We start from the raw sequence: 56,677 nt of genomic DNA, 5'->3' as shown, positions 1-56,677 counted from the left end.
GTGCGCCGCTCACTCCCGCTGCGGCGACCGGAGCGGTGCGCGATCTCGTTCGCACGGTCGCCGCCGGCCCCGGTCACGATCGCTTTCTGTCCCCCGAAATCGAAGGGGTCGTGCACCTCGTGGCGTCGGGGGCGGTGCGGGCCGCAGCGGGCGCAGATTTGGCCTAGCGCTCGGTGCGACCTTGTAGCCACCTTGAAGCGTCGCTTCGCCCCGTTGTGACCCGCGCGGTGCCGTGCCATACTTGCGCCACGTTGGCCCGCCCGAGCCGCGTACCTCCATTACCCGAATGGATCAGGTCCTGCAATGTTGCCACCCTCGAAGCGCCGTCGCACCGTGCGGCTCGGGCCAGCACAACAACAGAATCGGGCCGTAGCGCCCCGCGCTGGTCGAGGCCGCGACGGCTGGCTGGCGGCGGTCCTCATCACGGCACTCGTACTGTTCGGCGCACCGGTCGCGGCGAGCGCGGACGAGCTGCCCGCCGCGTCACCGGCCACACCGATCGCCGGCACCCCGCCGGAGGCGGAGCCGCCCAGCGATCCCGCGCCGGAACCGACCGTCGGTCCGTCCCCCGAACCCACCGCGGAGCCCACCCCCGAACCAACACCGGAACCCACACCGGAACCCACGGTCAGCCCCACACCGGAACCCACTTCCGAACCGACACCGGAACCGACCACTGAGCCCACCCCGGAACCGACACCGGATCCCACAGCAACCCCGACTCCGACCGAGGAACCCGCCCCGGAACCGAGCGACGGCCCCATTCCGCCGGTGACCGAGCCGGAGTCGGCCCCTGAACTCACCCCCGACACGCTCCTGGTCTCCCCCACTGATACCGTCGCGCAGAGCATCGCCGCGGCATCCGCTCAGACGGCAGCCGCAGCCCGAGCGGCTGCCGCGGAAGTGCTCGCTGCCCAGCGGGTAACCGCCGAACGAGTCGCGGCCGCGCGCACCGCTGCCCAGGAACTCGCCGGGCAACGGGGCGCGGCGCTGGCGGGCGCCCTGACCCGCTCGCAAACCGCGCAGGCCGTGCTCGACACCGCGCGTGAGGATCTGGAATCAGCGCGGGCGAGCCAGTCGATCGCACTGGGGCGCGCCTCCCTCGTGCATCGGCTGGCCGTGGATGCGTCCCGGCAAGCCGCAGAGTCAAACGTCAGTTTCGCCGTACTCGCGCGCAAGATGGCCCAGCAACAGAGCGGCGCCGGAGTCGCCGACGTCTTTCTCGGTGGGCATTCCCTCGGCAACGTGCTCGACCAGCTGAGCACGCTCGACCAGCTGGACCGTGTCACCGACAACATCGAGACGATCCAGGCTCGTGCCGAGGCCGATGAGGCGCGAGCGATTAAGCTGAACGCGCAGGACACCGAGACGCGCACCGCTGCGAGCATGGTGACGGTTGATGCCAGTCAGGCTACACTCGACGCGGCCGAGAGAGACTTCGAGGCGGCGGGTTTGGCACTCGTCACCGCAGCAGCTGAGGCCCAGGCCGCTGCCGCAACCCTCGCCGCCCTCGACGTGCGCCGGATCATTCGCACCGACGTCGGCCAGCTGAGCGATCAGGGCTGGGCCAACCCCGCACGCGGTGCGGTAACGGATGACTATGGACCGCGCCCGGTTCGCCCGCTCCCCGGGGTCGGCGCGTTCCACTACGGCACCGACATCGGGGCCAGCTGCGGAACCCCCGTCTTTGCCGCCACCGCCGGAATCGTGCGGGCCGCCGGCTCTGTCGGGAGTTACGGAAACTGGATCCTCATCGACCACGGCGAGGGAGTCCAAACCGGCTACGCCCACCTCGGCGACACCCTGGTCGCCGTGGGTGATCGGGTCGCTGCGGGCCAACAGATCGGGAGAGTCGGCAGTACCGGTCTGTCCACCGGCTGCCACACGCACGTCGAGGTTCGAGTCGACGGCGTACGCATCGACCCCCGACCCTTCTTCCTCAACCGCGGCGTCGCTCTCGGCCGCTGACGGCATCCTTTATCGCACCCGTTTGGCTGCGCCTCTCCGGGGTACCGTCCCTAACCGCGGAGAATCTCGGAATCGACCGCAGAATAAATCCGGCCTGACCGCCCTCACCTTCCGCATTTATGAACGACGCCTGGAATAGAAGCACCATCATTGGGCCGACCCCGGCTCGATTCGGCCTGATTCAGGCGGCCCGACGGGCCGCGCGGCGCTCCCTGTGCCCTCGACCAGGTGGTAGCTCAGCATGCCAGCGCGGGCCGCCCGCCCGACCCTTAGACTGAATCCTCGTGACTCGTCGACTGATTCAACTGCTGATTGGCCTTTTCCTCTACGGAATCGGCATCGCGTTGATCGTGCGCGGCGCCATCGGCGTGGCCCCCTGGGACGTGCTCACCCAGGGCATCGACGCCCACCTGCACCTCGGCTTCGGGCTCATCACCACACTGACCAGCGCCCTCGTGCTATTGCTCTGGATTCCGCTGCGCCAGAAGCCCGGCCTCGGCACCATCCTGAACGCGCTGCTGGTCGGCCCCGCAGCGGATGTCGGACTCTGGCTGATTCCGACAGACCTCGATCTCTGGCTGCGCTGCGTGCTCTTCGCGGCCGGCCTGATCACCCTCGCCGTCGCGACCGGCCTCTACATCGGGGCACACTTCGGACCCGGCCCGCGCGACGGTCTGATGACCGGCCTGCACAAGCGCACCGGCGGCCCGATCTGGGTGGTACGCACCGGCATCGAGGTCGTCGTGCTCGCCGGCGGCTGGCTGCTCGGCGGTAACGTCGGCGTCGGCACCGTGCTGTTCGCCCTCCTGGTCGGCCCGCTCTGCAACCTGACCATGCCCCTCCTGGCGATCAAGCGCCCCGCTCCCCAGCCCATTCTCGAGCCCACGCCGTAGCGGCAATCTTGCGAAGCAAGGAGCGGAGGCGGGTGGGTTATCTGCGGGGTTGCGAGTTCACTGTCTGAGCGAGAACAGGAGCGAGTGCTCGTCGTAGTAGCGATACCCGTTACTGCCGACCCGGCTGGGCGTCAGCAGGCCGAGGTCGCCGTAGTGACGCAGGGTGCGGCTCGTCGTCGAGGCCAGTCGCGCCACATCCTGAATGGACCAGTCCATCTCATACTCCTTTCGCCAAGTGACTACCACGATAGAACTTAACGTTGCGTCAAGGTCAAGAGCGGATGTCGGCGCCCCGGGGTACCGTTTAGGGCATGGCAACGTGGCAAGAAGTCGTACAGGACGCGCCGCAGTTCGCGGCCCGGGTGCGGGAGCGATTCGACGCTGGCACCAACAAGACAATGGCTTCCCTGCGCCGGGACGGCTCTCCGAGAATCAGCGGCACAGAGCTCGTGTTCGAGCCCGAATCTGGCCGGGTCACGCTCGGCATGATGCCCAATTCGCTCAAGCTGCACGACGTACTGCGGGACCCGCGGGTGGCCATCCACTCCCCGACCCTCGAACCCCCGGCCGGGCAACCGTCGGACTGGGCCGGCGATGCGAAACTGGCCGGGGTGCTCGTCGCCATCGCGCCGAACCCGGCCGATCCGCCGGGCTCCTCGAGTTTCGAAGTGCGGGTGCACGAGGTCGTGCTCACCTACATCGACCCCGACAACACCCATCTGATCATCGAGTCCTGGCACGAGGGCAGGGGGTGGAAGAAAATCAGCCGGCTGTAAGCCCGCAGAACTCGGTGATCGTGCCCGCTAGAATGTCGGCGAGCGCGCGTACCGACTGTGCGTCAGCCCACTCGGTGTCGGCGTGCAGGCCCTCGCCGTCGGCGCCGAATACGACGCAGGGAATGCCCGCTTCAAGAATGAGCCCGGCGTCGGTCCAGAACGGTTCGCTGCGCGTCGCCGCTGCACGCCCGAGCAGACGCACGACACTGGCGCCGAGTGCCCGCACGATCGGCCAGTCCGGCTCGGCCTCAAAAGCCGCGCGCGCCACCAGCCGGGTCAGCGCGAACTGAAACTGCGGTTCTTCAACGGTCAACTCGGTGAACAGCGCGCGCAGTTCGGCCTCGACACGCTCGGGCGACTGGCCCGGCAGCATCCGTCGTTCCACGGTGAGCACGCAGCGGGCCGCGACCGTGGCCGCATCCTCGCCGCCGCTGATCTGCGACACCCGCACGGCGCCGTGGCCAAGCGAGGCATGTGCCGGTTCGGCGTTTAACTGCTGCCGCAGCCCGTCGAGGGCGCGCAGGGCCAGGCCGGCGTGCCAGATGGCGTCGACGCCGAGTTCGGGCTGGGAACCGTGAGCGGCCAGGCCGGTCAGCTCGAGTTCAAACCAGGCGAAACCGCGATGGGCGGTGGTGAGTTCAAGGCTGCTCGGCTCGATCACCAGGGCGGCGTCGGCGTGAAAGCTGCGCAGCACCTCTTCGGTGCCGATGCTGCCGAATTCTTCGTCGGCGACCAGCGTCACAATCACGTCACCGGCCAATTCTTCAGCGGCTGCCCGCGCCGCCGCCACGAGAATGGCCGCGACCCCGCTCTTGGTATCGACGGCCCCGCGCCCGAACACCCGGCCGTCCCGTCGCGCGCCGCTGAAGGGATCGCCGGCGTAGGTCGTCACGCCGACCGTGTCCAGGTGGGCGTTCAGCATGAGCGAACGGCCGGCTCCGGTGCCGCGCTTGACGCCGACGACCGACGGCCGCCCGGGAGTCTGCTCGAGCACGGTGACATCGAACCCCTGCGCGCTCAGCCAGTCAGCGCACCAGGCGGCGATCCTGACCTCGCCGGCGGCTCCCGGCACGAGGTCGGGGTTGACCGAATCGATGCGCACGAGCTGCTGCAAAATCGCGACGGGGTCGGTCTCAGGGGGTAGACGGGTCATCCTTAGAATCTAAGCCCTCCCGCGAGAGCGGGAAAATCGCTGTTTCCGGGGGGCAGAGGGCGCGCAACCTTTTTCTCGCTCTCGCGAAACTGGAGAGTGGCCTGGGTAGGGTGCAACATGGGTACATCACGGTGGGGGCTGATTCCGGCGGCGCTGGTGAGCGCATCCGCTGTGCTGTTGTTTGCGCTGCGGATGCCGCTGGCCGGCTACTCCGTGCTCGCCGCCGCCCTCGTGCTCGCCGTGGTGATCAACCGGGCCCTGTTTCGCGACCTGTTGTTGCTGGCCGTTGGCCTCGTGATCATCAGCACGATCTCGGTCGAGGCGAACATCAGCTACCCGAACATCGCGCTCATGGGCACGGTGCTGAGCCTGTCGGTGCTCGCGCCGTATCTGCTGTCGCGCTACTACTTCAAGGACCACGCGATTCGGTTTCCGATTCGCACCGGCCAGCGCTGGACCAGGCTCGAGCGCGCGTACCTGCCGATCGTGCTGCTGCTCGGGTACCTGGTTCTGCCGAGCTATTTCATCGGCTCCGGGGCCTACCAGAACTGGCCGGCGGTGACCGCGCCCGATGAGATCGCCCGGCTGTTCGTGGGCGTGGGCTTCGTGGGCATCTGGGACGAACTGTTTTTCATCTGCGTGGCGTTCGCCCTGCTGCGGCGGCACTTTGCCGATTGGCAGGCCAATATTCTGCAGGCCGTGATCTTCTCGTCGTTCCTGTGGGAGCTCGGCTATCAGAGTTGGGGGCCGCTGCTGACCGTGCCGTTCGCGCTGCTCCAGGGCTACACCTTCGCTCGCACCCGGTCCCTGACCTATGTGGTCTGCGTGCACCTGCTCTTCGACGTGGTGGTGTTCGCCGTGCTCGTGCACGCCCACAATCGCCAGTGGCTCGACATCTTTCTGTACTGAACCTCTTGCACCTCTCAGGAACGCGATATATCGTGTCTTTCAGAACACGCGATATAGCGCGAGTTCACCCTTCTGAAAGGACAACCCAGTGTCACTGGAAAAATGGCTGGTCGCCCCCGGGCAGACCAAAATCATTGACGTCGAGCTGGTGCGCAGGCTGAAGGTCGGCCTCATCGCCGGCACGGTCGACATCATCGGCCATGACGAACCCGGCGCCCGCATCGAGGTGCACGGCGTCACCGGCAAAGACCTGAAGATCTCTATGGACGGTGACCGTCTCGAGATCGACCACCCGCAGCTGCGCTGGGACAACTTCATCGAGGTGTTTGCCTCGTTCCGCGGCACCGCGCGCGCCGAGGTGAGCATTTCCGTTCCCCGCGATGTGGCGCTGCGGTTCGGCGTAGTCTCGGCCGACGCCCTCGTTTCGGGCCTGCGCAATGATGCCAAACTCAGCACCGTCTCCGGTGATCTCGTCATTGACGATGTGCAGGGCGACCTTGAACTCAACGCGGTGAACGGCGAAATCTCGGTGCGCAACCACGTGGGAGCGCTGGCCGTGCACACCGTGTCTGGCGATATCACGGCGAGCGGAAGCATCCGTCAGTTCACGCTCGACGGCGTCTCAAGCAACGTGTTCCTCGACCTGGCCGGCACACCAGACCAGATCGTCACGAATTCGGTCAGCGGCAACCTCACCGTGCGGCTCGAGCCCGGCGTCGCCGCTCGCTACCACCTCAACACGCTCTCCGGCACGCTCCAGCTCGACGACCACACCGTGCGCACCGCGTTCGGCAAGGGCTACGAGGGCTCCACCGGCGCCCTCGACGGCAGCTGGCTCGACGTGCGCTCCAACTCGGTGTCGGGCGACATCTCGGTCGTGCGCAGCGAGACTGCGAGTCAAGCGGATGCCGCAGGGCCCACCGCCGCCGACACCGCCCAGGCTTCCCAGGCAGACCCGGCATGAGCGCCATGTTCGCCCACGGCAGCCTGCGCCTGTACCTGCTGAGTCTGCTGGCCGAACGGCCGCGGCACGGCTACGAGCTGATTCAGGCGCTCAGCGACCGATTCGGCGGTACCTACAGCCCGAGCGCCGGCACGATCTACCCACGGCTGGCCAAGCTCGAGGAGGAGGGCCTCGTCACCAAACAGGCCGACGGACGCAAGACCGTCTACGAGATCACCGAGGCCGGCCGCGCCGAACTGCTCGCCCGCGACGGCGAACTCGGCGCGATCGAGGATGAGGTGACCGACTCGGTGCGCAGGCTCGCCGATCAGGTGCGCACCGGCGTCAACTCCGCCATGAAGACCCTGCGGGCCGACCTCGCCTCGGCCGCCCGCCCCCGCCAGGCCCGCGGTGCCGCCTCACCCGAATCGCACGGCTACGACGGCACCCCCGGTTCCTGGGATCCGCCGGGCTCGTCGACCTGGGATCGCCCGACGCCGGCCGAGCAACCGCCCGCGGCGCCCTCGACCGCCAATGCCCCGGCCGACGCGGCCGGGGCCTCGCGTCAGGAATCGACTCAGGCTTTGCGCGAGGCCGACATGGTGCTGAACGAGTTCCGGCAGCAGCTGCGCACGGACCTCCGCATGCAGGCCGCCCGGTCGGTCGTTCCGACCGACACCGTGGCGTCGCTCCGCCGGCAGCTCGCCGAGGTGCGCACGAGCATCCTCGCCACCCTGCACCCCTAGCCTTCGGCTACCCGAGACCGCCAGCGCGCGCTGATCGAGGCGCGAGCTTGCGAGCGATCGAGATCCGCACCGAAGGGTCTCGATCGCTCGTTCCTCGCGCCTCGACCAGCGGAATGAAAGCGTTCCGCAGACACGTTGAGCGAGTCAGCTATCTCGAGCCAGTCTGCGCTCTGCCGAGGCGGCGGGTTGTCCGCGGAGTTGCGAGTTATGCCTGCGCGGGGAGCGGATGACCCGTCGTCGCGGCCCACACGCACCCGCTTCGAAAACACCGCAATTTGACAGGGGCCGCCTGAGGTGTAGTGTCGTCCCTCGTGACACCCGAGGCGAACGCCCCAGTACCGGAAAGTCGTTCCCCCAAGCGGTGGATCATCGGCGATCCGCTCCCCACCGAGCATTTGGACGGCCAGCTGCTGCCCAAGCACCTCGCCCTACCCATCTTCGCGAGCGACCCGCTGTCGAGCGTGGCGTACGCGCCTCAAGAACTCCTCATGATTCTCACCCTCGGCGGGCTCGCCTTTTTGAGCTTCGCACCCTGGGTGGCCGCCGTCGTCGTCGTGCTGCTCGTCGTCGTGGTCGCGTCCTACCGTCAGCTGATCAAGGCTTACCCCTCGGGCGGCGGCGACTACGAGGTCGCGCACAAGAACCTGGGTGAGAAGGCCGGCCTGGTCGTCGCATCCGCTCTGCTGGTGGACTACGTGATGACCGTGGTCGTCTCGGTGGCGAGCGGTGTGGACAACATCATCTCGGCGATCCCGGCGCTGGCCCCGCTTCGCGTCGAGCTCGCCGTGATTTTCATCATTCTGCTCGCGGCGACCAACCTGCGCGGCGTGCGGGAGTCGAGCAAAGCCTTCGCCGTTCCGACCTACCTGTTCATCGGCAGCGTGCTGCTCATGATCGTGGTCGGCCTCGTCCGCGCGCTGCTCGGCGACGCCCCGGTGGCCGAGTCGGCCGGCTATGACGTGCAGGGTGAGAACCTCGCCCAAGCCGCGTTCATCCTGCTGCTGCTGCGCTCCTTCGCCAGCGGATGCTCCGCCCTGACCGGCGTGGAAGCCATCGCCAACGGCGTACCAGCGTTCAAACATCCCAAGGTCAAGAACGCCCAGCGCACCCTCACCCTCATGGGCGGCATCGCCATCGTGCTGTTCATCGGGCTGACGGCACTCGCGCTCATCTCCCAGGTGCACTACGCGGAGCGCGCCTGCGACCTGATCGGCTGGGCCGAGTGCGCCACGGCTCCGCAGCGCAGCCTGATCGCCCAGGTCGCCGCGGCGACCTTCGGCGACTTCTCCATCATGTTCTTCGTACTGCAGGCGGCCACGGCGGCCGTGCTGCTGCTCGCCGCGAACACGGCCTTCAACGGTTTCCCGCTGCTCGGATCGGTGCTCGCGCACGACTCCTATGCGCCCAAGTCGCTCAGCACCCGCGGTGACCGCCTGATCTACTCCAACGGCGTGGTGCTGCTCGCACTGGCCGCCTGCGCGATCATGATCGTCTATCAGGCCAACCTCACCGTGCTCATCCAGCTCTACATCATCGGTGTGTTCGTGTCGTTCACGCTCGGGCAGACCGGAATGGTGCGGCACTGGCTCAAACTGCTCAAGACGAACCCGCCTGGCCGCGGGTCGATCTACCTGAGCCTGTCCATCAACGGATTCGGCGCCCTGCTCACCGGTGTCGTGCTCATCGTCGTGACGGTGACCAAGTTCACCCACGGTGCCTGGCTGGTCTTCGTGATGATGCCCATTCTGTTCATCCTGATGATGGGGGTGAATCGGTACTATCGCGACGTCGCCAGGGAGATCGAGGTCGACCCGATCACGACGTTCGGCTCGCAGGGCGACCACGCCATCGTGCTCGTCGGCAAGATGCAGAAGCCGGTGCTGAAGGCCCTGGACTATGCGATCGCCGCCCGCCACGTGAGCCTCGAAGCCGTGCACGTGTCGATCGACACTATCGAGACCAAGGAACTCAAACGCGCCTGGGTCAAGCAGAACATCCAGGTGCCTCTGCGCATCGTCGCGTCGCCCTACCGCGACATCAGCTGGCCGCTGATCAACTACATCAAGGGTCGCCGGGACGAACACGGCTCCGAAGTCATCACCGTCTACACGCCCATCTACATCGTCGGCCACTGGTGGGAAGGCCTGCTGCACAACCACAAGGCCCGCCGACTGCGCCAGAAGCTCATGCTCGTGCACGGCGTCACGATTGCCCTCGTGCCCTGGCTGCTCGACTCCTCCGAGCTCATCTACGGCCGCCGGTCCCGCCCGATTCCCGGCCAGGACCGTCGCGGCGAGCCCGTGCGTTCGCGCCCGGTGTCCCGTCGTCCGCTCGCGCCGCCCACCGGAGCGATCGACACCACGACGAAATCGACCACGATCGTCGGGACCGTCCCCGCGCAGTCCCGACCCACGGCATCCCGTCGCCGCAAGCGCAAGTAGCGGCGGCATCCGTTCGGGGGCTACAGCTGGGCCATGATCTGACGGGCGATGATGCGACCGGCCCGGTTGGCGCCGACCGTGCTCGCCTGCGGGCCGTACCCGGCGAAGAAGATGCGCGGGTCGATGGAGGACACCCCGGCACCGACCGCGACGCCGCCGGCTTTGTCCCGCAGTTTAAGCGGGGCCAGGTGCCGCAATTCCGGCCGAAAACCGGATGCCCACACGATCGCGTCGGCCTCGGTGAAGGTTCCGTCGCTCCAGCGCACCCCGGTCGGCTCGATGCTCGAGAACATGGGGCGGGCCACGAGCAGCCCCCGGTCGATGCCGGCCGCGATGCGGCGCGTGACCGGCACCCCGGTGCCGCTGACAATGCTGGGGAGGGCGCTGCCAGCGCGCGCCGCACGATCCTGCTGCATCACGGCCGCCACTGCCGTCACCTCGGCGAGCTGGTCGGTGTGGCTGAAGTCGATCGGCCGGCGTGAAGCCCAGGTCAGTTCGCTCGCCACCCCCTCCAGCTCGAGCAGGAAACCGATCGCCGACGTGCCGCCGCCCACCACGACCACCCGTTGACCGGCGAACGCCTCGCTGGACACGTAGTTCGCCGTATGCACCTGCGTGCCCGCGAAGGTCTTCGCGCCGGGGTAGTGCGGCACGAAGGGCGCACCCCAGGTGCCGGTCGCGTTGACGATCAGGCGCGCGTCGGTTTTCTGGTCGCCGAAAACAGTCGAACTCGTGGCCACCATCAGGTTGGCCTGAATCGGTACCACGCTCGTCACAGTCACCGGCCGCACCACCTTCAACTCGTAGTGCTGCTCGTAGTCGTGGTAATAGTCGCTGACGACGTCGCGGGCAGCCAGATCACGATCGGCCGTGTCAAAGCTCAGGCCGAGTTCTTTCATGCCGGGAAGGTCGTTGACGCGGTGGGCCGACCCGAGGTGCAGTGCCTGCCAGCGGTGCTGCCACGCACCGCCAGTGCCAGGGCCGCGGTCGAAGATGATGAAGTCACGGCCCGCTACGAGGTCAAACCGGCGCAGGTAGTAGGCGACGGACAGCCCGGCCTGGCCGGCTCCGATAATGACGATGGGCACGCTGGCATTGCCCGTCATGCCACCCCATTTCTACGGATTAGCCGTGCGAACGACGTCCGCGGGGCGCGAGGCCCACCATGCTAAACTAAACTCTAGTTTTTACACATTCCGTTCGGCAAATCCCGAGGGTCTCGCGACTCGCTCGGCCTGGCATCGTAAGGGGGTCACGCATGGGGCGCGGCCGTCAAAAAGCAAAGCACACCAAGGTAGCTCGGGAGTTGAAATATTTCAGCCCGGATACCAACTACAACGCGCTCGAACGCGAGCTCACCGGGCATCCGTCCGACCCGCGCCTCGACGAGGACCTCGCCAAGTGGCCGGAGTACGAAGCGGACAAGGCCAAGAAGGCCGCCAGCGCCGGCGCCGGCGACGGTGACGGTGACGGTGACGGTGATTCCGCCGACGATGACGATAATCCCGACGGCGACGATGACCGTTACGTCGATCACTACGCCACCGAAGACGAGAAAAAGCGCGCCTAGCCGCTGGCAGCGGCGTTCGCGGCATCCGTTTGCGCTGCCGCAATTTGTCGTCGCCACGATTCGTCAATCAGTGGTCGCGCTGCCATTTGTGGCTCGCGCACCCGGCAGGCCACGCGCGCAAGCAGCGTGAGCCAGCACCTCCAGGAAACGACCGCGCCAACCTCGGCGCGTGCGACAGCGCTTGCAACAAACGGCCGCGCTGGGGCGCCAGACGGGCCGGGGTCAGTTCGCGTAGGCCCCGACGAGGCGCACGGCGCCGCCGTTGACGCCCTTGGCGCCCTGCTCGAACCCGGTCAGGTCGTGCGCGGCGCGCGAGACGCGGCCGGTGACCCAGGCGGGAATTCCGCTGGTGGCCAGGCGGGCGATGACCGATGAAGCGGATGCCGCATTCACGACCGCGAACATGCCCACTCCGAGGTTCCAGGTTCCCTCCGCGCTTTCCAGGGTGGAGCCGGCCATGTCTCCGAGCACCCGGAACACGGGGGCGGGCGACCATGTGGACCGGTCGACCTCCACCCACGAGCCGACGGGCAGCACGCGGGCGAGGTTCGCCGCGATACCGCCACCGGTGACGTGGCTGAGCGAGTGGATGGCGCCGGCCAGTTCGGGATCGTTGATCACGTCGAGCAGCGGGCCGGTGTACAGGCGAGTCGGTTCGAGCAGCACCTCGCCGACCACGCCGCCGAGTTCGTCCGACGTGTCGGTGTAGCCGATGCCGCGCTGCGCCAGAATGTGGCGCACGAGCGAGTAGCCGTTGGAGTGCAGTCCACTGGAAGCCATCGCGATGACGACGTCGCCGGACACGACCTTCTCGGCGCCAAGCACCTGGTCGGCTTCGACCACGCCGGTGGCCGCGCCGGCCACGTCATAGTCGTCGGCACCCAGCAGGCCGGGATGTTCGGCGGTTTCGCCGCCGACGAGGGCGGTTCCGGTCTCGGAGCACGCACGGGCGATGCCGGCCACGATCGAGGCGATGCGCTCGGGGACGACCTTGCCGCAGGCGATGTAGTCGGTCATGAACAGGGGGCGGGCTCCGACGACGATGATGTCGTCGACGACCATGCCGACCAGGTCTTGCCCGATGGTGTCGTGCTTGTCGATGGCCTGCGCAATGGCGACCTTGGTGCCGACACCATCCGTCGACGTGGCCAGCAGGGGCTGGCGAAACTTGGTGAGGAAGGACACGTCGAACAGTCCGGCGAAGCCGCCGACACCGCCCCAGACCTCGGGGCCGTGCGTCTGGGAGACCGCTGACTTCATGAGTTCGACCGCGAGGTCACCGGCCCGAGTGTCGACTCCGGCCGCTGCGTACGAGTTGCTCATTCTGGTCTTCCCGGGTCACCGAACGGTACCTGGCCCAGGCGGGCGAGGGCTTCTTCTTTGCGTGCGGCGGGTGCCAGCACGGCTTCCAGGTCGGAATCCGGGCCGGGGTCGCATCCGTTTGATGCTGTCGGTCGCTCGAGCAGGTTCTTGCCGAGGTGCTGCGATTCCGGCAGCGCGATCGGGTAGACGCCGGTGAAGCAGGCGGTGCAGAGGCGTTCGCGCGGCTGCTCGGTGGCTGCGATCATGCCGTCTTCGGAGAGGTAGCCGAGGCTGTCGGCGCCGATCGACTGGCGCACCTCGTCGATCTCGAGGCCGGTCGCAATGAGCTCGGCACGGCTGGCGAAGTCGATGCCGTAGAAACACGGCCAGGTGATCGGCGGGCTTGAGATGCGCACGTGCACCTCGGCGGCGCCGGCCTCGCGCAGCATGCTCACGAGGGCGCGCTGGGTGTTGCCGCGCACGATCGAGTCGTCGACGACGATGAGACGTTTGCCCTTGATGACGTTCTTGAGCGGGTTCAGTTTCAAGCGGATGCCGCGCTGCCGGATGGTCTGCGACGGCGCGATGAAGGTGCGCCCGACATAGGAGTTCTTGACCAGGCCCTGACCGAACGGGATACCCGACGCCTGCGCGTAGCCGATGGCGGCGGGGGTGCCGGATTCCGGGGTGGGGATGACGAGGTCGGCCTCGACCGGGTACTCCGCAGCGAGCTTGCGGCCCATCTCGACCCTGGCCTCGTGCACGCCGCGACCAGCGATGGTGGTGTCGGGGCGGGCGAGGTAGACGTATTCGAAGACGCAGCCCTTGGGCTCGGCCTTCGCGAAGCGCTGCGTGCGCAGCCCGTTCTCGTCGATGGTGATGAGCTCACCGGGTTCAACCTCGCGCACGAAGCTCGCGCCGACGATGTCGAGGGCAGCCGTCTCGGAGGCGACGACCCAGCCACGTTCGAGGCGGCCGAGCACGAGCGGCCGCACACCCTGGGGGTCACGGGCCGCGTAGAGGGTGGTTTCGTCCATGAAGACGAGGCAGTAGGCGCCGCGGAGGCGCGGCAGCACCTCGAGCGCGGTGGCTTCGAGGGTGTGGTCGAGGTCGCCGGTGAGCAGAGCGGTGACCACGGCAGTGTCGGTCGTGTTGCCGCGCGCGAGTTCACCGTCAACCTGCGGATAGCGTTCGCGCACGAGCTGCAGCAGCTCGGCGGTATTGGTGAGATTGCCGTTGTGGCCGAGGGCCACGGTTCCGCTCGACGTGCGGCCGAGGGTCGGCTGGGCGTTCTGCCAGCTCGACGAACCGGTCGTGGAATAGCGGGTGTGCCCGACAGCGATGTGCCCGAGCAGGGTGCTCAGCGAGGCCTCGTTGAAGACCTGGGAGACGAGTCCCATGTCTTTGTAGATGAGAATCTTGCTGCCGTCGCTCGTGGCAATTCCGGCCGATTCCTGGCCACGGTGTTGCAGGGCGTAGAGGCCGAAGTAGCTGAGTTTGGCTACCTCTTCGCCGGGAGCCCAGACGCCGAAGACCCCACAAGCATCTTGTGGGCCCTTCTCATTGGGAAGAAGATCGTGATTTAACAGTCCGTCGCCACCGGGCAAGCCGCAGCCTCTTTACTTCTCGTTGAACGCTTGAAAGTCATCGTTGGGGGTGCCGGAGCCAGGCTCAGCGGTACGCAACTCGTTGGCATTGGTGCCGTGTTCGTTGGCACCGTGCTCGTTGGTACTGAGTTCGTTCGCCCCCAGTCTATCGGCGACGACCGACACGTGCGATCGACCAATGACGCGGTCGATCGCGAGGGCCACGACCGCGCCGAGGGTCGTGCCGACGGCGAGACCGCCGAGCAGCAGGAAGCCGAAAATCTGCACCCGGTCGTACTCGTCATTCTCGGGGAATGAAAGCGTGAGGATGAGGGCGAGCAGCACGCCGACAATGGCGCCGAGCAGCATGAAGTTGCGGTACCGCGGCGCCCGATGCACCGTCACGGTTGTCTCAGCCAGGACGGTCTCACTGGCGGTCGCGTTGTCGGCCGACGGGTCTTGGGGTTGCTCAGCCTGGGGCTGCTCAGAAGAACTCACCCGCCCATTGTCCCACGGGCGGATGCGAGACTGGCTCTATGAACACGATTGCGGTACTCGGAAGCGCCAACATGGATCTCGTCGTACGCCAGGCGCGCCTCCCCCGGCCCGGAGAGACGATCTTCGGGGCCGGTTTCAGTACCGTCCCGGGCGGCAAGGGGCTCAATCAGGCGGTCGCCGCAGCCCGACTCGGCGCGGACGTCACCTTTCTCGGAGCGGTAGGCGCAGACGCCTACGGAACTGAGCTGCGTGCGCTGCTGGTGAGCGCGGGCATCCGTTCTACCGAACTCGCCACAGCGGATGCCCCCACCGGCACCGCCCACATCTCCGTCGTGGACAGCGGTGAGAATTCCATCGTCGTGGTGTCGGGCGCCAATGCCACGGTCACGACCCTGAGCGTGGAGCAGCGCGCGGTCGTTGCCGATTCGGCCTTTCTCGTGATGCAGTGCGAGCTGCCGACCCGGGTACTGGCCGAGGGGATCGCGCTCGCCCGCGCGGCCGGGGTGTTCACCGTGCTGACCCCGGCGCCGGTGGTGCCGCTGCCGCCCGGTTTCCTGGCCTCGGTCGACCTCGTCGTGCCGAACCGGGGTGAAGCCGCCGAACTAACCGGGGAGAGCGAACCGGTGCGGGCGGCCGAGGTGCTCAGTGCCGGGGGCCGCTGGGCGATCGTGACGCTGGGCTCGGAGGGGTCGGTCGTGGCCTTCGACGGCGAAGCACTCGGCCTCGCACCGGCCCGCCCGGTGACGGCCGTTGACACGACCGCGGCGGGCGACACCTTCGTCGGGGCGCTCGTGACGCGCCTGGCGGTTGGTTACGTGCGCGGCACCGCTGTCACGCCCGATCAGATGATCGAGGCCGTGCGCTACGCCACGGTCGCGTCCTCGATCGCGGTGACGCGCGCCGGGGCCACCACCTCGATGCCCACCCGAGGCGAGGTCGACGCAATCCTCGCGTAGCCTTCATTACTCGGATCTTGACGCTGGGTCATTACGCGCGGAATCGACACAATGCCTTGCGGCATGTCGTCACGAGGGTGATAGTGAACTGCATCATGAGTGACACGACGTTCGACCAGTTCAGAAACGCCATGGGCAACCGTGTCGCGAGGCGTAACCTGGGTTTCACGATCTCGAATGTAGAAGCACAGGCAATCATCCGCGACGAGCCACTCGTCCGTGAATATTTCGCGAGGTGGCAATCTGATCGACTTTCACCATACGCGGCACCAACCGAGAATATGACGCCTACACCGCCGACCGCGGAAGTCTTCACGGCCCCACCTTGGTCCGACGCCTCCCCAAAGAAGGGCGCCGGCGCTGAAATAGAGTCTCCGGAGTGGTTGACGGCGATTGTCCAGATCCTAGGTACTCTCGTCGGGATAGGTGTGGGTCTGTGGGGACTCTGGTGTACCTGGATAGCCTTCTTCGGCGGCACGCTGCCAATCCCGTTCGTTGATTGGACCACATCCGGTGGCATCGGGCTCGGACTGTTGTTTCTGTTGGTCGTGACGCCCGTCCTCACAGCTCTTGTATCGCAGCTCTTCATCTGGGTGCTTGGTGGCCTTCTGGTTCTGGCTTCCCTTTTGTTTTCAAGAAGGACCTAGTGTCCGTACGCCCTAGCGTCTTACTCGGCGCCACAGGAGCGATCTTGTCTTTGATCGCCCTGACGGACATGCCTGGTGGCTTCTATATATTCCTCAGAGTCGCACTAACCGTTCTCAGCCTCAGTCTCGGTTTCATTGCGATTCGGAATAACTTCACGGTCTGGTTGTGGGGGCTAGCGCCCATTGCAGCACTGTGGAATCCAATATTTCCTGTTTTTCTAGACCGTACGACATGGGCACCGTACAATTTCTTGGCGGCTATCTTTTTCGCCTCCTGCGCCGTCTTCCTCAAAAAGCGTCGCGGGGAAATACAAAAGTCCCGAACGTAGTTGCGCGTCACGCTGGGCTCGGAAGGTCCCGCGGTGGCCTTCGACGGCGAAGCTGCTATGACAAATGTCAACCGAATCGGTGCTCTCTCTTGGAGCTCGTCGGACATTGGTGCTGGGCTGTTTTGGGCGCGCTGAGGTGTGGTCTGGACAGAACACCCGCGCCACTCGGGATGCGATTCAAATTTGCGGAGGTAACGAACGCAACGGGCGTTTCCAACCAGATTCGACAGAATTCGACCGGAATCTCCGCCGTTCGGTACAGCTAGTGCAGGGGCAGCACCGGCACATGCCCGGTGAGGTCGGCGCGGGCGCCGGAGGCGTGGATGGCGCCGCTCGCCAGGCCGTCCGCCCACGGCAGGGCACCGGTCGCTAGGGCGAGCCAGGTGGCGGCATCCGTTTCGACGACGTTCGGCGGGGTGCCGCGGGTGTGGCGCGGGCCGGCCACGCACTGCACGGCACCGAACGGCGGCACGCGCACCTCGAGGGTGTTGCCCTCGGCCTGCTCGGCGAGCAATTGCAGGGTGTAGCGCACCGCCTGGGCCCGGATGTCCCGGCTCGCGCTGGTGCCGCCGGCGAGCGCCGCCCGCACGGCAACCCGCCCGGCTCCGTCGTCGATGCGCGCTCGTGCCATGCGTCCAGTCTGCCGGATCGGCCGGGCCCGAGGCATCGGGTAGCCTGAAACGGTGAAAATTCTGGTCCTTGGTTCCGGTGCCCGCGAGCACGCCATCATCACCGCGCTGCTTCGTGAGGAGCCGCGGCCAAGCGTTACGTGCGCCCCCGGCAACGCCGGCATCGCCGCCGAGGTGCCGGTCGTGGCGCTCGACCCGAACGACCCGGTCACCGTGACCGACTACGCGCTGCTGCACGGCGTCGAACTCGTCGTGATCGGGCCAGAGGCCCCGCTCGTGGCCGGCGTCGCCGACGCCCTGCGCGCCCGCGGCGTCGCCGTGTTCGGACCCGACCGGGCCGCCGCCGCGCTCGAGGGCAGCAAAACCTTCGCCAAACGCATCATGGATGAGGCCGGCGTTCCCACCGGCCGCGCTGTGCGCGCCGGCACCCTCGCCGAGGCTGAAACCGCCCTCGACGAGTTCGGCGCCCCCTACGTGGTCAAGGCCGACGGCCTCGCGGCCGGCAAAGGCGTGCTGGTCACCGCGGACCGCGTTGCCGCCCTCGAACACGCGACCTTCTGGCTCGAACACGGCAGCGTGTTGATCGAAGAATTCCTCGACGGCCAGGAGATCTCGCTCTTTCTGCTCAGCGACGGCGAGCACGTGCTGCCGCTCTCGCCCGCCCAGGACTACAAACGGGCCCTCGACAATGACGCCGGCCCCAACACCGGCGGCATGGGCGCCTACTCACCGCTGCCCTGGCTGGACGCCCAGTTCGGCAGCGAGAACGCGTTCGTCGACGAGATCATCGAAACCGTCGCCCTGCCGACCGTGCGCCAGCTCGCCGCGGAGGGCACACCGTTCGTCGGCCTGCTCTACTGCGGGCTCATCCTGACGGATGCCGGCATTCGCGTCATCGAATTCAACGCGCGTTTCGGAGATCCAGAGACGCAGGTCGTGCTGCCGCGTTTGGTCACGCCGCTGTCCGGGCTGCTGTTCGCCGCCGCGACCGGTGCGCTCGGCCGGCTGCCCCGCCCGGTCTTCTCCGCCGACGTGGCGGTCACCGTTGTGCTGGCGAGCGAGAATTACCCGCAAGACCCGCTCGTGGGCCGCGAGATCACCGGGCTCGACGCTGCCCTCACCGTGGATGGCGTCACGATCGCCCACGCCGCGACCCGGGTCGACGGCGGCACGCTCGTCTCAACCGGCGGCCGGGTGCTCAGCGTCGTCGCCGTCGGCGACTCCTTCCCCGAGGCTCGGGCCCGCGCCTACGAGGCCCTCGGGCAGGTGTCCCTGGCCGGCGCCCACTTTCGCAGCGACATCGCCGCCAGGGTCGCCTGAGCCGCAGCATCCGCTCGCCGATGTCACTCGGGCCTGTTAGTCATGCGCGGTGCGGATGCGGGACAATACAAGGGTGAGCCAATCTGAGCACGAGACCCCCGCCTCCGCCGCCGAACTTGACGGGTGGACGCCCGTCTACTCGGGTAAGGTGCGCGACCTCTACGTGGAATCAAACCCTGTTGAACAAACGGATGCCGCTCCCTCCCTCCAGGCCGCCTCCCGGGTTCTCGTGGTCGCGAGCGACCGGGTCAGCGCGTTCGACCACGTGCTCGAGCCCGGCATCCCGGGCAAGGGCGAGCTGCTCACCACGCTGAGCCTGTGGTGGTTCGACCGCCTGACCGACGTTCCCAACCACCTCGTCCCCGACCACGAACAGGTCGGCGGCATCGTGCGCGAGCTGATTCCTGGCGCCGTCGCCGGCCGGGCCATGCTCTGCCGCACCCTCGACATGTACCCGATCGAGTGCGTCGTGCGCGGCTACCTCACCGGCAGCGGTTGGAAGGAATACCTCGAATCGTCATCGGTGTGTGGCATAAAACTGCCGGCCGGGCTGCAGAACGGCGACCGTCTGCCCGAACCCATCTACACCCCCGCGTGGAAGGCCCCGATGGGCCAGCACGACGAGAACATCTCGTTCGAGCGCACGGTCGAACTCGTCGGACCGACCATCGCCGTCGAGCTGCGCACCCTCTCCCTCGCTCTATTCCAGGCCGCTAGCGCGATCGCCGAGCGGGCCGGCGTCATCCTCGCCGACACCAAGTTCGAGTTCGGCGCCGACCGACACACCGGCGTGACCGTGCTCGCCGACGAGGTGCTCACGAGCGACTCCAGCCGTTACTGGGACGCCGAAGCCTGGCGCACCGGCACCACCCCGGAGACCCGCATGGCGAGCTTCGACAAGCAAATCGTGCGCAACTGGCTCGCGGCGAACTGGGACGGCACCGGCACGCCGCCCGAGCTGCCGACTGAGATCGTGCAGCAGACCGCGGCCCGTTACCGCGAACTGCTCGAGCGCCTCACCAGCGCCTAGCTGCCACCTCTGCGACAATTGGTACGTCCAGTTTGCACATCAAAGTACTGAACGTCACTCCTTCCATCTCAGGTGTGCGAACTTCGGCGCCTGATCTGTGTGGTGTCCACGCCGGTATGGTGCTGACGCTACGAGTCCTCTGCGCTGTCCCCAGATCTATCGGCGCGGGGTCGGCCACCCGTTTCGTGACCGTGAAGCATTGAACAATACGGAGTTCACGATCGACCGGGCTTGGTCGACGAGCCGGCGCACCCAGCGAAGGCCGAGACACAGAGTCCAGACGTTATTAGCCTGGGTCAGGACGCCCTCATGATTTCGAGTGGTCTTCCGTCCACAGTTCGAACCCAATCGAGGATTCTGACCCATAAGACAAACTGCGCTGATGAACTTACGAGAGTTCGCATCCGTAGGCCGAACCTTGCTCCAATCCCTCGAAACAATGGTTTTGAAAAACGCACCCTCATTGTGACGCGTCAGCAATTCAAAACTTCTCAACAATTTTTGACCGGACGGCGCTGCCGCTGCCCAGAGGAAATCGATCGTCGACTCGTCAGAGCATGGTGAAAGGCAGATTCCAGACCCGGTATCGTGTTTTCCTAGCAGACCTGAATATCTTGGGGGATTTCATGACCATCACCATCGCAAACGTACCAGCGCTCTATAGGCTCGATGAGGTCTTCAATGAGGCAGGGCTTCCCGCTGTTACTTACGTACCACCGAAGGAAGCGAAGCAGTTGAAAGGCTCGCTGCTGACAAGGGGAAAACACGTCACTCTCGTGGGCCCATCCGGGAGCGGCAAATCGACGGTTGCGACTCGATTACTGAACGAGCTGGGATTCGACAAAACCCGCGTGCACATGTTCAGCGGTCGCACCTACTCGCAGTACAGCAGCATTTTCGACGTGCTTGCCACGGAGTTTGAGACCGAGTCTTCAGCGGATGCGCTTGAGGAATGGCTCAAATTGTATGAGTTGATTGTCATCGACGACGTTCACCACTTGTCAGCAGCGGCGAGATCTGACCTAGCTATGAACCTAAAGCTGTGGCACGAGCGAGGTATCCGATTCTTCATGATTGGTATTGCGAAGACGGGCGAAGATATCCTCGGCAAGGACCCCGAGCTTGCGATTCGAAATGACCAATGGAAGCTGGGCCCACAGGGTAGATCCTTCCTGGAGCAGGTGCTCGCGCTCGGCGAGTCGGCTCTGAACGTTAGCGTTGATGCCATAAGCCGAGATACCGCAATTTCGGCTGCACAAGGCTCCCCCTCAATTTTTCAAGCCATCTGCAGAGTTGCATGTGTTGAAGCAGATGTTTTGGGCAGCCAGCCGGCTGTAACCGACGTTGCAATTGAGCTTCCGGTAATTCGGGAGTCCGTCGTTCGTCAGTACGATGGGCGCTACCTGAATAAGATTGTAAACCTGGCTCGGGGACGTCGACAAGCGAGGTCAGTCCACGACACGTATTACAGAATGGTTGAGCAGATTGCTCGCAGCGTTGGAAAACAGCAGGTGTCCCGCGACGAGTTGTATCACAAGATCGTGGGGAGTGAAGATGCCCGACAGAAATCGCGTCAAAGGAATAGTTTTTACCGAGCCGTCAGTAATTTACCAAAGGTAATCGAGGAACACGGTCTCTCGGACATTCTCATCTACGAGAACGACACCCTCACAATCGATGACCCAGTGTTCCGCTTCTATCTCGACAACTTGGACTTCTCACGTGTTCGAGCTCAGGTCAACCTGCGCCGCGTGGGTTATGAGTATGATGTGGCGGTCTCGTTTGCTGGGGCCGATCGCCCAATTGTTAGCGAGCTTTTTGAAGCGCTCAAAAGCCGCGGGCTTGAAGTTTTCTACGACTTTGACCAGCAGGCGGCTTTGTGGGGAAAAGATCTTCGCAAGGAGCTAGCCCGCGTATATAGCGAAGAGGCGTTGTTTATGATCGTGTGCCTCTCTGACGAATATCCAGAGAAAGATTGGCCAACTTTCGAGCTAGAGGTCGGTAGGGAAGCAGCTAAGAAGCGAACGGGCGACTACCTCTTGCCATTGATTGTCGGGGCAAACCGTCCTCAGATCGTCGGGCTTCCATCGACGATAGGCCACTTATCCATTCACGACCGATCGATCGAAGACATTGCTGACCTCGCTGCGGAGAAGATTCACACTCTTGCACCGCTGAACGTGGACACGACAAGCCCTGAATCGACCCCTCTCGACTAGGGACCCACTTTTTTTCAGAACTGAAGATGGCCATCTCGACGGCGACGAGTTCGAGGCTGCGAGGCTGCGAGACTGCGAGACTGCGAGGCTGCGAGGCTGCGAGGCTCAATAGTCGCCGATGGAAGAGGGCGAAATCACCCACGATGCCGCACCCGCTGAGCAAGGAGATCTAGATGAGCTGGTCAAATGGCACCTGCCCGAAGCATTGAAAAGCTCTGTGCGCTCCTTGACTCAGCTGCATCGATTTGCCACTTCTGAATCGGCGTGGGTGCCCTCAAACCGACCGCCCGAGTTGGTGGCGGCGACCACCTTCTGACCGTGACCTGCGCGAACCAGAAGGGACCCGCGATGCTTCTATGGGGAGAGGGATTTTCCAGACGCTGGACGGCATGCGGGCCGCGGCGCGCAAACGGGGGGATCCGAACACTGCGAATCGCGGAATAGTCGGGGCGACACCCGAGTTATGCCTGCTGTGACTCTGACTGCGAAAGACCTGCTGGCCGCCGACACCGGTATGGGCGCGGTGACCCTGCGCGTGGGCAACCTCGACGCCATGATCGCCTACTACCGCGACATCGTGACCCTCGAACTGCAGAGCCACGACGGGCCGGTCGCCGTGCTCGGCCGCGGCCAGGTTCCGCTCGTGATCCTGCAGCATGCCCCCGAGCTCGCGGCCGCCGAACCGCGCTCGGCCGGGCTGTACCACACGGCCATTCTGTTCGACACGCAGGCCGACCTCGCCGCCGCCGTGTATTCGATCGGCACGAAGTCGCCCGGAACGTTCACCGGCAGCGCCGATCACCTGGTCAGCCAGGCCTTCTACTTCACCGACCCCGAGGGCAACGGCATCGAGCTGTACTGGGACCGTGACCGCACCCAGTGGAGCTGGACCCACGGCCAGGTCGAAATGGCCTCGCTCTACCTCGACCCGAACGCATTCATTTCTGAGCATATGTCGCAGGAACCCAGCGCCGGCCACGCCATCGTCGGCCACGTGCACCTGTCGGTCGGCGATGTTGCGAGCGCCCGCGAATTCTACGTGAACCGTCTCGGCTTCGAGGCGACCGCGAACTTCGGCCCCTCTGCCCTGTTCGTCTCCGCCGGGGGCTACCACCACCACATGGCCATGAACACCTGGGAGAGCTCGGGCAGCGGCAAACGACGCCTGGCCCTGGGTCTCGGCGAGATCAGCATCATCGTGCCGACCACCGACGACGTCGGCGCCCTCAACGAGCGGATGACCCACTACAGAGTCGACACCCGTCAGGACGGGCAGACCCTCAGCTTCGACGACCCGTGGGCCAACCGCATCCAGGTGAGCTCGGCGGACCACACGAACGCCGCTGCGAACCCGGTCGCGACGATCTAGCAGCGCGGCTCAGCGGGCGGCGCGGGCCGCCCGGCGGGTGAGGCCGTGCACGGTGGCCTGGTAGTCCTTCACGTTGAGCGGGCGGCCTGGCAGCTTGGGCCGGGGCGCGTCGGCGGCGCGCAGGCCGTCGAGCACGATGGAAAGCTGACGCCGCCACTGGCCGGCATAGCCGTCGCCGAGGCTGCCGAGCGATCCGACCATGGTGACGAGCACGGCGAGGTCGACCGCGTCGACGTCCCGGCGCAGCGTGCCGTCCTTTTTGGCCCGGGCCACGAGGCTCGCGATGAAGCCGTCGAACTCCGCCGCCGGCCGCGCCGACGGGTCGAGCTGGGCCATGCGCCGCAGGATCGGCGGCAGCGACGGGTCGGCGACGAGCCATTCGGCGACCCGTTCGGTGTAGACGACGAGCGCATCCCACGGGGTGGGCGCGGCCTCGATCTCCCCACGCACGGCGTGCAGCTGCGCGAGCGCGAGGTCGTAGAGCGCGCGCACGAGGTCGTCCCGGGTCGGAAAGTTGCGGTACAGCGTGGCGACACCGACTTCGGCCTGACGGGCGATCGCCTCGAGTGAGGCGTCGACGCCGTGCTGGGCGAGCAGGGTGCGCGCGCTGAGGATCAGGCGATCGCGGTTGAGCCGGGCGTCGCGGCGACGGGGCGGCACCGGGGCGGGGCGGTCGAGCGCGGTCCTCTCGGGTGCAGACGGAGCCGGCACGCCATCCTGGGGCTTTCGGGTCGGCGAGGTCATGCGCTCCAGTCTAGAACTTTGCCCTGCCCCCATAGTCCGGTGTTGCGCCCACAGCCGCAACCTGCGCACAATTTGAACAAGCCGAACGGAACCCGATGACCCTCAAGAACAACACCCGCGACTTCGACCCGGAGATCGTCACCGATTTTCGCGAGAAGATGAGCTACGGGGCTTACCTCGACCTGCCCACCCTGCTCGACGCGCAGAGGCCGGTCAGCGTTCCGGAACACCACGATGAACTTCTCTTCATCATCCAGCACCAGACCACCGAACTCTGGCTCAAACTCGTGCTGCACGAGCTGCAGGCGGCCATCGAAGCGCTGCGCGCAGACCTGCTCGCGCCGGCCCTCAAGGGCATCGCCCGGGTCAAGCACATTCAACGCACCCTCACCGAGCAGTGGTCGGTGCTCGCCACTCTCACCCCCACCGAATACGCCCAGTTCCGCCATTTTCTGGGCAATTCGAGCGGGTTTCAGTCGTACCAGTATCGTGCGGTCGAGTTCGCGCTCGGCAACAAGAACCGGCGCATGCTGACCGTCTTCGAATCGGATGCCTCCGCTCACGCCCTGCTCACCGCCACCTTCGAAGCGCCCAGCCTCTACGACGAGTTCCTGCGCTACCTGCACCGGGCCGGCTACGACATACCCACCGCGGTGCTCGAACGCGACGTAACCGAGGCCTGGACGTTCCACCCCGAGCTCGTGCATACCTTCCGGGGAATATACGAGAATGCCAGCGAGCACTGGGCCGCCTACGAGGCCTGCGAAGAACTCGTCGACCTCGAGGACAACTTTCAACTCTGGCGTTTTCGGCACCTCAAGACCGTGCAGCGCATCATCGGCATGAAGCACGGCACCGGAGGTTCAAGCGGCGCGGCCTTTCTACAGAAGGCCCTCGAGCTCACCTTCTTTCCGGAGCTGTTCGCGGTGCGCACGGAGATCGGCACGTGACCACCCATTTTCTTCATGGGCGGGGAGCCGTCTACCCGGGCTTCCTCGACGCGCACGTGCACCTCGCCCTGAGTGATCCCGGTCAGCTCCTTACCGGCGGCATCGCCCGCGTACTCGACCTCGGCGGCTGGTTGCCCGACGGCTTGCGCACGTCTATGCCTGATCTGGCATACGCGCACCAGTTCGTGACCGCCCCCGGCGGCTACCCGAGCCGCGCCGACTGGGCCCAGCCCGGGTGGAGCTGCCCGGTCGCCTCCCCAGCGGATGCCGTGAGCGCGGTGGATCTGCAGGTCGCGGCCGGGGCATCCGTTCTGAAGATCACTTTGAACTCGGCGGCCGGGCCGGTGCTCGGTGCCGAGGCACTGGCCGCACTAGTCGGCCGGGCTCACGAGCTGAGGCTGCCGGTCGTCGCGCACGCCGAGGGCGCCGGCCAGGCCGAGCGCGCGTTCACGGCCGGTGTCGACGCGTTCGCCCACACTCCGTTCTCGGAACGCCTCGGCGATGGCCTGGTCACCGCGATGGCCGCTCGAATGACCTGGATCAGTACCCTCGACATCCACGGCTGGGGCTCCCCCACCGTCGCCTTCGAGATCGCGAGCGACAATCTGCGACGATTCCACTGCAACGGCGGACGGGTGCTGTACGGCACCGACCTCGGCAACGGGCCGCTGCCCATCGGCGTCAACCACCGCGAAATCGTGGCGCTGCTCGGCGCCGGCCTGACCCCCGACGACGTGTTGGCGGCTCTCTGCTCGTCGGCACCGCTCGGACTGACCACGCCCGATAGCCGGGTTACCTTTATTCCGGGCGAACGGCCGCAAGGCCCCGGCGCCTTCGCCGACTGGCTCGTCACCGCTCGCGCCCTCACCCGCCCCGAACTCGAGGTACTCGCATGACGCCCACTCCGAACAGTACGACCGGCCTCGATGCCCACCTCGCTTTTGCCCGGCGGATGGACCGCATCGACGGCCTGGCCCACTATCGCGCCCGGTTCCTCGGCACCGACGCCGACACCGACACCGCGAACCCGCGCGCGTACCTCGACGGCAACTCGCTCGGCCGCCCGCTGCGGGCGAGCGCCGACCGCATCGCCGACTTTCTGCAACACGACTGGGGCACCCGGCTCATTCGCGGCTGGGACGAGCAGTGGATGGACCTGCCGCTGCAGATCGGTGACGACCTCGGCCGAGTCTGCCTCGGCGCCGCTCCCGGCCAGATTTTCGTCGGCGACTCCACCAGCGTATTGCTGTACAAGTTGGCCCGCGCCGCCGTGGATTCCCGCCCGCACCGCACCGAGATCGTGCTCGACAGCGACAATTTTCCCACCGACCGGTACATCGTCGAGGGCATCGCACGCGAGCGCGGCTTGACCCTACGCTGGATCGACTCCGACACCGAAGGCGGGGTGACCGCCGAGCAGGTACGCCAGGCAGTCGGCCGAGAGACCTCCCTCGTGCTGCTGAGCCACGTGGCCTACCGCTCCGGCTACCTCGCCGACATGCAGGCCATCACCGCCGTCGCCCACGAGCACGACGCCCTCGTGCTGTGGGACCTGAGCCACTCGGTCGGGTCGGTTCCGGTCGAACTCGACCGCTGCGACGTGGACCTCGCGGTCGGCTGCTCGTACAAATATCTCAGCGGCGGGCCGGGCGCCCCGGCGTTCGGCTACGTCAGGAGCGACCTGCACGATGTGCTCACCCAGCCGATCCAGGGCTGGATGGGAGCGCAGGCCATCTTCGAGATGGGGCCGGGGTATCAGCCGGCCACCGGCATCCGTCGTTTCATGAGCGGTACCCCCGCCGTGCTGGGCATGCTCGCCATGCAGGACACGATCGCCATGCTGAATGAAGCCACGATCGAGTCGGTGCGCGCCAAGTCGGTCGCGCTGACCGAATTCGCGATCACCCTCGTCGATGAGTGGCTCGCGCCGATGGGGGTCACCGTGGCTTCGCCGCGGGAGCAGACCCATCGCGGCGGGCACGTGACCATCAACCATCCGCTCATGCGGCAGGTCACGAAGATTCTGTGGGACAACGATGTGATTCCCGATTTTCGAGCACCGAACGGGCTGCGGCTCGGCCTCGCCCCGCTGAGCACGAGCTTCGTCGAGACCTACGACGGCGTCGCCGCCGTACGCGACGTGCTGCGCGGCATCCTGCTCGGCCAGAACGGCGTGAGCCGGTAGAGCGGCGGGCAGGGCCGTACCCGGCCTGTAGAATTACAGTGATTTGCCACGACTATAAGCCCCAGACTGTATGCGGAGTGCCCTGTGCCAACGATCGTCGTCGAAGTAATGCCCAAGGCCGAGTTGCTTGACCCCCAGGGCAAGGCCGTCGCCGGCGCCCTCGGTCGCCTCGGTCAGACCCAGTCAGCGCTGGCCAACGTCACCGGCGTGCGCGTCGGCAAGCGCTTCGAGATCTCCATCGACGGTGAAGCGGATGCCGCGACCCTCGCCGCCGTGCGCGAGCTCGCCGACACGGTATTGTCGAACTCCGTGATCGAGGATGTCGTCGGCATCCACGTGCAGGACGCACCCTCCGGCGCGGTCGCCTGATGCGCATCGGCGTCGTTACCTTTCCCGGCTCGCTCGATGATCGTGACGCTGCGCGCGCGATCCGCCTGGCCGGCGCCGATGCCGTAGCCCTCTGGCACGGCGACCACGACCTGCACGGCGTCGATGCCCTCGTGCTGCCCGGCGGGTTCAGCTACGGCGACTACCTGCGGGCCGGCGCCATCGCGAGCCTCTCGCCGATCATGACCGAGGTCATCGACGCGGCGAACCAGGGCATGCCCGTTCTCGGCATCTGCAACGGATTCCAGATGCTCACCGAGGCCCACCTGCTCGACGGCGGCCTCATTCGAAACGACCAGGGTCGCTTCATCTGCCGCGACCAGGGCCTGCGCATCGAGAACACCACGAGCGACTGGACCAGCGGGTTCGCCGCTGACGCCGAGATCGTCATTCCGCTCAAGAACGGCGAGGGCTCGTTCATGGCCTCGGCCGAAACCCTCAAGGTGCTCGAGGGTGAGGGCCGCATCGTGGCCCGCTACATCGGCGGCAACCCGAACGGTTCGTTGAACGATATCGCCGGTGTCACCAACGCCCGCGGCAACGTCGTCGGCCTCATGCCGCACCCCGAACACGCCGTCGAGGCCGGTTTCGGTCCCGACACCGACGACGCCATGGCGAGCGGCATCGACGGCCTCGTTTTCTTCACCTCGGTCATCGCCCAGGCGCTCATCGCGCGGTAGTCCCTCGCGGTCGCCAGCCCGCGGCATCCGCTCGCCGGTTCGGCTGGATGGGCGCGCCCGATGTGGGTGGCCGCGCCCGAAGTTACCGTAGCGGCCACCCATTTCGGGGGCTGCCACACTCGCCTCATCGGGTTAGTGCGCGGTGCGAGGAATCCGCTTGACCGGGTATGCGACTAACCGTTGACCGCGATCGCGGCGACCGCGGCCAGCGCGAGCCCCATACCGGCCACCTGCCACCGACCGACGCGTTCCTTGAGCACGAGCACAGCGAGCAGTACGGTAACGGCCGGGTAGAGCGATACCAGCACCGACACCAACGACAGCAGGCCTGCCTGCAGGGCGTAGAGGAGTGCAATCGTGGCGAGGACGTCGAGTATCGCCACGACTACGGCGAAGCCGAGAATGGTGCGCGGCGGGCGGGCCAGCTGGCCCGTTCCGGTCGCCACCGCGATGACGATGACGGATGCCACGGTGCGCGACACCACGAGTGGCCACAGGCCGGTGCCGGTCTCGATCTGGTGGGTGAAGATGAAACTCAGGGCGAAGCTCACACCCGACCCCACCGTGAACCACGCGACACGGCGGGTGAATCGTGGGGCACGCGCGCCCGAAACCGTGTGGTCGGCGACGCCGGGCGGTTCCCGGCTCACCAGGATCACCGCGACGATGGCGAGCGTGATGCCACCGTAGGAGATGACCGAGGGCCGCTCCCCCATGATCACGCCTACGATCACCGGGATGCCGGCGACGATGACCGCGGTCAGCGGCGACACGACGCTCATCGGTCCCTCGGCCAGGGCGATGTAGAACCACCACATGGCGAGGGCGAGCACGGTGCCCGACGCCGCGCCGAACAGCATCGACCGCCAGGAGAACTCACCGCCGACGAAGGCGGCGGCGATGGCGATGATCACCGCCGAGATCGGGTAGGAGAGGAGCACCACTCGCAGCGCGGCCACCCGGCGCGACGCGATGCCGCCGAGAAAGTCGCTCACTCCGTAGGCGGCGGCTGAAACCAGGGCGAGGACGACCCCGATCATGCGTGCTGGCAGGGTGAAGTGGTGCGCATGAGTTCACGGTAGCAGCGCAGGCGGGCCCCGCTGACGGCGACCGGCACCGGCGCGCTCACCCGTCACGCTGTTGTTTGCTGCACGCGCTGCCCCAGCCTGCTGGGGCGCCTGGCCTGCCGGCCGCGCGAGCAACAAAGTACCGCGCGAGCGGCGGATCAGCTCGCTTAGCTCGCCGGCACGACCGGTCGAGCGGATGCTGCCGGCTCGGCCTGCGCGTCGGTCGCGACCGCAGCAGCAGCAGCGGCGGCGTCCAGGCGAACGTAGGTGGCGCCATCCGCTTCGAGGGTCTCGGGCAGGATGTCGCGCTCGATCGTGGTGGCGAGCGGCTTCTCGGTGACGAAGCAGAGCAGGATGACGGCGACGATCACGAGCGGCACCATATAGAGGAACACCGGGGTGAGCGCGTCGTTATAGCCGCTGACGATGATCTGGCGGGCGGCCTCTGGCAGTTCCCGTACCATGGCCGGGGTGAACGAGTTCGCCGCTCCCGCACCGGCGGCGCCGGCGGGCATCCGCTCGGTGAGCAGTTCGGTCAGGCGGGCGGCGAACAGGCTCCCGACCACGGCGGAACCGATGGAGGCGCCGATCTGGCGGAAGTAGTTGTTCGACGCGGTGGCCGTACCGACCTCGGAGTTCGGGAAGGAGTTCTGCACGATCAGGATGAGGATCTGCATGCTCAGTCCGAGCCCGACGCCCATGACCGCGAGGTAGCTGCAGAGCACCCAGATCGCCAGGGTCGGCGTCATGGTCGAGAGCAGCACGAGGGCAACGCCGACGATGACCGTGCCCGTGATAGGCATCCACTTGTAGCGGCCGAATTTACTCACCAGCCAGCCGGAACCGATCGAGCTGATCAGCAGCGCTGCCATCATCGGGATCATCAGGAACCCGGCCTCGGTGGCGTTCGCGCCGGTCACCATCTGCAGGTAAGTCGGCAGGTAGGCGAGGGCGCCGAACATGGCGATGCCGGTGATCAGGCCGGCGATGGTCGTGAGGTTGAAGTTGCGGTCACGAAACAGGTGCAGCGGCATGATCGGCTCGGCGGCCCGGCGCTCGACCAGGACGAAGGCCACAGCGGCGACGACGGTGCCGATGATCAGCGACAGGATCAGCAGGGAATCCCAGTCATAGGTCGTGCCGCCCCAGGTCGTAATGAGCACGAGACCGGTGGAGGCCAGGGCGAGCAGGCCCATGCCTGCCACGTCGAGCTTCGGCTTGGCGTGGTCGACCGTGGGCAGGCGCAGAAAGAAGATCGCGGTGACGATGGCGAGGGCGCCGAGGGGGATGTTCATCCAGAACGCCCAGCGCCAGCCGATGCCCTCGGTGAACCAGCCGCCGAGCAGTGGGCCGGCCACGGAGGACAGCGCGAACACGCCACCCATGATGCCCATGTACTTGCCGCGCTCGCGGGCCGGTACGACGTCGGCAATGATGGCCTGCGAGAGGATCATCAGCCCGCCGCCGCCGAGGCCCTGCACGGCGCGACCGATGATGAGCCAGGTCATGTCGGGGGCGAGGCCACCGACGATCGAGCCGAAAATGAAGATACTGATGGCGCCGATGAACAGGCCTTTTCGACCGATCAGGTCGCCAAGCTTGCCGTAGACCGGCAGCATGATGGTCGACGCGAGAATGTAGGCGGTCGTCACCCAGAGCATGTGGTCGACGCCGTTGAGTTCGCCGACGATGGTCGGCAGGGCGGTGCTGAAGATGGTCTGGTCGAGCGAGGCGAGCAGCATGGTGACCATGAGCCCGGCGAAGACCAACAGAATGTGACGCTTGCCGGGGGCCGGAGCGGCCGGGACCTCGCGCGGGGAAAGTGTGGTGGTCATGAAAGTCTTTCGGTTACCTCTCTGGCGAGCGAGATTGCTCGTGATTCAAGTCGTTCGGCCGCGCCGTCGGCGTCGGTTTCAGCCCATTCCTTCACTGCCACCCGCACCGCGCCGCCGCAGAGGGCGAGCACCAGTTCAGCGGATGCCGCCAGCTCGGCCGGTGAGCCGCTCGCGAAGCGCGCGTCCCGCGCCACCACGGCGGCGACCGCACCCGTGACCTCGGTGGTCAGCTGGGTGAACTGGGCGAGCTGGGTGGTGAGCAGTTGCGGGTGTCGGCGCAGGATCTCCAGCCGGTCGTCTTTCATGGTCGGGCGCGTCGATGGCGGGCCGATCACGGTCAGCAGCAGGTGGATGACCGAGTCGATCAGCCCGTGTTCGGCCACACGGTCGCAGTGTCGTTCCAGCTCGGTCGCTGCAATTTCGACCTGGCGCAGGCCGAGGATCGCGGCATCCTTGCTTTCGAAATAGTTGAAGAAGGTGCGCGGAGACACGTCGGCCAGTTCGCTGATCGCGTCGACCGTGGTGTGTTCGAGGCCGTCCCGCAGCACCAGGGTGACCGCGGCATCTTCGAGCCGCAGGCGCGTTTCGATGCGTTTGCGGTCACGCAGGCCGAGGTTCAGTTCGATTATCACTCGAGCAATTCTTGCGCACACTGCGTTTTTGCGCAACTGCATAATTACAGTGATGCAGGTTTCCCGGCGAACGCTCAGGTAGGTGATCACCGCGCCAGTTGCCGGGCCCTGCGCCACCTCTAGCTGGCGCGGTGACCCAGAGGTGGAGCGGTCACGCCGCGAGCATCCGCTGGGCGGGTCAGCCGAGGGTCGCGGGCGGCTGCGGCGTCAGGCCCACGCGGGGATGGCGGGCAGTCGCGGCCAGCGCGAGGGCGGCATCCGCTTTCGCGAGGTCGAAGGTCGCGCCGACCAGGGCCGAGAACGGATGCCGGTGCCAGGCTCCGCTGAGATAGGCCACCGCCTGCGCCAGATCGCCCGGGGTGTAATTGTGCACGCCGCGCACGGTGACCAGGCGGCGCACGATCGACTCCGGGTCGAGCACCACGGCCTCCCCCGGCGAGACGCTGCCGACGAGCACGACCACGCCGCCGATGCCGATCAGGTCGATGGCCGTCTTCACGGCGGGCCGGGCGCCGCTCAGTTCGAGGGCGATGGTCGGCTCGGCGGCGCCGGCCTGCTGCAGCGCGGTGAGCACGCTCGCCACCCCGGTCGGTGACTCGCACGGCGCACCCGGGTCAGCGACGGCCGCGGCGCCGAAGGCGAGCGCAAGCTGCCGGCGGGCGGCATCCGGGTCGCTGACGATAACGAGGGCACCGGCATCCGTCGCCATCGCGCAGGCCGTGACGCCGAGCATGCCGGCGCCGGTCACCAGCACCGTCGCTCCGGCCAGCGGCACGAGAGCGGATGCCGCACCCAGCGCCGCGACGACGGTGGCCGTCGCGCAGGAGGCCGGCGCCAGTACCGTCGCCGGAACCTGTTCATCGACGACCACGACGGCCGTTCCGGCACGCACCTGCACGTGGGTGGCGAAACCGCCACTGAGTTCCCAGCCCCGCCGCATCCGCTCGTGGCCGTACTTGGCCAATTCGATGCACTTCTGGGGCAGGCCGCGACGGCAGCGCGGGCAGGTTCCGCAACTCACCGTGACCGACCAGACCACTCGCTGGCCTACCCGCAAAGACATTCCATTTGCGGCATATGACTTCTCGGTGACGGCAACGATGCGACCGACCTGCTCGTGTCCGAGCACGAGCGGCTTGTTGGCCGGGCGGTGACCCAGGGCGGTGTGCACGTCGGAGCCGCAGACCGTGGCCAGCTCGACCTCGACCAGCACATCGCCGAGGCCCAGCAGCACGCCGGGGACCGCCACGGCGTCCGACGGCAGGCCGACACCCGACCAGACCATGGCCTCCGCGGCGCGCGGTAGAACGACCTCGCGGCCGACTGGGCGGGCCGTCAGGGTCGCCGGCGACGCTGGGTGAGGATCGTGTTCGGGCATGACTACTCGATCGTGTCCTCACGCAGGCCGAGCAGCTCGGCGAGGTCGGCGACGCTCGCGATGACGACGTCAGCCCCGGCATCCTCGAGGGTCTCGGTGTCGTGCGTGCCGGTGAGCACACCAACGACGAGGCCGGCACCCGCACTCAGGCCGGAGAGAATGTCACTCGCCGTGTCGCCGACGACGACCATGGCGGCGACGCTCGATGCCCCGGTGCGCAGCAGCGCGGTGAGCGGCAGGTCGGGGTACGGGCGACCACGGCCGGCTTCGGCCGGGCACAGACTCACGTCGATGAGGTCGCTCCAGCCGAGTTTCTGGATGAGCGTGTCCTGCGTTGCCCGGGAGAATCCGGTGACGAGGGCCACCTTCACTCCGGCATCCCGGAGTTCCTGGAACAGGTCGGCGGCGCCCGCGATCGCCGTCACACCGACCTGCTCGACGAGTTCCCCATAGGCGGTTTCGAACGCGGCGGTCGCCGCGACGGCCGCCTCTTCGGAATCGGTCAGCTCGCGAAAGACGTCGAGCTTGGACTGGCCCATGGTCTCGCGCACGAACGCGACGGCTTCCTCGAGCTGGTCGGCGGTGTCGGCGAGGCCGCTGCGCTCGGCGGCGAGCACGAAGGCCCGTTCGACGAGTCCGTCGTCGCTCACCGTGGTGCCGGCCATGTCGAAGACGACGAGCTCGACGTCAACGTCGTCGGTATCGAAAACGTCAAGCTCAAGATCGAGGGAGAGGGGTGCGGTGCTCATAGGGTGCCTTTCAATGAGGGGATGGAATCGCAGACAGAGGCCATGACGTGCTCGGCGAGGCCGAGACCGGTCGTCATGCCGATCCCGGTGGTGGCCGCAACAAGGTGCACGCCGGAAATCGATGCGTTGAGGTCGGTACCTCCACCTACGTTAGGCAATCGCCGCCAACGGTGATGGCGATCGCGGTTACCGGCAGGTGAACGCGCAATGGCAACTGGGCGAGACTACAACGGGGTATTTTTCGCGACGCTCAGTTGCGCGGCCAGAGCAGTATTGCGTCAAGGTCCTCCAGCGATACGGCGCCGAATTCGCGCGAATCGATGGAAACGGCGCGGTTGTCGCCGAGCACGAAGACGTGACCCGGTGGAACGGTCACCGGGCCGAAGTAGGTGCCGTCAATACGGCTGTGATCCACGAATGGTTCGGCCACTTTGACGCCGTTCACGAAGAGAACAGCATCTCTGATGGCAACCTGCTCGCCACCGACGGCAACCACGCGTTTCAGGGTGGTCTGGCCATCCTGGGGGCTGGGAAAAATCACCAGCCGACCGGCTGTAACGGTATCCGCGGGCGGTGACCTCTTGACCAGGAGAACCGTGCTGCCGCGCATGATCGTGGGCTCCATGCTGTCAGAGCTGACCATCAACGGTTCAAAGACCCACAAACGCAGTCCCAGAATCAGGGCGATGCTCAAAACAATTATGGAGGAGCACCGGATGCGCGCCGCATTCGAGCCCCGACGCCCGACCACCGGCACCCGAACACCGCTCATCCCGGTCAAGACGTCCCGGTGTCCCATTGCGCCGGCGCCGCCGTGATGGGATTGTTCGTGATTTCGTCCATCTCATCCGCGGGTCCAACGCGAAATTGCACCATCATGTCGTGGTCCTCGTGCACGAGGTTGTGGCAGTGGATCATATATCTGCCCCGGTGTGGCCCGAATTTCATGAGGAGCCGAACCGTTTCGCCCTCGCCCACGTACACGACGTCTTTGGGCCCCTTTTCGTAGGCGAAGGGTGCCCGCCCGTTGCGGCTCAGGATCTTGAAATCAATCAAGTGGATGTGCACGGGGTGGAACCATCCGCCGGAGCTGTTCTCGAACTCCCAAATTTCGACGTCGTTGAGATCCGGATTCGCCGCCACCTTGGTGAATCCGCTCGCAATGACGTCTTTCCAGGTGACGCCGTCGATGGTCCACATTCCCGTGAGATCGTCGCGCTTGAACCGGAACTTGCGTTCCTTGGTCGCCGCAGCCGGTTGGCGCGACATGATCTCGTTATCGCTCGCGAGCTGCCCGGGGATCGTATTCCAGGTGGGGTCGCTCGTGTCAACCGTATCCTCGACAACATCGAAGGCCATGATCCGATTGGTGAAGTCGTAGTCGACGTTGTTTTTGTTGGATAGGTTGCGCAGCACGATCCGCTGTCCAGTCGTGTACCTGCGAAAATCGATGAGGATCTCGTAGCGTTCGGCGGGGCTGTGCCGCCAGCTGGCCACGCGCTGTGAGACCGGTACAAGACCTCCGTCGGTGGCGACGATCGTGACCGCTTCTCCCGTGCTCAAGGCGGGGCGGAGGGAACGGGAGATGCACGCGTTCATCACCCGAAAGCGGTAGATGCGTTTCTTGACCTTCATGACCGGCCACGGCCTGCCATTGACCAGGATAACGTCACCCCAGAGCCCGGACTGGTCACTGTCGTCGTAGCCGAGAGCGCCGTTTCGAGCGAACATGGCGTCGGTGATGGTCAGTGCCACATCGAACTCTCCCTGCGGAAGGAGCAGGCGTTCGAGCGGGTCGTGCATGTGGTACTGCGCGGCCAGCCCCGAATAGACGTTGAGGGCCGTGTAATGCACGGCATGGTCGTGGTACCACAGCGTGCGGGCCGGCTGAAAGTTCGGGTAGTGGTAGTCCTTCCGAAATCCGGGGTTGGTGACGTCGCTGGCATAACCATCGAATTGCGGCAGAGAGGCCGAGCCGTGCAGGTGCGTGGAGGAGAAAAGCAGATGGCCGTCTATCGGATGCGTGGTGGGCAGCTGGTTGCGCACGCGCAGCACGACCTTGGTGCCCTGATCGACGCTTATGGTGGGGCCGGGATAAATACCGTTGTAGCCGAGGATCGGGGTTGTGAGCCGGGGAAGAATGGAGGCGCTGGCCGCCTTCTCAGTGACGGAGAAATATTTGACGGGCGCTCCGTTCACCGGATCGATACCGATCGAATCGGGCCTCAACATAGGGGCTTGAACAAACGATGTTCGAAAGGGTCGAGGCATCTCGGCAGGATCGAGCACACTCACGGATTTCGCTTCGACTGCTCGTAGCGGTAGCGACAGAGCCCCCACCCCCACCGCTCCCAGACCACCCAGCAATAGAACCTGCCGACGGGAAATAGCCATTTTGGAACTCACCTCACACTGCTAATTTGGAGCCTCTGAACCCCTCATTTTGAAGCCGATACTGCACCCCTCACCTTGGGAAAATCTTGCACCGGTGACCCGCCAGGGGCGGCTCTCCTCACCGACCGACGTGGTGTTCGACGCCTAGGGAGAGCCGCGCGTTCTGGTTGATTTCCAACACCAGCGCAATCGCCTTATTGGGTATCTCGAACACCAGCGTGGCCAAAATTGTTTCGCCCTGCCCGACCGCCTGCCGGGTCGGGGATGACCACAGCACCGCCGGAACAGTGACACCGAGACCTTCGATGGAGTAGTCCGCAGCGACGAATTCCACGCCTTGTGGCTCCAGCGCCGTCAGTTCGACCAACACGCGTACCCGGTGGGTTCCCGGTTGCGCCGCGCCGCTCAATTCCGGAGCGGGCCGGGTCGGCAACCATCCATCGATTTCCAACGGGATCACCCCGTTAATGCGTGCCACACCACCGTCAACGACCACAGAAGCGCCCAATGGGGCGCTCGGCTCTGCCGGGCCGGTCAGGCGTAGAAAGACTGCCCCAACGAGGAGCAGGCACAGCACGCTGGCAGCGACCATGAGCCAGCGACGACGCATGGCAACGGAGCGACTAGACGGCTGGAAGTCAGCAGCGGAGTGTCCGCGGTCTGCCGGTATATCGCCGTCCATCGCGGATTCGTCGGAGCGACGTGTTGGCGCGACCCCCTTAGCGCTCATCTGAGAAACCATGCGCATAGCTTCCCGTTATCTCCATGGAAAAACCTTGATCGGGGCTACGACGTCGAAGATCAACTTTTACGGGCCCAATTTGGCATGGACTCCACCGACGCCCGACTGATCCTGCGAACGCTCGTGGCCGACGGCTGCCTTCGATTCCTCTCACAACCCTGCGGCGCCTACCGCCCGGCGAGTAAATCTCAATCTGCCAGGTTCGGCGCCTCCTGCAAAACAGGTCAGCGCGAAGTCACTTCTCGAGTTTCGGGGGCTGTGCCGGTGACATTCACGACGGCGTGTATCGCGGCGTGGTCCGACGGCCAGCCGCCCTCATAGCGCTTCACGTTAATGGCGGCCTTCAGCACGGTGACGCCGGGCGTGACCAAGATCCAATCGATGCGTTTGTGATTGCCCCGCGACGGACGGTAATTCAGGAACGTTCCCCACTCGTCGGTGAGGCGTTCGTCTGCTGTGTCCCAGGCATCCAGCAGCGAGCCCTGGCCGGTGAGGCGGGCATAGGGTGCCGTCTTCGCATCCGTGTTGAAATCCCCGGTCACGACGGTGGGCAGCGGCGAACCAGCCACCATTCGGCGAAGCGCGTCGGCGGATCGCAGCCGCGAGATGCGGGAGCGGTGGTCAAAGTGCGTGTTCACGGCCTGAAAGTCGATGCCGGTGGCGATGTCGTGAAAGAGCGCGTCAACGACGACGCGCGGAGTGCGGTTGCCCCACGAGGTGGAGCCCGGAACCTCGGGTGTGTCCGAGAGCGCCGTCTGCTTCCAGTCGAGTACGCGCAGTCGACGGGAATCGTAGACGATCGGGCAGCCTTCCCCGCCCGTGTTGGCTTCTCGGCCATGGCCGATCGAACGGTAACGCTCGCCGAGCGCGTGACGCACGAAGTTCGCCTGGTCGAACAGCGCTTCTTGCACGCCGAGCAGCGCAGGCCGTTCCGCCTCGAGCAGTCGTTTCAGCAGCGACCGGCGGTGCACCCACCGATCGGGGCTGCGCGGGTTGAGGTGCGGTAGGCGTCGACGGATGTTGAAACTCATGACATGCAGATCAGGTCCGGCGACGGGCCCGATAAGTGCGCTGTCTGTCATGGAACCAGCCTATGGGGACGGTGCGACGACGTCGTGCTCGGCCACCGCGCCACCTACCGCCTGGGAAATCCGTCCCTGGCACGACGCCGCTGCCGCTGCCGCCTACTGTCGCCGGCTGGGCACGGCCGGGTGCTCTTGGGAGAGCCGGTACCCGCCGGAGAAGAACAGCAATGGGTCGCCGTCGAGCTTCTTATAGGTCTGCACCTGGCCGATGAAAATCGTGTGGTCTCCCTCCTGATTGCGCGACACGGTCCGGCACGAGAATCGGGCGAGGACTCCCTCGATTTCCGGCACGCCGGCTTCGTCCTCGGTCACCTTGAGTCCCGCGAATTTGTCGGCCGCCGGGGTGGCGAATTGGCGCGACACCAGATGCTGATCGGCCGAGAGCACGTGAATGGCGAAGGACTCGGCAGCCACGAAGTCGGGCAGGCTCCGCGCGGAATTCGCCAGGCAGAACAGCAACAATGGCGGATCCAACGAAACGGAGGTGAACGAGTTCGCGGTCATTCCGACCGGCCGCCCATCGACACCGCGGGCGGTGATGACGGTTACGCCCGTCGCAAACTTGCCCAGGGTGTTGCGCAGGTCAATACTGTCGAACGGTGTGGCTGTCTGTGCTGAAATAGTCATTGCCTTGCCCTTTCCGCGTTGGTGTGGTGAATCGGCTAATTGGTCAGCTGGGCCATCAATTGGTCGGCGCGCTCGGGCCCCATGGCCGAGTACCCGCCGTCGGCGGTGTAATTGGCGCCGGTCACAATCGAAGCAACGTCCGAGCAGAGGAACGCGACCACGGCGGCGACCTCGGACGGGTTACCGGTGCGTCCGGTTAGGTGCACCGGCGCGGCGATCTCGTCCGTCCGGGCCCGATCACCGCCGCTGAGGGTGTTCATCACGGAAGACCAGGTCCAGCCCGGCGACACCGAATTCACCCGGATCCCGTGTGGCGCGAGGTCCATCGCCATGCTTCGGGTGAGCTGGCTCATCGCGGCTTTGCTCGCCGGGTACACCCAACGGCCGGCCTGTGCCACATCCCCAGAAATAGACGTGAAATTCACAACGGATGCGCCGCGACGGTTCTTGAGGTGCGGAACGACGATCTGGGTGACGATGGCCGCACTGACCAGGTTCACGTTGAGGGCGGTGATCCAGTCGGCCCTCGTGGTCGCCAGGCCATTGTCCAGATAGGTGCAGGCGAGATTGATCAGCACATCGACTCCCCCGTGGCGGGCGACGACGTCGGCAATCCCGCGGCTCACCGCAGCGTCGTCCGTCAGGTCGACGTCGTAGAAGCTGACCGCCGCACCCAAACGGCCGGCAACCTCCTCCCCCGCTGCGACATCGATGTCGAAGAGGGCGACCTGGTCACCGTTGTTAGCGAAATTTTCCGCGACCGCTGCGCCGATCATGGTGGCACCACCGGTGATGATGACGCTTCTGGCGTGGGGACTCATTTCTGGCTCCGATCATGGGGTTCATCCGTTGGGGGAAAGAGGGGTGGGATGGCTGTGGCGGCCGTTCCCAGTACTAGCCGGGTCAGGTCGACGCGCGAGTGCACGCCGAGCTTGCGGTAGACCGATTTCACGTGCTGCTTGACCGTGTACGGGCTCAGGGAGAGCTGTTTGGCGATGGCGTCATCGCTGCGACCGAAGACGACCTGGCCGGCCACCTTGGTCTCCTGCGGCGAGAGGTCACGGGCTAACGAGGCGGGGAGCGTCCCGGGGGACTGGAACGATGCATTCAACTGGATGACGCTGACCAACACCGTGCGATCGTGGGTGTTCGAGGCATAGTTGCGCAGAATAACTCGCCGCTCTTCGCCCTCCACGACCACTTCGCTCGAGAAGACCTGGCAGAGGCTTTCCTTCGACGTACGGGCCGCCGCCATCAATTCTTCGAACCACAACGTGGGATTGTTCGGCTCCAGCTTGCGCAGCAGTTCGATCGCAGCCGTATTCATGCGACGTTTTCCGGTCTTAGTGTCGCTCACCACCATCGCCTGGTCCGAGAGTTGAAAGGCCTCGAGTAGTTGATCTCGCTCGGTCAGGACGCCCTGCCGCTCGGTCATGCCGCCAACAGCCAGTCCGACCATGTTGCCGAGTGTTCCCGCCAGAACCTGCTCGATCGATGAAGACAAGGCGTTCTGATCGCGATCGGCGAAGTTCAGGGTTCCCAGCACCTGTCCCCGATAAAGGATGGGAGCCTCGAGCACCATGCGCATGTCGTGGAGTGCGAGAACCTCCTGAAAGAAGGAGGAGTCGACCCAGGCAGACTCAGACATCAGCCCGGAGCTGTGCACCGGTTTCTTGCGGGCGACGGCCTCCCGCAATACTGGATCGGCGTGGCGCCCAAAATCCTCGTACAGTGTGAGAAAACGGTCACTCACGCCGGTCGCCGCCGCCATTGCCGCCGACTCGTGGGGAACCTTGAACAGGTAGATACCGAACGCCTTGGTCTTGATCATGCCGGGGAGTGTGGCCATACACACGTCCTGGACCTCGCCGCGAGTACCGGCTTCGGTCAGCGCGCTGGTGAAGGCGGCCAGGCTTCCGGCAAATGCGGCGCCGACGCTGGCGGCCGTTGAATCCGAAGCATTCATTGTGGAGTCGTCTCCTTCAGGTCGGTGTAGAAATGCACCCTATGCCAGGCGGGGCAAAGTTCTGCACGCTACGAATTGCGGGCCAGCATTCTCGATGGGATTTCGGTCGCCTCGGCTCGAGGAAAGTTCTCACCCTTGACGGTGTTCTTGATCATGGCGCCCAGCGCTTTGGCGTTTCCACGGGCCACGACCGATGCTGCGGAGCGCCCGGTGTGGTGGGTGATCCACTTGTCCGTCTCCGTCTTCTCGGCCAGCCATGGGAATGCGCTCGGCGGACGGTTGAAGGACTTCAGCAACGGGCCGCGCAAACGCGGATCCGCGAACGCAGCCGTCATGACGCGCACCCCCGTGGGAGTCAACGGCTCCAGAAAGGTGTTCGTGAAACGGTAGGTGCCTTCGATGTGGCTGGAATAGAAGGCCTCGAAGACTTCATCGATCCATTCCCGGTCGAAGGAGCGGTCACCACGAGCCAGGATGGCGTCGAAGTATTGTCCAACCTGGCGGATGCCCGAGCCGGCACCTTGGCCGCAGATCGGGTCGTAGCTGACCGACGTGTCGCCCAGGCTCATCACCGGGTGACCACCGCTCGTGACGCCAGACCCGGTACGAACGGACGGAGCGAATGCCCCGGTGAGCCAGCTGAACGGGTCGTCGAGGAGCGGTTCCATGTTCGCCATGGCCGGCCAGTCCCAGGGTACGAATTCCTGAATCAGCGCCTTGGCCGTTGCGAAGGCCTGATGAATATCGGTCACCGTGTCCCACCGATCGAACGGTCCGCCCGGACGGGCTTCGAACACCAGCGACCAGACCTGTTCACCACTCTTATGCAGGAACGGTACCCAGAAAATTTCTCCGGCACCGCCGAAGAGGTTGAAGCAGACCGGGGTCATCCCTGGAAGCCGGTTGCTGAATGCGGTTCCGTCGGAGGCGATGCCGCGCACCAGGATCATGGCAAGTTTGCGCTGGGGCGCGTCATACATGCTGCGTGCGGCATCGCGCGGAAACAGGGAAGACAGACCGCCCTTGCCGGTCGCCACGACGGTCAGCGCGCTCTCGGCCGCGATCTGGTCCAGCCTGTCCATAGAGACCGTTTCGATCTGGATGTCACCGCCGAGCGCCGCCAGTTGCTTCATGCGGTCGTATGATTTGAGCCGCACATCCGTGGCGAGCCCGGCCGCTTCCTCGAGCGGGCTCCCGAAGGCGATGAGCTCCTGCCCCACCTTGGGAGAGAAAAACAGGTGGACCGCGTCCATCGGGGCGCCCTGACCGGAATAGTCCGCAGCTCCGAGACGAATTTCGGTGGCCACCGAGTCGGCGAAAATTGCCGCGGTGCCCGTTGGGGAAGTCTGGTCACGGATACCCTCGGCATCCTTATCGCTGAACAGTCGCACGTCGTAGCCGGCGCCGGCCAGCCCGACCGCCAAAAGCGTTCCGGCGTGTCCAGCTCCGATAATCGAGATTTGCTCCATTGCAGTTCTCCTCCTGGGTCTCGGCGTGCCCCGTATGCGGCACACCGGTGGCGATTTGGGCAAGTGTATGGCGGAGAGTTTCCGCACCAACATCACTCGAATGGGTCGAAAACTCGCTTCCCTCGGTTGAGGGATGGGCGTGGAACCAACGCACGAAATCCTCGCCGGCGCAGCAGGATTGCCGGCGCAGGAAAGGATGTCGTGTGAAAAAGGCAAGGCTGTTTCAGGTGCCGGACATTCTCTTGTCACGGCGCATTCGGAACCAATCCAGGAGCACTGCGGCCAGGAGCACAGAGCCCGTGACGACGCTCTGCCAAAACGACGAGATCTGGCTGATCGTCATGCCGTTGGAGATGATGCCCAGAAACAGCGCACCCAACAGGGTGCCGACCATGCTTCCGGCACCACCGGCAAAGCTCGTTCCGCCGAGCAACACCGCCGCTGCCGCGACCAATTCCATGCCGGTGGCCGCCGTCGGCGAAGCGGAGGCCAGGCGACTGGATTCCAGGACCCCGGCCAGCCCGCACAGGCCGGCGCAGATCGCGTAGGCGACTGCCCGGACCAACCAGACTTTGATCCCCGACAAGCGAGCAGCTTCCGCGTTGCCGCCCACCGCGTACAGCATGCGGCCAAACCCGGTGTACCGGGTGACCAGTATTGCCAGCACGAGCACGGAGAGCGCGATGATCACCAGCCACGGTACGCCCAGGAATCGCCCGCTGCCGATGATTCGCGAGGCTTCGACCTGGTAGAGCGAGAGGCCGTGGCCCTCGGTGATCACTTGCCCGGCGCCGCGAAACAGCGACATGGTCCCGAGTGTGACCACGAAGAACGACAGTCCCAGCTTGCCGATCAGCAGGCCGTTGAGCACTCCGCCGAGAATCGCCGCTGCGATGATCACGAGAATGGCAGCGACGTAGAAGTTCACACCGCTTTCGATGAGTTTGGCTACCAGGATGCCGGAGAGAGCGAGCATTCCGCCCACGGACAGGTCGAATCCGCCGGTGAGCAGAACAAAGGTGAGCCCGACGGCGACGAGGAGCAGCACCGAGTTCGTTTCCAGAATGGCGATCAGGTTCTGCGGGGTAGCGAAGGTCGGCTGGGTGATCGCGAGGTAACCGACCAAGGCCACCAGCATGACGCCGATTCCGATATAGACCCGGGTGCCCTCGTAGATCCTGCCGGCGAGTCTGCGGCGGGGACCTGGCGGATCGATGGTTCGGGCTGACGCTGTCCGGCTAGTGTGCGTAGACATGAGACTCCAACTTCCCGCCCGCTGAGAGCAGGGCAATGTTGTGTTCGGAAATGAGGTCGCCGCGCAAATCACCGACGACTTCGCCTTCGTGCATGACCAGGACACGGTCACAGATGCCGAGAATTTCGACGAGATCCGACGAAGCCAGAAGCACCGCCATGCCGTTTCGAGCCTGCTCTTCGATGATTTGATAGATGTCATCTCGCGCCCCGATATCCACCCCACGCGTCGGCTCGTCGAGCAGGAGCACGGAGGGATTTTTAGATAGCGCTCGGGCGATGACGACCTTCTGCTGGTTACCGCCCGAGAGGGAGGTGACCGGCGCCAGCACGTTCGACGTCTTCACTCCAAACCTGGCCATCGCTGTGCGGGTGCGCAGCCGCCCCCGTGTGCGATTGACGAAACCGAGCCAGGGAACTGCTCCGAGCTCGTAGTTCTCGTAGATGCTGTCGGTGATGATGAGTCCCTGGGTATGCCGGTCCTCCGGCACTAGTGCCAGGCCGCAGAGGACCGCGCGCCGGGGATTGTTGACCGGAACGCGGGCACCGTCCACGGTGACGACGCCCCCAGCTACCCGGCGCACGCCAGCCAGAGCCTCGAGCAGTTCCGTGCGCCCGGCACCGACGAGGCCGGCCAACCCCACGATTTCTCCGACCTGAACATCCAGGGTGAGGCGTTTATGCGTTCCCGCCAATTGCAGATCCTCCACCGAGAGCCGTGGCGCGGCAGCTGAAACTGCGTAGTCCTTGGTACGACGCACGATTTCTCGGCCGACCATCAGGTTGACCAACTCGTGCTCGCGGAGACGCTCCTGAGGGAGCTCGCCGGCAAAAGCGCCGTCGCGAAGCACAACTGCCCGATCCGCGGTAGACGTCATCTCGATAATCCGGTGCGTGATCATGACGGTGGAGAGGCCGCGCGCCTGAAGTCGTTTGATCAGTGCGAGCAGAAAGTCGACCTCCTTCTCGCCGAGCCGACTGGTTGCCTCGTCGAGGATCAACAGTTTCGGTTCAACGACGAGCGCCTTCGCTATCTCCACGAAGGTTTGTTGCACAGGGCCCAGTCGGGACACCGGCAGGTAGGGGTCGATCTGGACACCCAGTTCATCGAGAATTTGCGTGGTGCGGGCGACTAGGTTGCTGCGGGAAACCAGCCGACGAGTGCGATGCCGCACGAACGGCAGCATCACGTTTTCATATACCGGTAAGTGGGGGAGCACGGTCAGTTCCTGGGCCACGAGGGCGATTCCCTGGTCCAGAGCCTCCAGCGGGCTGTGAAATGCGACCGGCTTGCCCTCAATTCGGATCGTCCCGCTGTCCGGTACCACGACACCCGACAGGATCTTGACCAGGGTGGACTTGCCCGAACCGTTCTCGCCGGCGAGGGCAAGGATCTCGGCACGATTCACCGTGAGGTCAATGTTGCACAGGGCCGTGACGGCTCCGTACGTCTTCGTGATGCCGGACAGCGAGATCACTACTTGCTCGCAGTTACGTTGAGGGTGGAAACCCCATCCTTCGTGCTGATGTCCACGCTCGTCTTTGAGGCAAGCAGGGTCTTGATCGGTGTCCAGCTTGACGCATTGGCGCTCGTAATGAGAGTGGAGTCCATGACCACGGTCGCCGGGATTGTTCGACCCTCCGCGAGTTCGTGGGCGGCCCAGCCGAGCCCCATGCCGAGTTGCACGGGGTGGAAGTCGAAGGTCGCCGCGAGGCGGCCATCCTTGACGCCGTCGACGCCTTCCTGGGAACCGTTCATGCCGATGACGATCGGGTCGAAATCACCCGACTTGGCCGAAGCTGCGCCGAGCGCGCTGTCGTCGTTGTAGGCGAAGATGGCCTGAATATCAGTGCCAAAACGGGATTTCCAGGCGTCCACGATGGGTCGGGAACCGTCGGCAGTGTCAAGTCCGTTGACCTCGCTGGCCAGAATATTCAGGCCCGTGGCTTTCGCTCCGTCCCGGAAACCATTATTGCGGGCATCGAGAACACCCACCGTTGGCACACCCTCGATCTGCACAACGTTCGCCGTGGCGTCGACGTTCTCACCGATGTAGGTGGCCGCCTGCTGAGCCGACTCATAGTTAGTGACCTGGAAATTGGAGGTGTACGGGCCGCCCTCGGTGGTGTCCTGCACTATGACGGGGATCCCCTGATCGTGGGCCTGTTCGATAGCCGGCTGGATACCGAGCGGGTCGATGGGCCACACGATGAGAACGTCGACGCTGCGGTTGAGGAGCGACTGCACATCGGCGAGTTGCTTACTCGTGTCGTACTGGGCATCGGTCACGATGAGGTCCATGCCCAGTGCGTCGGCCTTGGCGCGGATACCATCCTCGATCGCCTTGTTGTTCGGGTTGGATTGGATCGCGCCGGCGTAGCCGATGGTGAATTTATGGTCGCCGCCGGCGGGGGCATCCGTCGGGCTGGAGGCGCAGGAGCTCAGGGACACCAACAGCACTGCGGAGGTGGCGAGGAGGAGAGTTTTTTTCATCATGTCAATCGATCCTTACTTTCGGGTAGGCGGAGACGAGCATCTGGGCGTAGTTGCAGGACGTAACCACCGGTCGTGGCTACGGGACGGGCAGGTTGTGGCCTGGCTGGCTAGGAGAGGTCGAGCCGGGCTTTCAGGGTGAGCATCTGGTCCCGCAGGTACATCACGAAGGACCCGTTCTTGTCGACGATGGTGTTGTACTCATCGAGCACCACAATCGTGGTGGTACCCAATTCGATGATCGCCGGACCTTCAATCTCGTCGAGCGGAACCATGGCGGCGCCCTGGTACACCTCGACCTCGACCATTCGACGCTGGAGCGGCGAGTAGATGTGGCGTCGCCTCTGCTCCGGCAGGCCTGATCCGGGCGTCGTGGCCGCGAGGTCGACACGATCGTTGGGAGTGGAGCCGACGACGGTCAGTCGGATGTTGAGCAAGTCGATCGGCATGTCGACGGTGCTGTACCCGAAGAGCGTGTCGTGCAACTGGTGGAATGAGGCGTAGAACTCAGCAAGGTTCGGCGACACGAGATTTGCCGGATCGACCTCGACGTTGATTTCGTACCACTGACCCTTGTAACGCAGGTCAACGGACGGCACATAGGAGATGGCGTCGTCGGGAACACCCTCAGCATGCAGGGTCCGGCGACCCTCAGCCATCATGCCGGTCCACGTTTCGACCAGGTACTCGTCGGACAGGCTCTCCAAACGCTGGTTCGAGCTCTGCACATAGTCGTGTTTGAAGTCGCACACGAGCATGCCGGCCGCGCAGAAGATCGACGAGTCGCGGGGGGTTAGAAGGATCGGGATTTCCAGTTCGCGGGCGATAGCCGCCGCGTGCACCGGACCGGCACCGCCGGCAACGACGATCGGGAAGTCGCGGGGGTCGAGCCCCCGCCGAACGGTGATGTCGCGCACTCCGGTCGCCATGTTCACGTTGACCATCTGGTAGATACCGAAGGCGGCTTCTTCGACGCTGATGCCGAGCGGGTCAGCGACGTCGTTCTTGATCGCCTGGATGGAGGCTTCCCGGTCGAGTCCGATCTGACCGTGCAGGAAGGTGTCGGGGTCGATGTAACCGAGGACGACGTCAGCATCCGTGACGGTGGCGTTCACTCCGCCGCGACGGTAGCAGGCCGGCCCGGGGGTCGCGCCAGCGCTCTGCGGGCCGACCCGGAGCAGGCCGCCTTCATCCACTGAGGCGATACTGCCGCCGCCCGCGCCGATGGTGTTGATGTCGACCATGGGCAGGGCGATCCGCCACCGGTCGATGATGCCATCGGTCATGATGAGCGGCTTGTTGTCTTTGACCACGGCGGCATCGAAGCTCGTCCCGCCCATGTCGACGGTGAGGCAGGAGTCCCAGCCGTGAGCGGCGGTCACGAGCAGGCCGGCCGTCGGGCCGGAGGCTGGTCCGGAGAGCAGCGACAGCGCTGCCCGCTTAGCCAGCTCGCTCGGTGTAGCAACGCCGCCATTGGACTGCATGAGGAGCAGCACACCTTCGAAGTGCGCCTCCTCGAGCAGCTCCGTGAGCGTGGAGAGGTAGGAGCTGATGATCGGCCCGGCGAAGGAATTGAGCACGGCGGTGCTCATGCGCGGGTAGTACCGGGCCTGCGCCAGAAGCTCGGAGGATTTCGTGATGTAGGCACCCGGCATGACCTCCGCGATGATCTCAGCAGCGCGGTCCTCGTGGCTGGTTTCCGCGTGGGAGTGCATGAACGAGATGGCAACGGATTCCACGGCGTTGGCCTTGAAAATCTCAGCGGCGGCATAGACGTCGACTTCCTGGAGTGCCGTGAGAACGTCGCCCTTATAGTCGACCCGGCCGCCGACCGGCTGGCGGAGGTAACGCGGGACCAAGGGCACGGGCTGTTCCAGCCGGTTGTCGTAAGCCTCCTCGCGGGTTCCATCGCGCATGGGCAGCACATCGCGGAATCCCTCGGTGGTCAGCAGGCCCGTGATCGGTCCGTTGCGGGTGAGGAGGGCGTTCGTGGTTACGGTCGTTCCGTGCACGATGAGCCCGACCTCGGCCATGAAATCTTCGAGGCTCTTGTGCTCCGCTGCGGCTATTTCGGTCAGGCCGATCTGCACAGCCAGGGGCGGGTTGGAGGGCACTGAGCTGGTCTTGTGGATGCGCCGTTTGCCATCGGGGTAGATCACCAGGAAGTCCGTGAACGTGCCGCCGACGTCGATTCCGATTCTGATGTTCATGAGCTCTTCCAATTCTTCTCTAGGCCCGAAGAGCCGTGGTTCGTACCTGGTCGACGGACAGCCCGTCGTCGGCGATGACTACGCCGTAGTCGTCGTGTGCCTTCTCGCGGGACAGCACGCCGTCCCGCACTTCGGCGAGCACCTTGGCGACCGCCCGCTTTCTCGGATCGCCATAGCCGGCGCCGCCCCCGCTGATGGATTCCATGCGGGTTCCCGAAGGAAGTTCAATGATCTCCTTGGAGCCCCACAGGTGTTCCCGACCGTCGGGGTAGGTGACGGTGATCTCGTTGAGGCCGGAATCCGCACCCCCGAACAGTCCCTGGGCGGGAACTGCTCCTTCGTGGCGAACGTTGTCCCCGAGGGTGACGCCGTGCTGATGCTCGCCGTAGTTGCTCCAGGCGGTTCGGGTGCCCATGCCGCCCCGAAACTCTCCCGCGCCGGCCGAGTCGGGGAGATATTCCAGATATTCCAGAAAGTGCGGGGAGGTCAGCTCGAACATCTCCGGGTCGGGCGCGCGCATCTGGCCCGCGGTGCCGGTGAACCCCAGCGCGTCCCAGCCGTCGGTGCCGAGCATCCCTCCCGGACCAGTGCGCTGAAAGACCGTGAGTGTGCCGAACGCCTCGTTGGTACGCGGATCCACACCGTGGGTGGAGGTGCAGAGGTATTTGTTCCAACCGGCCGTGACTCGATCCGGGAGGATGCCCGACAGAGCTGTCATGATGCATTCGACGACCTCATCGCACATCTGGTTTCCGAAGACCGTTGCGGCCGGAAACCGCGGGTTGAGTAGTGAGCCTTCCCGGAAAACCGTCTTGATGGGTTCGAAGAGACCCTGATTAGTGGGGATATTGATACCGCCGGCGGCCATGATCATAAGGAAGGCGATGCGCACCGCCCCTTTGGCGGACGCCGGCGGCATGTTCGTGATGCCGGGGGCCTGGTCGTCGCTTCCCGAGAAGTCGAAGGTGATTTCTTCACCCTTGATCTCGATTTCGCAGGCGATCTTGTACTTCTTGGTGCTGTCGAAGCCATCGGAGACCATCCAGCTCTCGCCGTAGTAGTGCCCGTCAGCCCAACGGCCGACCTCGGCCCGCACCTGGCGCGCGGAGCTTTCGAGGATGTAGTTCATGTGATCTTCGTAGGTTTCCAGGGTGTAGCGGTCGATGACCTCGACGAGGCGTCGCCCGCCCACCGTGCAGCAGCCGATCATGGACTTGATGTCTTCCATGACGAAATCCATGCGGATGTTCGCGGCGATGAAGTCCCAGACGTCGCGTTGGAGCACACCGCGGTGCACAATCTTGACGGGCGGGATTCGCAGGGCCTCCTGCCAGATGTCTTTCGCGTTGGGGTCGTAGCCTCCGGCCGTCATCCCGCCGATGTCCGCCATGTGTCCCTTGGCTGCCATCCAGCCAACCAGGCCACCGTCGGCGAAAACCGGCACGTAGATCCCGGTGTCGGCGTTCTGGTTGCCGCCGGAATACACGTCATTGTGAATGATGACATCGCCCTCGTGAACGTCATCGCCGTAGTAGTTGATGATGAATTCCAGCGAGGGATGAGCGCCGAACGCGATGATGGCCGCGAATTCCGCCTGGGCAAGTGTGTTGCCGTGCTTGTCGAACACAACCGTGACCAGGTCACCGATTTCGTTGAAGATGGGCGAACGGGAGGACCGCATGAGCATGCCGGCCATTTCCTTGGCGATCGCGTCGACGCGACGCTGCAGCACCGACGCGGTGATGGGGTCGATCCTGGTACCGGTAGTCGATGAACTGGCAGTCGATGAGCTAGTAGTCGATGACATTGACATTTCCTTTCGTCAGGCAGTGCAGGGCCGTGCTGAATTCAGAGAGCTTGCGGGCTCCGGAGGGTTCGACGACGAAGGTATCTGACATGTATCCACTTCGCTTCTTGGCGTGATCGACCACCATCGGATGGATCGTGAACACGTTGCCGACCTCAATCGTGTCGGTGGCCTGACCGCCATCGTCCTCGACAACGTCCAGACCGATCCACGGTTGCTCAAGCACATCCAGTCCGAGAGAATGGCCGGACCAATAGGAGGAGACCGCGCCCTCCGCTTCAATGGCGCTCAGAACGGCTCGCTGCACCGCGTCCGGGGAAGTGCCGGGCTTCAGACTCAGGGCAGCGGCGGTCATTCCCTTCGACACAGCCCTGGCCATTCGAACGTCGTCCTCGTGCGGTGTCGCGAAGGTGACCATGCGGGACAGTTCGGTCCAGTAGCCGCGAGGACCGACGATCTCGAACGAGAATGTGTGCACGTCATGCGCGGTGAGTTCCCGACCCCGCGGCGGCGCGAAACTGGCCGACACTTCGTCGTTGACGGTCTCGGTGTACATCGTGAGGAACAGGGGATCCTCACCGCCGAGCTTGTACCCCACCTTGTACATCTCGGCGCCGATCTCCCGTTCTGTCACGCCCGGGCGGGCAATTTCGAGCAGTCGGGAGAAGCACTGGTCGAGGACGTAGGCGGACTCTTCCACACCGATGATCTCTTCCGGGCTTTTGACGACCCGAATCTTTTCAAAGTTCGCGGAGTAGTCGAGGAACTCGATCGCTGGCAGCCCGTGGGTGAGAGCGAGGTATTCGTCGACCTTCATGATCTGGCCGAATCCGATGATTCCTACCCGTTTCACATCCCTGCGATCGGCGAAGACGTCGACGAGGCCCTGACCGATCGTTCCGGGAAACCGGTAGTCCTCGACCCAGTCGGTGGTGGGGCGCCGGGCGCCAGCGAGGTTTCCCGACAGCACGACTATCGGCGCCTCGTCCTTGAACATGACGGCATTGCCCGAACGGTGACACAGGTTGTAGTCGGTGACATATCGAAGGGCACCTTTGTGCCCCCGGTAGTCGTTTGCCGCGAAGATCAGGCAATCCATGTCGTTGTCGCGCATGGAGGTGTTGAGCAATTCCCAGCGGCGATCCCGCTCTTCCAGATTCGTACTCACGGTACCGTCCACTTCCTCGGGTTGACTCGATGTCGAACTTGGTCTTTTCTGCGCCCCTCGCCGGGCGATAGCCGGACTCTACAAAATAGGTTTTCCCTAGCGCAATAAGTCGTGTTTAGATTCTCTTATGCGAAATTCAGAGCAGCAACCCCCCCTTGATTCGGTCGACCGGGCACTGAAATTGATCGTGGCGTTGCGGAACGGCGAGGTATTGAGCGTCAAGTCAGCCGCCGAACGCCTCAACGTAGTGCCGTCAACGGCGCATCGATTGCTGGCCGCTCTCTGCCATGGCGGCTTCGCCATGCAGAACCGGGAGCGCCTGTACCGGGCCGGGCCGGAACTCGCCGCGTGGAGCGAAGCCTCACGGTCCATTTCCCACGTGCGGCAAATCGTGCGCCCCGAACTGGAAACGCTGGTCGGTATCCTCGACGAGACCGTTCAGGTTTGGGTTCTCGAGGGGCCGCAGGTGCGCTACGTCGACGGCGTGGAGAGTGACCAGACGCTGCGGATTCGGGTTGGCATGTGGGATCAGGTACCGGCTTACTGTTCCGCCGGGGGCAAGGCGCTCCTGGCTGCGCTGAGCAATTCCGAGATTGAACAGCTGCACGGCGGCGGGCTTCCGCCGTGGCGCTCCACGCGCATCACCAGCGTTGTCGCCCTGAAGCGCCACCTGGCCACGGTGCGTCAACAGGGGTACGCGACAAACATTGAGGAAGCCGCTCAGGGCGTCAACGGAATCGGCGTGGTCGTGCTCGACCGGCAAGGGCGACCGGTCGTGGCGATCAGTGCCGCGATTCCGAGCATCCGGTTCAGCAAGGAAAAGGTCGCCGCCTGCTCATCGGCTCTGCTCGCTGCTGCGCACGCGGTCGAGAAGCGGCTGCTTACCTCGGGTGCCGTCGGCTAGGGATCACGCCACATTCTTCGCAGAGAAATTCAGTGAAGAAGATTCTTCCTGACGAAATTTTCGACACCGCTATTTACCGCTCGAACCGCCATCCTTAGGCTCGGCTCAATTCAGTGGCTTCGACATCGAAGTCACCTTGTTCTGAGGAGCCGGACAGATGGTCGACGTACTTTCCGTAGTGACGGATCCCCTGGATCCGGTGTCCGAAGGCTGGGCCGCCCTCGTGCAGGAGGACCGCGTTCACCGGTCGCTGTACACCGAGGATCGAGTCTTCGCCGAGGAAATGGTGAAGGTTTTCGGACAGACCTGGGTGTACCTCGCCCACGAGTCGCAGCTTCCCGAGCCGAACTCGTTTGTGACCGGCAAACTCGGCCTGCGCCCAATCATCATCACCCGGGACCGCAAGGGCACCCTGCACGCAGTGTTCAACCGGTGCGCACACCGCGCCGCAACCGTCTGTCGTGAAGAGACCGGTGTCGCGAAGAGCTTCCAGTGCCCCTATCACGGGTGGACTTTTCGTAACACCGGTGAACTGGTCGGGGCTCCATGGCCAGGCGGCTACGGCGACACCTTCAACAAGGACGAGTTGGGACTTGGAAAGGTAACCCGCGTCGCAAGCTACCGCGGATTCATTTTCGGAACGCTCAACGAATCCGCGCCATCACTCGAGGACTTTCTCGGCCAGGCCAAACCCTGGCTGGACTACTGGATCGACCGGGCCCCGAAGGGCGAGGTCATCGTTCGCGCCGGCGCCCACCGTATGGTGTACCGCGGAAATTGGAAGCTCGCCTATGACAACGGCGGCGACGGATACCACCCCTCGTTCTCGCACCGGTCGCTCCTGGAAATGGCGTCTCGCCTCGGAGACAGCAAGGACATGTCGTACTTCGGCAAGACCCCCGACGACGGGGCAATGAAGATCTACTCGCTCGGCAACGGCCACAGCGTGATCGACCAACGCCCCAATTTCGACGGACCGGGAAGCATCTGGGCCAACCAGCGGCCGCAACCGGGCCGGGAACACTTCGAAGAGCTGATTCGCGCCCGCTACCCGGAGGACTCCGACCGGCTCCTCGACGTGAGCGCCGGAGCGCAGATCAACCTGAGCATCTTCCCGAACCTGCTGATCATCGGCAATCAAATCCAGGTGATCGAACCGCTGAGCGTGGACAAGACGCAGCTCGTGTGGAACGCGACGAGCATCGGTGGCGTGCCTGACGAAGTGAACACCATGCGAATGCGTACCCAGGAGGATTTTCCAGCGTTCGGCGAACCGGACGACCAGGCGAACTTCGAAGAGGTGCAACGCGGGTTGGCCGTCACCGAGGTGGAGTGGATTCTCATGAACCGCGGACTCAATGTGGACGGCTGGCAGACCCTGGACGCCAATGGTGTGGTGGTCTCGGCCGTGACCGACGAGATTCATATGCGCAGCTACTTCGAGGAATGGCTGCGCCTGATGGAATGGACGAACCGATGACGATCCGCGACATCGACTACTCCGACACATCACGCTGGTCGCACCACGTCGATGTCGACTTCTATGCAGATCTGGAACATTTCGCTGAGCTGTTCACCGCGGATTGGGCTGTCGCCGACGTTAACGCTTCCCGGAGTGCCGAAGGATTCCTGGCCGCCGAGGCGCGCCTGATCGACGAGGCTCGTTTCAACGACTGGATCGAGCTGTTTACCGACGATTGCCTGTACTGGGTGCCGATCACCCCCGGTGGCGGAGACCCGCGGCGGGAGGTCTCCCACGCCTTCGACGACCGTCGACGCCTGACCGACCGGGTCTTCTGGCTGCGCACCGGGCTGGCTTTCAGCCAGATTCCCCAGTCACGAACCCGCCGGGTGATCAGCAATGTCGAGGTCCTCGATGATCCCGGTACCGGACTCCGCCTGGTGCGATCGAACTTCATCGTGCACGAGTTTCGAGCGGGTGTCGGCAAAACGTACCCGGGCTGGTACGCGCACGTCCTGGCCCCACACGGCGACGGATGGAGGATCCGCCTGAAACAGGCGAACCTGCTCGACTCCGAGCACGGCCACGAAAATCTCACCCTCGTCTTCTGAAAGGCAGCGCATGAGCGAGAACACGCGTGAGGCCACTCTCCTGCTGCGTCGGGAGAATGCGCTGCTCACGGAGAGGATCAAGCGCCTCGAGGGTGAAATCGCCACGATGCGCCCGGTGATCGCACAGGTCAAGCGGCTGAAGATTTGGGATTTCACGCCCTATCGGGTCGAGCTAGATGACTCCTGGCTCGCGCTCGACCGGGTCAACGCCGTTGAGCTGATGCAGGCCCTCGCCGGCACCGACCATTGGAGCCCCTGGCATTCCCGCATTGAACCGAGGCCCCAGCCATGACCGGGACCGTGCTGATGGTCACCCACTTCGAGGGCACCGATCTCAAGTGGATTCACAAACTGGTGCACGCACGCGGGCTGCAGTCGCAGCTCGCCCAGCCGTTCGCCGGGGAAGAACTCCCGGAGCTCGGCTCACTTGCGGCGGTGATCTGTCTGGGAGGTCCACAAAGTGCCTATGACGGAGAACGGCATCCGTTTCTCGTCGAGGAACAGAACTTTCTTGCTCGCGCGGTGGAGCAGCAGGTCCCTGTTCTGGGCATCTGCCTCGGATCACAGATTCTGTCGCTGGCCCTCGGCGGCGCTGTCGTTCACGGCTCACAGGGTTTGGAGTGCGGACTCATCGATGTGCGGTTGGCTCCCGGAAACCACTCCATTCTGGAATTGGAGGGTCAGTTCTTCTCCTTCCACAGCGACAGCTTTGTTCCGCCGATTGGCGCCGAGCTGCTGGCCGTCTCCAACCGGTACCCCCAGGCGTGGCGGTTCGGTTCAGCCCTCGCCGTTCAGTTTCACCCGGAAATTTCCCCGATCGGGATCCAGGCGCTCCTCTCGGTTGAAGCAACCAAATTGGGTGCCCACGGCATTGATGTGACCGAGCTGCTCAGCGCAGCGGTCCGCGACGAAGGGCACGCCTGGACCGGCGCGCAACGAGTTGTCGGCGGCTGGCTCGACACCGCCGTACTGGCAACCGAGCGCCAACCGATTCCCTGACCGACCGATCCGTACCTGTTCCCACCACCCGAACGCGACTCCGCTGGAGCCGCACAATCAAGGAGCACTCACATGCTGGACGAAGTCACTTTGACCCGAATGAAGTTCATTCAAAAGCACGACCTGTACACGGACAAGCAGCTGGAAGCGGCTGAGCGTTCCCGGATCGCGATGGACGCCGCGGGCATTGAAGTTGTGCGGCTGGCCTGGCCGGACCAGCACGGCCTGCTGCGCGGCAAGTCGCTGACCAAGGAGGCCTATCTCTCCGCTCTGGAAAGCGGCATGGACATCACCATGGCGCCGTTCTTCTTCGACTCCGCCAACGCGGTGGTGTTGAATCCGTTCACCGCGGACGGCGGGTTCGGGGTCGAGGGACTTGGAGGCAGCCCCAACGTGAAGATGGTTCCCGATCCCGGCACATTCACCATCCTTCCGTGGGTGCCGGATACCGCGTTCGTGCTGTGCGATCTGTACATGTCGAACGGGCAGCTCTTCCCTTTCGCCCCCCGGTCCATCCTGAAGCAGACGTTGCAGAAGATGGCCGACCACGGGCTCAAGCTCATCGCCGGAATCGAAATGGAGTGGTATCTGACCCGGGTGGTCGACGATCTGCTCGGCACCGGCTCAATGGGTGCGCCGGGCTCGCCCGCCGACCCGCCCAAAGTTGCCCCGGTTGCTCGCGGCTACAGTTACCTCCTCGGTGACCACCTCGATGAAATCGATGACATCCTCCGCCCCGTCCGAAAAGCGATCACCGACATGGGGCTGCCGCTGCGCTCCATCGACGACGAGTGGGCACCAAGCCAGGTCGAAACCACCTTTGACGTGCTGGAAGCCCTCGCAGCCGCTGATGCAGCGGTGATGTTCCGTATGGCCACGAAGCAGATCGCCAAGCGGAACGGGTACCTCGCCTCGTTCATGTGCACCCCCGCCATCCAAGGTTTCTACGCCAACGGGTGGCACCTGCACACGTCGGTCGTCGACCTCGAATCGGGTGAGAACCTGATGGTCACCGACCGCGACGAGCCGCTGTCGGAGCTCGGCCAGCACTACGTCGGCGGCACCCTCGCTCACGGTGTCGCTGCGTCTGTTTTCACGACTCCGACCGTCAACGGATACCGTCGACGCCGGCCGTACTCGCTGGCCCCTGACCGGCTGACCTGGGCCCAGGACAATCGGGCCGCGATGATGAGGGTCATCAGCGCCCCCGGAGACGTGTCATCCCACGTTGAAAACCGAGTTGGAGACTCTGCTGCCAACCCGTATCTGTACATCGCCGCTCAGGCGGCCGCCGGCCTTGACGGCATCCTGAACCAGACGAATCCGGGTCCGCTGTCCGAGGACCCGTACTCCCAGGATGTCGTGCAGCTTCCGACGACTCTCGCCGAAGCCATCGATGAGCTGGAGGCCGACCCGTTCTACCGGGAAGCCTTCGGAGATCACTTCGTTGACTATCTGGTCTTGATCAAGCGCAGCGAGGTGGCTCGTTATGACGCCTGGGTCGCCGCGAATCCTGACCCGGAGAGCTACGTCAACGGCGTGACCGACTGGGAACACCGCGAATATTTCGAGCTCTACTAACCAGTCCCCCCCC

The 56,677-nt window shown here is 64.9% G+C and carries 55 protein-coding genes and 1 pseudogene (1 of these 56 running past the window's edge); 28 read left to right on the top strand and 28 right to left on the bottom strand.

Annotation, left to right across the window (positions count from 1 at the left end; genetic code table 11):
* From hutH to yczE, 3 genes are all read left to right on the top strand, one after another.
* Positions 1-167 carry the final stretch of a histidine ammonia-lyase gene (gene hutH / locus E3O06_RS06500; RefSeq protein WP_134502150.1) on the top strand. The gene continues 1,423 nt to the left of window position 1, outside the view, so 167 of the gene's 1,590 nt are visible here — the last part of the coding sequence; its start codon lies off the left edge, out of view; its stop codon occupies positions 165-167.
* A 136-nt stretch (positions 168-303) separates the two neighbouring features.
* Positions 304-1,968, top strand: a complete 1,665-nt coding sequence (locus E3O06_RS06495; protein WP_134502149.1) for a M23 family metallopeptidase — start codon at positions 304-306, stop codon at positions 1,966-1,968.
* Positions 1,969-2,252: 284 nt separating this feature from the next.
* Complete coding sequence (yczE, locus tag E3O06_RS06490; protein WP_198415786.1) at positions 2,253-2,861, top strand: membrane protein YczE; 609 nt, start codon at positions 2,253-2,255, stop codon at positions 2,859-2,861.
* Between the two features lie 75 nt (positions 2,862-2,936).
* Here the strand turns inward: yczE and E3O06_RS06485 are convergent.
* A pseudogene (locus E3O06_RS06485) lies at positions 2,937-3,077 on the bottom strand (MerR family DNA-binding transcriptional regulator); the annotation flags it as partial.
* 95 nt (positions 3,078-3,172) lie between these two features.
* Between E3O06_RS06485 and E3O06_RS06480 the strand changes: the two are divergent.
* Positions 3,173-3,637: a pyridoxamine 5'-phosphate oxidase family protein gene (locus E3O06_RS06480; protein WP_134502147.1), complete on the top strand. Its 465-nt coding sequence runs from the start codon at positions 3,173-3,175 to the stop codon at positions 3,635-3,637.
* Here E3O06_RS06480 and E3O06_RS06475 read toward each other — a convergent pair.
* Positions 3,624-4,790 (bottom strand): M20/M25/M40 family metallo-hydrolase, encoded by a 1,167-nt coding sequence (locus E3O06_RS06475; protein ID WP_134502146.1) that lies wholly within the window; start codon positions 4,788-4,790, stop codon positions 3,624-3,626. The genes E3O06_RS06480 and E3O06_RS06475 overlap by 14 nt on opposite strands.
* Before the next feature lie 117 nt (positions 4,791-4,907).
* Here E3O06_RS06475 and E3O06_RS06470 point away from each other — a divergent pair, with 117 nt between their 5' ends.
* The 4 genes from E3O06_RS06470 (at position 4,908) to E3O06_RS06455 (ending at position 9,829) form a co-directional block, all read left to right on the top strand.
* The gene (locus E3O06_RS06470; protein WP_134502145.1) at positions 4,908-5,699 is read left to right on the top strand and encodes a CPBP family intramembrane glutamic endopeptidase; all 792 of its coding nucleotides are present in this window, start codon (positions 4,908-4,910) and stop codon (positions 5,697-5,699) included.
* An 88-nt stretch (positions 5,700-5,787) separates the two neighbouring features.
* Positions 5,788-6,663 (top strand): DUF4097 family beta strand repeat-containing protein, encoded by an 876-nt coding sequence (locus E3O06_RS06465; RefSeq protein WP_134502144.1) that lies wholly within the window; start codon positions 5,788-5,790, stop codon positions 6,661-6,663.
* Positions 6,660-7,388 carry a PadR family transcriptional regulator gene (locus tag E3O06_RS06460; RefSeq protein ID WP_134502143.1) on the top strand — a complete coding sequence of 243 codons (729 nt, stop codon included), beginning with the start codon at positions 6,660-6,662 and terminating at the stop codon, positions 7,386-7,388. Before E3O06_RS06465 ends, E3O06_RS06460 begins: the two co-directional genes overlap by 4 nt.
* Before the next feature lie 299 nt (positions 7,389-7,687).
* The gene (locus E3O06_RS06455; RefSeq protein WP_420898871.1) at positions 7,688-9,829 is read left to right on the top strand and encodes an APC family permease; all 2,142 of its coding nucleotides are present in this window, start codon (positions 7,688-7,690) and stop codon (positions 9,827-9,829) included.
* A 20-nt stretch (positions 9,830-9,849) separates the two neighbouring features.
* On the opposite strand, the gene E3O06_RS06450 is transcribed toward E3O06_RS06455, so the two are convergent.
* The gene (locus E3O06_RS06450) at positions 9,850-10,935 is read right to left on the bottom strand and encodes an NAD(P)-binding domain-containing protein (RefSeq protein ID WP_134502142.1); all 1,086 of its coding nucleotides are present in this window, start codon (positions 10,933-10,935) and stop codon (positions 9,850-9,852) included.
* Positions 10,936-11,087: 152 nt separating this feature from the next.
* On the opposite strand from E3O06_RS06450, the gene E3O06_RS18375 reads away from it, so the two are divergent.
* Positions 11,088-11,399 carry a DUF3073 domain-containing protein gene (locus E3O06_RS18375; protein WP_241979924.1) on the top strand — a complete coding sequence of 104 codons (312 nt, stop codon included), beginning with the start codon at positions 11,088-11,090 and terminating at the stop codon, positions 11,397-11,399.
* A gap of 222 nt (positions 11,400-11,621) precedes the next feature.
* Here E3O06_RS18375 and purM read toward each other — a convergent pair whose 3' ends face one another.
* The 3 genes from purM to E3O06_RS06430 are packed head-to-tail and all read right to left on the bottom strand — an operon-like array spanning position 11,622 to position 14,785.
* Entirely contained in the window at positions 11,622-12,722 is a 1,101-nt protein-coding gene (gene purM, locus E3O06_RS06440; RefSeq protein WP_134502141.1) for a phosphoribosylformylglycinamidine cyclo-ligase, read from the bottom strand.
* Positions 12,719-14,308, bottom strand: a complete 1,590-nt coding sequence (gene purF / locus E3O06_RS06435; RefSeq protein ID WP_134502140.1) for an amidophosphoribosyltransferase — start codon at positions 14,306-14,308, stop codon at positions 12,719-12,721. Before purF ends, purM begins: the two co-directional genes overlap by 4 nt.
* A 12-nt stretch (positions 14,309-14,320) precedes the next feature.
* Positions 14,321-14,785: an MFS transporter gene (locus tag E3O06_RS06430; protein ID WP_134502139.1), complete on the bottom strand. Its 465-nt coding sequence runs from the start codon at positions 14,783-14,785 to the stop codon at positions 14,321-14,323.
* A gap of 38 nt (positions 14,786-14,823) precedes the next feature.
* Here E3O06_RS06430 and E3O06_RS06425 point away from each other — a divergent pair, with 38 nt between their 5' ends.
* The 3 genes from E3O06_RS06425 (at position 14,824) to E3O06_RS18370 (ending at position 16,717) form a co-directional block, all read left to right on the top strand.
* Positions 14,824-15,741 carry a ribokinase gene (locus tag E3O06_RS06425; protein ID WP_134502138.1) on the top strand — a complete coding sequence of 306 codons (918 nt, stop codon included), beginning with the start codon at positions 14,824-14,826 and terminating at the stop codon, positions 15,739-15,741.
* A 95-nt stretch (positions 15,742-15,836) separates the two neighbouring features.
* A complete protein-coding gene (locus tag E3O06_RS06420; protein ID WP_134502137.1) occupies positions 15,837-16,388 on the top strand; it encodes a hypothetical protein in 552 nt (183 codons plus the stop codon).
* A complete protein-coding gene (locus tag E3O06_RS18370) occupies positions 16,388-16,717 on the top strand; it encodes a DUF6804 family protein (protein ID WP_420898870.1) in 330 nt (109 codons plus the stop codon). The genes E3O06_RS06420 and E3O06_RS18370 overlap by 1 nt, the downstream gene beginning before the upstream one ends.
* A gap of 262 nt (positions 16,718-16,979) precedes the next feature.
* Here E3O06_RS18370 and E3O06_RS06415 read toward each other — a convergent pair whose 3' ends face one another.
* The gene (locus E3O06_RS06415; protein WP_134502136.1) at positions 16,980-17,348 is read right to left on the bottom strand and encodes a sterol carrier family protein; all 369 of its coding nucleotides are present in this window, start codon (positions 17,346-17,348) and stop codon (positions 16,980-16,982) included.
* Positions 17,349-17,400: 52 nt separating this feature from the next.
* Here E3O06_RS06415 and purD point away from each other — a divergent pair, with 52 nt between their 5' ends.
* The 5 genes from purD to E3O06_RS06390 all read left to right on the top strand — a co-directional run bounded on the left by purD (position 17,401) and on the right by E3O06_RS06390 (position 23,284).
* Entirely contained in the window at positions 17,401-18,666 is a 1,266-nt protein-coding gene (gene purD / locus E3O06_RS06410; RefSeq protein WP_134502135.1) for a phosphoribosylamine--glycine ligase, read from the top strand.
* Between the two features lie 55 nt (positions 18,667-18,721).
* Complete coding sequence (locus tag E3O06_RS06405; protein ID WP_134502134.1) at positions 18,722-19,696, top strand: phosphoribosylaminoimidazolesuccinocarboxamide synthase; 975 nt, start codon at positions 18,722-18,724, stop codon at positions 19,694-19,696.
* A gap of 626 nt (positions 19,697-20,322) precedes the next feature.
* A complete protein-coding gene (locus tag E3O06_RS06400) occupies positions 20,323-21,915 on the top strand; it encodes a TIR domain-containing protein (protein WP_134502133.1) in 1,593 nt (530 codons plus the stop codon).
* A 118-nt stretch (positions 21,916-22,033) separates the two neighbouring features.
* Positions 22,034-22,231, top strand: coding sequence for a hypothetical protein (locus tag E3O06_RS06395; protein WP_134502132.1), 198 nt, complete (start codon positions 22,034-22,036; stop codon positions 22,229-22,231).
* A 147-nt stretch (positions 22,232-22,378) separates the two neighbouring features.
* Positions 22,379-23,284, top strand: a complete 906-nt coding sequence (locus E3O06_RS06390) for a VOC family protein (protein ID WP_241979920.1) — start codon at positions 22,379-22,381, stop codon at positions 23,282-23,284.
* Between the two features lie 9 nt (positions 23,285-23,293).
* Here the strand turns inward: E3O06_RS06390 and E3O06_RS06385 are convergent, their stop codons facing one another.
* On the bottom strand, positions 23,294-24,028 hold the full coding sequence (locus E3O06_RS06385; RefSeq protein WP_166788125.1) for a TetR/AcrR family transcriptional regulator: 735 nt from the start codon (positions 24,026-24,028) through the stop codon (positions 23,294-23,296).
* Positions 24,029-24,123: 95 nt separating this feature from the next.
* On the opposite strand from E3O06_RS06385, the gene kynA reads away from it, so the two are divergent.
* The 5 genes from kynA (at position 24,124) to purQ (ending at position 28,230) form a co-directional block, all read left to right on the top strand.
* A complete protein-coding gene (kynA, locus tag E3O06_RS06380; RefSeq protein WP_134502130.1) occupies positions 24,124-24,978 on the top strand; it encodes a tryptophan 2,3-dioxygenase in 855 nt (284 codons plus the stop codon).
* Complete coding sequence (locus E3O06_RS06375; RefSeq protein WP_134502129.1) at positions 24,975-25,874, top strand: amidohydrolase family protein; 900 nt, start codon at positions 24,975-24,977, stop codon at positions 25,872-25,874. Before kynA ends, E3O06_RS06375 begins: the two co-directional genes overlap by 4 nt.
* Positions 25,871-27,163 (top strand): kynureninase, encoded by a 1,293-nt coding sequence (locus E3O06_RS06370; RefSeq protein ID WP_134502128.1) that lies wholly within the window; start codon positions 25,871-25,873, stop codon positions 27,161-27,163. Before E3O06_RS06375 ends, E3O06_RS06370 begins: the two co-directional genes overlap by 4 nt.
* Before the next feature lie 84 nt (positions 27,164-27,247).
* Positions 27,248-27,532: a phosphoribosylformylglycinamidine synthase subunit PurS gene (locus tag E3O06_RS06365; protein ID WP_134502127.1), complete on the top strand. Its 285-nt coding sequence runs from the start codon at positions 27,248-27,250 to the stop codon at positions 27,530-27,532.
* Entirely contained in the window at positions 27,532-28,230 is a 699-nt protein-coding gene (gene purQ / locus E3O06_RS06360; protein WP_134502126.1) for a phosphoribosylformylglycinamidine synthase subunit PurQ, read from the top strand. The genes E3O06_RS06365 and purQ overlap by 1 nt, the downstream gene beginning before the upstream one ends.
* Positions 28,231-28,403: 173 nt before the next feature.
* Here the strand turns inward: purQ and E3O06_RS06355 are convergent, their stop codons facing one another.
* From E3O06_RS06355 to E3O06_RS06265, 20 genes are all read right to left on the bottom strand, one after another.
* Positions 28,404-29,270 (bottom strand): DMT family transporter, encoded by an 867-nt coding sequence (locus tag E3O06_RS06355; RefSeq protein ID WP_134502125.1) that lies wholly within the window; start codon positions 29,268-29,270, stop codon positions 28,404-28,406.
* 194 nt (positions 29,271-29,464) lie between these two features.
* The gene (locus tag E3O06_RS06350; protein WP_134502124.1) at positions 29,465-31,132 is read right to left on the bottom strand and encodes an MDR family MFS transporter; all 1,668 of its coding nucleotides are present in this window, start codon (positions 31,130-31,132) and stop codon (positions 29,465-29,467) included.
* Positions 31,129-31,764: a TetR/AcrR family transcriptional regulator gene (locus E3O06_RS06345; RefSeq protein WP_166788124.1), complete on the bottom strand. Its 636-nt coding sequence runs from the start codon at positions 31,762-31,764 to the stop codon at positions 31,129-31,131. The genes E3O06_RS06350 and E3O06_RS06345 overlap by 4 nt, the downstream gene beginning before the upstream one ends.
* Before the next feature lie 178 nt (positions 31,765-31,942).
* Positions 31,943-33,142, bottom strand: coding sequence for an alcohol dehydrogenase catalytic domain-containing protein (locus tag E3O06_RS06340; RefSeq protein WP_134502122.1), 1,200 nt, complete (start codon positions 33,140-33,142; stop codon positions 31,943-31,945).
* A gap of 2 nt (positions 33,143-33,144) precedes the next feature.
* Positions 33,145-33,891: a phosphonatase-like hydrolase gene (locus tag E3O06_RS06335; protein WP_134502121.1), complete on the bottom strand. Its 747-nt coding sequence runs from the start codon at positions 33,889-33,891 to the stop codon at positions 33,145-33,147.
* Entirely contained in the window at positions 33,888-34,049 is a 162-nt protein-coding gene (locus E3O06_RS17475) for a hypothetical protein (protein ID WP_166788123.1), read from the bottom strand. The genes E3O06_RS06335 and E3O06_RS17475 overlap by 4 nt, the downstream gene beginning before the upstream one ends.
* A 92-nt stretch (positions 34,050-34,141) precedes the next feature.
* Positions 34,142-34,663, bottom strand: coding sequence for a signal peptidase I (lepB, locus tag E3O06_RS06330; RefSeq protein WP_134502120.1), 522 nt, complete (start codon positions 34,661-34,663; stop codon positions 34,142-34,144).
* 5 nt (positions 34,664-34,668) lie between these two features.
* Positions 34,669-36,123, bottom strand: a complete 1,455-nt coding sequence (locus E3O06_RS06325; protein WP_241979910.1) for a multicopper oxidase family protein — start codon at positions 36,121-36,123, stop codon at positions 34,669-34,671.
* A 280-nt stretch (positions 36,124-36,403) separates the two neighbouring features.
* A complete protein-coding gene (locus E3O06_RS06320) occupies positions 36,404-36,781 on the bottom strand; it encodes a hypothetical protein (protein WP_241979908.1) in 378 nt (125 codons plus the stop codon).
* A 470-nt stretch (positions 36,782-37,251) separates the two neighbouring features.
* Positions 37,252-38,109, bottom strand: a complete 858-nt coding sequence (locus E3O06_RS06315; protein WP_134502118.1) for an endonuclease/exonuclease/phosphatase family protein — start codon at positions 38,107-38,109, stop codon at positions 37,252-37,254.
* A 102-nt stretch (positions 38,110-38,211) separates the two neighbouring features.
* Positions 38,212-38,739, bottom strand: coding sequence for a flavin reductase family protein (locus E3O06_RS06310; RefSeq protein WP_134502117.1), 528 nt, complete (start codon positions 38,737-38,739; stop codon positions 38,212-38,214).
* Positions 38,740-38,774: 35 nt separating this feature from the next.
* Positions 38,775-39,560: an SDR family oxidoreductase gene (locus tag E3O06_RS06305; protein WP_134502116.1), complete on the bottom strand. Its 786-nt coding sequence runs from the start codon at positions 39,558-39,560 to the stop codon at positions 38,775-38,777.
* Complete coding sequence (locus E3O06_RS06300; protein WP_134502115.1) at positions 39,557-40,705, bottom strand: LuxR C-terminal-related transcriptional regulator; 1,149 nt, start codon at positions 40,703-40,705, stop codon at positions 39,557-39,559. The genes E3O06_RS06305 and E3O06_RS06300 overlap by 4 nt, the downstream gene beginning before the upstream one ends.
* 68 nt (positions 40,706-40,773) lie before the next feature.
* Positions 40,774-42,174, bottom strand: coding sequence for a styrene monooxygenase/indole monooxygenase family protein (locus tag E3O06_RS06295; RefSeq protein ID WP_134502114.1), 1,401 nt, complete (start codon positions 42,172-42,174; stop codon positions 40,774-40,776).
* Between the two features lie 223 nt (positions 42,175-42,397).
* A complete protein-coding gene (locus tag E3O06_RS06290) occupies positions 42,398-43,429 on the bottom strand; it encodes an ABC transporter permease (protein WP_166788122.1) in 1,032 nt (343 codons plus the stop codon).
* The gene (locus E3O06_RS06285; protein ID WP_134502112.1) at positions 43,413-44,906 is read right to left on the bottom strand and encodes a sugar ABC transporter ATP-binding protein; all 1,494 of its coding nucleotides are present in this window, start codon (positions 44,904-44,906) and stop codon (positions 43,413-43,415) included. The genes E3O06_RS06290 and E3O06_RS06285 overlap by 17 nt, the downstream gene beginning before the upstream one ends.
* Positions 44,906-45,925, bottom strand: coding sequence for a sugar ABC transporter substrate-binding protein (locus E3O06_RS06280; protein ID WP_134502111.1), 1,020 nt, complete (start codon positions 45,923-45,925; stop codon positions 44,906-44,908). The genes E3O06_RS06285 and E3O06_RS06280 overlap by 1 nt, the downstream gene beginning before the upstream one ends.
* A gap of 107 nt (positions 45,926-46,032) precedes the next feature.
* Positions 46,033-48,132: a hydantoinase/oxoprolinase family protein gene (locus E3O06_RS06275; RefSeq protein ID WP_134502110.1), complete on the bottom strand. Its 2,100-nt coding sequence runs from the start codon at positions 48,130-48,132 to the stop codon at positions 46,033-46,035.
* Positions 48,133-48,151: 19 nt separating this feature from the next.
* Entirely contained in the window at positions 48,152-49,939 is a 1,788-nt protein-coding gene (locus E3O06_RS06270) for a hydantoinase B/oxoprolinase family protein (protein WP_166788121.1), read from the bottom strand.
* Complete coding sequence (locus E3O06_RS06265) at positions 49,923-51,107, bottom strand: M24 family metallopeptidase (RefSeq protein WP_134502108.1); 1,185 nt, start codon at positions 51,105-51,107, stop codon at positions 49,923-49,925. The genes E3O06_RS06270 and E3O06_RS06265 overlap by 17 nt, the downstream gene beginning before the upstream one ends.
* A 127-nt stretch (positions 51,108-51,234) precedes the next feature.
* Between E3O06_RS06265 and E3O06_RS06260 the strand changes: the two genes are divergently transcribed.
* From E3O06_RS06260 to E3O06_RS06235, 6 genes are all read left to right on the top strand, one after another.
* Positions 51,235-52,011, top strand: a complete 777-nt coding sequence (locus E3O06_RS06260; RefSeq protein ID WP_134502107.1) for an IclR family transcriptional regulator — start codon at positions 51,235-51,237, stop codon at positions 52,009-52,011.
* A gap of 157 nt (positions 52,012-52,168) precedes the next feature.
* Positions 52,169-53,491, top strand: a complete 1,323-nt coding sequence (locus tag E3O06_RS06255) for an aromatic ring-hydroxylating oxygenase subunit alpha (RefSeq protein WP_134502106.1) — start codon at positions 52,169-52,171, stop codon at positions 53,489-53,491.
* On the top strand, positions 53,488-54,084 hold the full coding sequence (locus E3O06_RS06250; RefSeq protein ID WP_134502105.1) for an aromatic-ring-hydroxylating dioxygenase subunit beta: 597 nt from the start codon (positions 53,488-53,490) through the stop codon (positions 54,082-54,084). Before E3O06_RS06255 ends, E3O06_RS06250 begins: the two co-directional genes overlap by 4 nt.
* 10 nt (positions 54,085-54,094) lie before the next feature.
* Complete coding sequence (locus tag E3O06_RS06245; RefSeq protein WP_134502104.1) at positions 54,095-54,376, top strand: hypothetical protein; 282 nt, start codon at positions 54,095-54,097, stop codon at positions 54,374-54,376.
* Positions 54,373-55,083: a type 1 glutamine amidotransferase gene (locus E3O06_RS06240; protein WP_134502103.1), complete on the top strand. Its 711-nt coding sequence runs from the start codon at positions 54,373-54,375 to the stop codon at positions 55,081-55,083. The genes E3O06_RS06245 and E3O06_RS06240 overlap by 4 nt, the downstream gene beginning before the upstream one ends.
* Positions 55,084-55,155: 72 nt before the next feature.
* Positions 55,156-56,664 (top strand): glutamine synthetase family protein, encoded by a 1,509-nt coding sequence (locus E3O06_RS06235; protein WP_134502102.1) that lies wholly within the window; start codon positions 55,156-55,158, stop codon positions 56,662-56,664.
* Positions 56,665-56,677 lie beyond the last annotated feature (13 nt).

This window comes from Cryobacterium glaciale (assembly GCF_004402535.1).
Classification (GTDB): Bacteria; Actinomycetota; Actinomycetes; order Actinomycetales; family Microbacteriaceae; genus Cryobacterium; species Cryobacterium glaciale.
This window is presented reverse-complemented; position numbering and strand designations above follow the sequence as displayed.

Excerpts from the sequence above, each read along its gene's own strand:
- E3O06_RS06405 (WP_134502134.1), top strand. The coding sequence starts at position 18,722 with ATGCGGGACAATACAAGGGTGAGCCAATCTGAGCACGAGACCCCCGCC.
- purQ (WP_134502126.1), top strand. The coding sequence starts at position 27,532 with ATGCGCATCGGCGTCGTTACCTTTCCCGGCTCGCTCGATGATCGTGAC.
- E3O06_RS06290 (WP_166788122.1), bottom strand. The coding sequence starts at position 43,429 with ATGTCTACGCACACTAGCCGGACAGCGTCAGCCCGAACCATCGATCCG.
- E3O06_RS06420 (WP_134502137.1), top strand. The coding sequence starts at position 15,837 with ATGAGTGACACGACGTTCGACCAGTTCAGAAACGCCATGGGCAACCGT.
- E3O06_RS06425 (WP_134502138.1), top strand. The coding sequence starts at position 14,824 with ATGAACACGATTGCGGTACTCGGAAGCGCCAACATGGATCTCGTCGTA.
- E3O06_RS06315 (WP_134502118.1), bottom strand. The coding sequence starts at position 38,109 with ATGACAGACAGCGCACTTATCGGGCCCGTCGCCGGACCTGATCTGCAT.
- E3O06_RS06475 (WP_134502146.1), bottom strand. The coding sequence starts at position 4,790 with ATGACCCGTCTACCCCCTGAGACCGACCCCGTCGCGATTTTGCAGCAG.
- E3O06_RS06275 (WP_134502110.1), bottom strand. The coding sequence starts at position 48,132 with ATGAACATCAGAATCGGAATCGACGTCGGCGGCACGTTCACGGACTTC.
- E3O06_RS06480 (WP_134502147.1), top strand. The coding sequence starts at position 3,173 with ATGGCAACGTGGCAAGAAGTCGTACAGGACGCGCCGCAGTTCGCGGCC.
- E3O06_RS06235 (WP_134502102.1), top strand. The coding sequence starts at position 55,156 with ATGCTGGACGAAGTCACTTTGACCCGAATGAAGTTCATTCAAAAGCAC.
- E3O06_RS06340 (WP_134502122.1), bottom strand. The coding sequence starts at position 33,142 with ATGCCCGAACACGATCCTCACCCAGCGTCGCCGGCGACCCTGACGGCC.
- E3O06_RS06305 (WP_134502116.1), bottom strand. The coding sequence starts at position 39,560 with ATGAGTCCCCACGCCAGAAGCGTCATCATCACCGGTGGTGCCACCATG.
- E3O06_RS06260 (WP_134502107.1), top strand. The coding sequence starts at position 51,235 with ATGCGAAATTCAGAGCAGCAACCCCCCCTTGATTCGGTCGACCGGGCA.
- E3O06_RS06395 (WP_134502132.1), top strand. The coding sequence starts at position 22,034 with ATGGAAGAGGGCGAAATCACCCACGATGCCGCACCCGCTGAGCAAGGA.
- E3O06_RS06255 (WP_134502106.1), top strand. The coding sequence starts at position 52,169 with ATGGTCGACGTACTTTCCGTAGTGACGGATCCCCTGGATCCGGTGTCC.
- E3O06_RS06390 (WP_241979920.1), top strand. The coding sequence starts at position 22,379 with ATGCCTGCTGTGACTCTGACTGCGAAAGACCTGCTGGCCGCCGACACC.
- E3O06_RS06250 (WP_134502105.1), top strand. The coding sequence starts at position 53,488 with ATGACGATCCGCGACATCGACTACTCCGACACATCACGCTGGTCGCAC.
- E3O06_RS06350 (WP_134502124.1), bottom strand. The coding sequence starts at position 31,132 with ATGACCACCACACTTTCCCCGCGCGAGGTCCCGGCCGCTCCGGCCCCC.
- E3O06_RS06495 (WP_134502149.1), top strand. The coding sequence starts at position 304 with ATGTTGCCACCCTCGAAGCGCCGTCGCACCGTGCGGCTCGGGCCAGCA.
- E3O06_RS06245 (WP_134502104.1), top strand. The coding sequence starts at position 54,095 with ATGAGCGAGAACACGCGTGAGGCCACTCTCCTGCTGCGTCGGGAGAAT.
- E3O06_RS06280 (WP_134502111.1), bottom strand. The coding sequence starts at position 45,925 with ATGATGAAAAAAACTCTCCTCCTCGCCACCTCCGCAGTGCTGTTGGTG.
- E3O06_RS06310 (WP_134502117.1), bottom strand. The coding sequence starts at position 38,739 with ATGACTATTTCAGCACAGACAGCCACACCGTTCGACAGTATTGACCTG.
- E3O06_RS06270 (WP_166788121.1), bottom strand. The coding sequence starts at position 49,939 with ATGTCATCGACTACTAGCTCATCGACTGCCAGTTCATCGACTACCGGT.
- E3O06_RS06400 (WP_134502133.1), top strand. The coding sequence starts at position 20,323 with ATGACCATCACCATCGCAAACGTACCAGCGCTCTATAGGCTCGATGAG.
- E3O06_RS06470 (WP_134502145.1), top strand. The coding sequence starts at position 4,908 with ATGGGTACATCACGGTGGGGGCTGATTCCGGCGGCGCTGGTGAGCGCA.
- E3O06_RS06370 (WP_134502128.1), top strand. The coding sequence starts at position 25,871 with ATGACGCCCACTCCGAACAGTACGACCGGCCTCGATGCCCACCTCGCT.
- lepB (WP_134502120.1), bottom strand. The coding sequence starts at position 34,663 with ATGAGCGGTGTTCGGGTGCCGGTGGTCGGGCGTCGGGGCTCGAATGCG.
- E3O06_RS18375 (WP_241979924.1), top strand. The coding sequence starts at position 11,088 with ATGGGGCGCGGCCGTCAAAAAGCAAAGCACACCAAGGTAGCTCGGGAG.
- E3O06_RS06415 (WP_134502136.1), bottom strand. The coding sequence starts at position 17,348 with ATGGCACGAGCGCGCATCGACGACGGAGCCGGGCGGGTTGCCGTGCGG.
- kynA (WP_134502130.1), top strand. The coding sequence starts at position 24,124 with ATGACCCTCAAGAACAACACCCGCGACTTCGACCCGGAGATCGTCACC.
- E3O06_RS06335 (WP_134502121.1), bottom strand. The coding sequence starts at position 33,891 with ATGAGCACCGCACCCCTCTCCCTCGATCTTGAGCTTGACGTTTTCGAT.
- E3O06_RS06295 (WP_134502114.1), bottom strand. The coding sequence starts at position 42,174 with ATGGAGCAAATCTCGATTATCGGAGCTGGACACGCCGGAACGCTTTTG.
- E3O06_RS06325 (WP_241979910.1), bottom strand. The coding sequence starts at position 36,123 with ATGTTGAGGCCCGATTCGATCGGTATCGATCCGGTGAACGGAGCGCCC.
- purM (WP_134502141.1), bottom strand. The coding sequence starts at position 12,722 with ATGAGCAACTCGTACGCAGCGGCCGGAGTCGACACTCGGGCCGGTGAC.
- E3O06_RS06240 (WP_134502103.1), top strand. The coding sequence starts at position 54,373 with ATGACCGGGACCGTGCTGATGGTCACCCACTTCGAGGGCACCGATCTC.
- E3O06_RS06450 (WP_134502142.1), bottom strand. The coding sequence starts at position 10,935 with ATGACGGGCAATGCCAGCGTGCCCATCGTCATTATCGGAGCCGGCCAG.
- E3O06_RS06355 (WP_134502125.1), bottom strand. The coding sequence starts at position 29,270 with ATGATCGGGGTCGTCCTCGCCCTGGTTTCAGCCGCCGCCTACGGAGTG.
- E3O06_RS06300 (WP_134502115.1), bottom strand. The coding sequence starts at position 40,705 with ATGAATGCTTCGGATTCAACGGCCGCCAGCGTCGGCGCCGCATTTGCC.
- E3O06_RS06460 (WP_134502143.1), top strand. The coding sequence starts at position 6,660 with ATGAGCGCCATGTTCGCCCACGGCAGCCTGCGCCTGTACCTGCTGAGT.
- E3O06_RS06385 (WP_166788125.1), bottom strand. The coding sequence starts at position 24,028 with ATGACCTCGCCGACCCGAAAGCCCCAGGATGGCGTGCCGGCTCCGTCT.